Source organism: Phytohabitans kaempferiae (genome assembly GCF_042433955.1).
GTDB classification, from domain to species: Bacteria; Actinomycetota; Actinomycetes; order Mycobacteriales; family Micromonosporaceae; genus Phytohabitans; species Phytohabitans kaempferiae.
Window position 1 is genome coordinate 227,018 of sequence record NZ_JBHLUH010000061.1, and the last position, 56,871, is coordinate 283,888.

50 protein-coding genes and 1 pseudogene (2 of these 51 only partly in view) are annotated in these 56,871 nt (G+C 73.4%); 31 read left to right on the forward strand and 20 right to left on the reverse strand.

All coding sequences use genetic code 11. The annotated features are described in order from the left end of the window. Positions 1–139, reverse strand: the 5' end (the start) of a protein-coding gene (locus ACFFIA_RS29940; RefSeq protein ID WP_377257090.1) for an SRPBCC family protein. Its footprint begins 308 nt before the window's first position; 139 of the gene's 447 nt are visible here — the first part of the coding sequence; its start codon is at positions 137–139; its stop codon lies beyond the left edge, outside the window. 212 nt (positions 140–351) lie between these two features. On the opposite strand from ACFFIA_RS29940, the gene ACFFIA_RS29945 reads away from it, so the two are divergent. The 3 genes from ACFFIA_RS29945 to ACFFIA_RS29955 all read left to right on the forward strand — a co-directional run bounded on the left by ACFFIA_RS29945 (position 352) and on the right by ACFFIA_RS29955 (position 2,386). Continuing rightward, entirely contained in the window at positions 352–825 is a 474-nt protein-coding gene (locus ACFFIA_RS29945; RefSeq protein WP_377257093.1) for a hypothetical protein, read from the forward strand. Positions 826–1,171: 346 nt separating this feature from the next. Continuing rightward, positions 1,172–1,846: a class I SAM-dependent methyltransferase gene (locus ACFFIA_RS29950; protein ID WP_377257095.1), complete on the forward strand. Its 675-nt coding sequence runs from the start codon at positions 1,172–1,174 to the stop codon at positions 1,844–1,846. Between the two features lie 75 nt (positions 1,847–1,921). Further along, complete coding sequence (locus ACFFIA_RS29955) at positions 1,922–2,386, forward strand: DUF4383 domain-containing protein (protein ID WP_377257098.1); 465 nt, start codon at positions 1,922–1,924, stop codon at positions 2,384–2,386. 92 nt (positions 2,387–2,478) lie between these two features. Here the strand turns inward: ACFFIA_RS29955 and ACFFIA_RS29960 are convergent, their stop codons facing one another. After that, a complete protein-coding gene (locus ACFFIA_RS29960) occupies positions 2,479–3,522 on the reverse strand; it encodes a GlxA family transcriptional regulator (protein ID WP_377257100.1) in 1,044 nt (347 codons plus the stop codon). An 85-nt stretch (positions 3,523–3,607) separates the two neighbouring features. Here ACFFIA_RS29960 and ACFFIA_RS29965 point away from each other — a divergent pair, with 85 nt between their 5' ends. Together ACFFIA_RS29965 and ACFFIA_RS29970 are read left to right on the forward strand one after the other, a co-directional pair. Then, positions 3,608–5,053 carry an MFS transporter gene (locus tag ACFFIA_RS29965; RefSeq protein WP_377257103.1) on the forward strand — a complete coding sequence of 482 codons (1,446 nt, stop codon included), beginning with the start codon at positions 3,608–3,610 and terminating at the stop codon, positions 5,051–5,053. 187 nt (positions 5,054–5,240) lie between these two features. Continuing rightward, entirely contained in the window at positions 5,241–6,518 is a 1,278-nt protein-coding gene (locus tag ACFFIA_RS29970; protein WP_377257106.1) for a sulfite oxidase, read from the forward strand. Between the two features lie 102 nt (positions 6,519–6,620). On the opposite strand, the gene ACFFIA_RS29975 is transcribed toward ACFFIA_RS29970, so the two are convergent. Then, positions 6,621–7,871 carry an MFS transporter gene (locus ACFFIA_RS29975; protein WP_377257109.1) on the reverse strand — a complete coding sequence of 417 codons (1,251 nt, stop codon included), beginning with the start codon at positions 7,869–7,871 and terminating at the stop codon, positions 6,621–6,623. Between the two features lie 229 nt (positions 7,872–8,100). Here ACFFIA_RS29975 and ACFFIA_RS29980 point away from each other — a divergent pair, with 229 nt between their 5' ends. After that, positions 8,101–9,003 carry a WD40/YVTN/BNR-like repeat-containing protein gene (locus ACFFIA_RS29980; RefSeq protein ID WP_377257112.1) on the forward strand — a complete coding sequence of 301 codons (903 nt, stop codon included), beginning with the start codon at positions 8,101–8,103 and terminating at the stop codon, positions 9,001–9,003. A gap of 242 nt (positions 9,004–9,245) precedes the next feature. On the opposite strand, the gene ACFFIA_RS29985 is transcribed toward ACFFIA_RS29980, so the two are convergent. The 3 genes from ACFFIA_RS29985 to ACFFIA_RS29995 form a co-directional block, all read right to left on the reverse strand. After that, complete coding sequence (locus tag ACFFIA_RS29985) at positions 9,246–9,824, reverse strand: thioredoxin family protein (RefSeq protein WP_377257115.1); 579 nt, start codon at positions 9,822–9,824, stop codon at positions 9,246–9,248. Positions 9,825–10,141: 317 nt separating this feature from the next. Further along, positions 10,142–10,798, reverse strand: a complete 657-nt coding sequence (locus tag ACFFIA_RS29990; RefSeq protein ID WP_377257118.1) for a response regulator — start codon at positions 10,796–10,798, stop codon at positions 10,142–10,144. A gap of 217 nt (positions 10,799–11,015) precedes the next feature. Then, positions 11,016–12,176 carry a sensor histidine kinase gene (locus tag ACFFIA_RS29995; RefSeq protein ID WP_377257120.1) on the reverse strand — a complete coding sequence of 387 codons (1,161 nt, stop codon included), beginning with the start codon at positions 12,174–12,176 and terminating at the stop codon, positions 11,016–11,018. A 134-nt stretch (positions 12,177–12,310) separates the two neighbouring features. Between ACFFIA_RS29995 and ACFFIA_RS30000 the strand changes: the two genes are divergently transcribed. From ACFFIA_RS30000 to ACFFIA_RS30025, 6 genes are all read left to right on the forward strand, one after another. Beyond that, a complete protein-coding gene (locus ACFFIA_RS30000; RefSeq protein ID WP_377257123.1) occupies positions 12,311–14,503 on the forward strand; it encodes an MMPL family transporter in 2,193 nt (730 codons plus the stop codon). Positions 14,504–14,699: 196 nt separating this feature from the next. Then, positions 14,700–14,972, forward strand: coding sequence for a hypothetical protein (locus ACFFIA_RS30005; RefSeq protein WP_377257126.1), 273 nt, complete (start codon positions 14,700–14,702; stop codon positions 14,970–14,972). Between the two features lie 511 nt (positions 14,973–15,483). Then, positions 15,484–16,431, forward strand: a complete 948-nt coding sequence (locus tag ACFFIA_RS30010; protein WP_377257129.1) for an NADP-dependent oxidoreductase — start codon at positions 15,484–15,486, stop codon at positions 16,429–16,431. Positions 16,432–16,867: 436 nt separating this feature from the next. Then, positions 16,868–17,443, forward strand: a complete 576-nt coding sequence (locus tag ACFFIA_RS30015; RefSeq protein ID WP_377257132.1) for a hypothetical protein — start codon at positions 16,868–16,870, stop codon at positions 17,441–17,443. Positions 17,444–17,453: 10 nt separating this feature from the next. After that, positions 17,454–21,635, forward strand: coding sequence for a cation-translocating P-type ATPase (locus ACFFIA_RS30020; RefSeq protein ID WP_377257135.1), 4,182 nt, complete (start codon positions 17,454–17,456; stop codon positions 21,633–21,635). Positions 21,636–21,670: 35 nt separating this feature from the next. Then, positions 21,671–21,805, forward strand: a complete 135-nt coding sequence (locus ACFFIA_RS30025) for a hypothetical protein (RefSeq protein WP_377257138.1) — start codon at positions 21,671–21,673, stop codon at positions 21,803–21,805. A gap of 844 nt (positions 21,806–22,649) precedes the next feature. Here the strand turns inward: ACFFIA_RS30025 and ACFFIA_RS30030 are convergent. Continuing rightward, entirely contained in the window at positions 22,650–23,813 is a 1,164-nt protein-coding gene (locus ACFFIA_RS30030; RefSeq protein ID WP_377257141.1) for an alanine racemase, read from the reverse strand. A 70-nt stretch (positions 23,814–23,883) separates the two neighbouring features. Here ACFFIA_RS30030 and ACFFIA_RS30035 point away from each other — a divergent pair, with 70 nt between their 5' ends. Both ACFFIA_RS30035 and ACFFIA_RS30040 read left to right on the forward strand, forming a co-directional pair. Further along, entirely contained in the window at positions 23,884–25,212 is a 1,329-nt protein-coding gene (locus tag ACFFIA_RS30035) for an amidohydrolase/deacetylase family metallohydrolase (protein WP_377257144.1), read from the forward strand. Positions 25,213–25,216: 4 nt separating this feature from the next. Next, positions 25,217–25,597, forward strand: a complete 381-nt coding sequence (locus ACFFIA_RS30040; RefSeq protein ID WP_377257147.1) for a RidA family protein — start codon at positions 25,217–25,219, stop codon at positions 25,595–25,597. 126 nt (positions 25,598–25,723) lie between these two features. Here ACFFIA_RS30040 and ACFFIA_RS30045 read toward each other — a convergent pair whose 3' ends face one another. Next, a complete protein-coding gene (locus tag ACFFIA_RS30045; protein WP_377257150.1) occupies positions 25,724–27,073 on the reverse strand; it encodes an MFS transporter in 1,350 nt (449 codons plus the stop codon). Positions 27,074–27,232: 159 nt separating this feature from the next. Here ACFFIA_RS30045 and ACFFIA_RS30050 point away from each other — a divergent pair, with 159 nt between their 5' ends. Next, entirely contained in the window at positions 27,233–27,763 is a 531-nt protein-coding gene (locus ACFFIA_RS30050; RefSeq protein WP_377257153.1) for a GNAT family N-acetyltransferase, read from the forward strand. 291 nt (positions 27,764–28,054) lie between these two features. Here the strand turns inward: ACFFIA_RS30050 and ACFFIA_RS30055 are convergent, their stop codons facing one another. After that, positions 28,055–28,627 carry a TetR/AcrR family transcriptional regulator gene (locus tag ACFFIA_RS30055; RefSeq protein WP_377257156.1) on the reverse strand — a complete coding sequence of 191 codons (573 nt, stop codon included), beginning with the start codon at positions 28,625–28,627 and terminating at the stop codon, positions 28,055–28,057. A gap of 120 nt (positions 28,628–28,747) precedes the next feature. Continuing rightward, positions 28,748–29,290, reverse strand: a complete 543-nt coding sequence (locus ACFFIA_RS30060) for a helix-turn-helix domain-containing protein (RefSeq protein ID WP_377257159.1) — start codon at positions 29,288–29,290, stop codon at positions 28,748–28,750. A gap of 19 nt (positions 29,291–29,309) precedes the next feature. On the opposite strand from ACFFIA_RS30060, the gene ACFFIA_RS30065 reads away from it, so the two are divergent. After that, positions 29,310–30,491 (forward strand): pyridoxal phosphate-dependent aminotransferase, encoded by a 1,182-nt coding sequence (locus ACFFIA_RS30065; RefSeq protein WP_377257162.1) that lies wholly within the window; start codon positions 29,310–29,312, stop codon positions 30,489–30,491. A gap of 501 nt (positions 30,492–30,992) precedes the next feature. Here the strand turns inward: ACFFIA_RS30065 and ACFFIA_RS30070 are convergent. From ACFFIA_RS30070 to ACFFIA_RS30080, 3 genes are all read right to left on the reverse strand, one after another. Beyond that, positions 30,993–31,496: an SAM-dependent methyltransferase gene (locus ACFFIA_RS30070; RefSeq protein ID WP_377257165.1), complete on the reverse strand. Its 504-nt coding sequence runs from the start codon at positions 31,494–31,496 to the stop codon at positions 30,993–30,995. A gap of 129 nt (positions 31,497–31,625) precedes the next feature. Further along, complete coding sequence (locus tag ACFFIA_RS30075) at positions 31,626–32,594, reverse strand: aldo/keto reductase (protein ID WP_377257168.1); 969 nt, start codon at positions 32,592–32,594, stop codon at positions 31,626–31,628. 64 nt (positions 32,595–32,658) lie between these two features. Continuing rightward, positions 32,659–35,928, reverse strand: coding sequence for a discoidin domain-containing protein (locus ACFFIA_RS30080; protein WP_377257170.1), 3,270 nt, complete (start codon positions 35,926–35,928; stop codon positions 32,659–32,661). A 113-nt stretch (positions 35,929–36,041) separates the two neighbouring features. Here ACFFIA_RS30080 and ACFFIA_RS30085 point away from each other — a divergent pair, with 113 nt between their 5' ends. From ACFFIA_RS30085 to ACFFIA_RS30095, 3 genes are all read left to right on the forward strand, one after another. Further along, positions 36,042–37,172 (forward strand): M24 family metallopeptidase, encoded by a 1,131-nt coding sequence (locus ACFFIA_RS30085; protein WP_377257173.1) that lies wholly within the window; start codon positions 36,042–36,044, stop codon positions 37,170–37,172. A gap of 20 nt (positions 37,173–37,192) precedes the next feature. Continuing rightward, the gene (locus tag ACFFIA_RS30090; protein ID WP_377257176.1) at positions 37,193–38,326 is read left to right on the forward strand and encodes an acyl-CoA dehydrogenase family protein; all 1,134 of its coding nucleotides are present in this window, start codon (positions 37,193–37,195) and stop codon (positions 38,324–38,326) included. A gap of 136 nt (positions 38,327–38,462) precedes the next feature. Further along, a complete protein-coding gene (locus ACFFIA_RS30095; protein ID WP_377257179.1) occupies positions 38,463–38,918 on the forward strand; it encodes an Lrp/AsnC family transcriptional regulator in 456 nt (151 codons plus the stop codon). A gap of 8 nt (positions 38,919–38,926) precedes the next feature. Here the strand turns inward: ACFFIA_RS30095 and ACFFIA_RS30100 are convergent, their stop codons facing one another. After that, positions 38,927–39,493 (reverse strand): histidine phosphatase family protein, encoded by a 567-nt coding sequence (locus ACFFIA_RS30100; RefSeq protein WP_377257182.1) that lies wholly within the window; start codon positions 39,491–39,493, stop codon positions 38,927–38,929. A gap of 535 nt (positions 39,494–40,028) precedes the next feature. Here ACFFIA_RS30100 and ACFFIA_RS30105 point away from each other — a divergent pair. Further along, positions 40,029–40,223 (forward strand): CsbD family protein, encoded by a 195-nt coding sequence (locus ACFFIA_RS30105; RefSeq protein ID WP_377257185.1) that lies wholly within the window; start codon positions 40,029–40,031, stop codon positions 40,221–40,223. A gap of 61 nt (positions 40,224–40,284) precedes the next feature. On the opposite strand, the gene ACFFIA_RS30110 is transcribed toward ACFFIA_RS30105, so the two are convergent. Next, complete coding sequence (locus ACFFIA_RS30110) at positions 40,285–41,427, reverse strand: Fic family protein (protein ID WP_377257188.1); 1,143 nt, start codon at positions 41,425–41,427, stop codon at positions 40,285–40,287. 32 nt (positions 41,428–41,459) lie between these two features. Then, a complete protein-coding gene (locus ACFFIA_RS30115) occupies positions 41,460–42,785 on the reverse strand; it encodes a KamA family radical SAM protein (protein WP_377257191.1) in 1,326 nt (441 codons plus the stop codon). A gap of 79 nt (positions 42,786–42,864) precedes the next feature. On the opposite strand from ACFFIA_RS30115, the gene kdd reads away from it, so the two are divergent. From kdd to ACFFIA_RS30165, 10 genes and pseudogenes are all read left to right on the forward strand, one after another. Then, positions 42,865–43,869: an L-erythro-3,5-diaminohexanoate dehydrogenase gene (gene kdd, locus ACFFIA_RS30120; protein ID WP_377257194.1), complete on the forward strand. Its 1,005-nt coding sequence runs from the start codon at positions 42,865–42,867 to the stop codon at positions 43,867–43,869. Between the two features lie 73 nt (positions 43,870–43,942). Beyond that, positions 43,943–45,448, forward strand: coding sequence for an amidohydrolase (locus tag ACFFIA_RS30125; RefSeq protein ID WP_377257197.1), 1,506 nt, complete (start codon positions 43,943–43,945; stop codon positions 45,446–45,448). A 141-nt stretch (positions 45,449–45,589) separates the two neighbouring features. Beyond that, positions 45,590–47,131, forward strand: a complete 1,542-nt coding sequence (gene kamD / locus ACFFIA_RS30130) for a lysine 5,6-aminomutase subunit alpha (protein WP_377257295.1) — start codon at positions 45,590–45,592, stop codon at positions 47,129–47,131. Positions 47,132–47,171: 40 nt separating this feature from the next. Continuing rightward, the gene (locus ACFFIA_RS30135) at positions 47,172–48,353 is read left to right on the forward strand and encodes an AAA family ATPase (protein WP_377257200.1); all 1,182 of its coding nucleotides are present in this window, start codon (positions 47,172–47,174) and stop codon (positions 48,351–48,353) included. Next, positions 48,340–48,657 (forward strand): annotated as a pseudogene (locus ACFFIA_RS30140) (RloB family protein); the annotation flags it as partial. The gene ACFFIA_RS30135 and the pseudogene ACFFIA_RS30140, both read left to right, overlap by 14 nt. 99 nt (positions 48,658–48,756) lie before the next feature. Beyond that, positions 48,757–49,506 carry a lysine 5,6-aminomutase subunit beta gene (gene kamE / locus ACFFIA_RS30145; protein ID WP_377257297.1) on the forward strand — a complete coding sequence of 250 codons (750 nt, stop codon included), beginning with the start codon at positions 48,757–48,759 and terminating at the stop codon, positions 49,504–49,506. A 50-nt stretch (positions 49,507–49,556) separates the two neighbouring features. Beyond that, positions 49,557–49,931: a 3-aminobutyryl-CoA ammonia lyase gene (kal, locus tag ACFFIA_RS30150; protein ID WP_377257203.1), complete on the forward strand. Its 375-nt coding sequence runs from the start codon at positions 49,557–49,559 to the stop codon at positions 49,929–49,931. Next, positions 49,928–51,235: a glutamate mutase L gene (locus ACFFIA_RS30155; RefSeq protein WP_377257205.1), complete on the forward strand. Its 1,308-nt coding sequence runs from the start codon at positions 49,928–49,930 to the stop codon at positions 51,233–51,235. The genes kal and ACFFIA_RS30155 overlap by 4 nt, the downstream gene beginning before the upstream one ends. A 431-nt stretch (positions 51,236–51,666) precedes the next feature. Next, the gene (gene lnt, locus ACFFIA_RS30160; protein WP_377257300.1) at positions 51,667–53,274 is read left to right on the forward strand and encodes an apolipoprotein N-acyltransferase; all 1,608 of its coding nucleotides are present in this window, start codon (positions 51,667–51,669) and stop codon (positions 53,272–53,274) included. 81 nt (positions 53,275–53,355) lie between these two features. Beyond that, the gene (locus ACFFIA_RS30165) at positions 53,356–53,823 is read left to right on the forward strand and encodes an FxsA family protein (RefSeq protein WP_377257208.1); all 468 of its coding nucleotides are present in this window, start codon (positions 53,356–53,358) and stop codon (positions 53,821–53,823) included. Positions 53,824–53,964: 141 nt separating this feature from the next. Here the strand turns inward: ACFFIA_RS30165 and ACFFIA_RS30170 are convergent, their stop codons facing one another. Next, positions 53,965–54,309, reverse strand: a complete 345-nt coding sequence (locus tag ACFFIA_RS30170) for an RNA polymerase-binding protein RbpA (protein ID WP_173036160.1) — start codon at positions 54,307–54,309, stop codon at positions 53,965–53,967. Between the two features lie 212 nt (positions 54,310–54,521). Next, on the reverse strand, positions 54,522–55,625 hold the full coding sequence (locus ACFFIA_RS30175; protein WP_377257211.1) for a coiled-coil domain-containing protein: 1,104 nt from the start codon (positions 55,623–55,625) through the stop codon (positions 54,522–54,524). A gap of 50 nt (positions 55,626–55,675) precedes the next feature. Between ACFFIA_RS30175 and ACFFIA_RS30180 the strand changes: the two genes are divergently transcribed. Further along, positions 55,676–55,951: a deaminase gene (locus ACFFIA_RS30180; protein WP_377257214.1), complete on the forward strand. Its 276-nt coding sequence runs from the start codon at positions 55,676–55,678 to the stop codon at positions 55,949–55,951. A 212-nt stretch (positions 55,952–56,163) separates the two neighbouring features. On the opposite strand, the gene ACFFIA_RS30185 is transcribed toward ACFFIA_RS30180, so the two are convergent. Beyond that, entirely contained in the window at positions 56,164–56,652 is a 489-nt protein-coding gene (locus ACFFIA_RS30185) for an HNH endonuclease signature motif containing protein (protein ID WP_377257217.1), read from the reverse strand. Between the two features lie 56 nt (positions 56,653–56,708). Further along, on the reverse strand, positions 56,709–56,871 hold the 3' portion of the coding sequence (locus tag ACFFIA_RS30190) for a metallophosphoesterase family protein (protein WP_377257220.1). 332 nt of this gene lie beyond the right edge of the window; the window shows 163 of its 495 coding nt (coding positions 333–495); the start codon falls outside the window, past its right edge — the gene reads right to left on this strand; it ends in the stop codon at positions 56,709–56,711.

Sequence of the window (56,871 nt, forward strand, 5' to 3'; positions counted from 1 at the left end):
ACTGGATCGTGCCGCCGACCGCGCTCTCCCCGGTGGTCCCGGTGGTCCACCAGCCGGCGAGCCCGTCGCAGGTCGCGAGCGCGTCGTACACCTTCTCCAGCGGGGCGGTAGCCCCGATGCGGTGCAGGATGTCGGCCATGGTCGTTCCCTCTTTCTCGTGGTGGGTCGTGCGGTCGGGATCGGCGGATCGCCTCGGCGATCCTGGTGAGGTGTAGCAACCATCTGGTTGCCGCCCAATGTATGGCAATCGGCCGGTTGCGTCAACCGCGCGCCGGCTCCGCCACGGGGCGCTGGCGGACCGTGGTTTGCCATGATGGACATTCCGTACTGCCATGCCGGCGAAAGGTTTCGATGAGTACGACCTGGCGTCACCTGCCCACTCGCGCCGAGGCGATCGCGGTCGCCGCTTCGGACGCCGTCGCCGCCGCCCAGGAGCGGGACCGGGAAGGGCTCGCGGACGCCGTCGGGCCGCTCGCCGCCACCGAGGGGTCCGGACTGGTGCTGGGCGCGGTGGTGCGGCTCCTCCTGGAGGAGGCGCATCCGGACGGGCTGAGCGGCGACGACGTCCGCCAGGTTGTCGAGCGGTGTGTGCGGGCCGCCGCGGTGTGGGAGCCGGCCGTCGATCCGCACCTGCTGGTCGTCCTGCTGGCCGGCGCGTTGGGCGTTCACGATCAGGAAGAACAGGCGCCCCGCCCGGCGCCTGACGCACTGGCCCGGAATGCGGCACTGCTGGTGGCCCACCTGCTGGGCTCGGCGCCGCGTCCACTCGCGGGATACCTCACCGCGGCGTTCGCCGAGATCGAGCGCACCGAGCTGCTGGACTGACCCCCCGGTCAGGCGGTCTCGGGCTCCGCGCGCCGGGAGTCGGCCGGCTCCGCGGCGATCGACGAGTCGACGAGGCCGACGATGATCGCCTGGGCGATGACCTCGTTGGCCTGCGCCACTCGCGTGGCGACCTGCCTGACGAGGAGGACGGTGACGGCGACGGTCAGCAGGGTGGCGAGGACCTGCCAGCCGAGCGGGAGCGGGTATCCGATCCCGTTTGCTGAAATGGCAAGGTTATTTGTCAGCGGCGGGAGTTTTCCCGGACGCTGGTCGGCGTGGACGTCGACAGTCCCGCGCCCCGATCGCCGAGGCGACCGCCGCGGAGCACCGGAAGGAAACCGTTCTGATGCGTGGACACGGACACCAGCTCACCGAGGACGGGGCGGCCGCCATGTTCGAGCCGCCGAGCTGGGACGAGCGGTACTCCGGCCAGGAGAAGGTGTGGAGTGGAGAGCCGAACCCGCAGCTGGTCGCCGAGGTGGCCGGGCTGACGCCGGGCACCGCGCTCGACGTCGGCTGCGGTGAGGGCGGCGACGTGATATGGCTGGCTCGCCAGGGCTGGACGGTCACCGGCGCCGACTTCTCCGCCAACGGCCTGGCGCGCGCCGCCCGGCACGCCGAGCAGGCCGGGGTCGCCGACCGCGTCGACTGGTGGCAGGTCGACGCGCGGGCCTTCGCGGCGGGCGGCCGCTCCTTCGACCTGGTCACCAGCCACTACCTGCACCCGCCGGACGGCGGGATGGTGGAGGTGACCCGCCGGCTTGCCGAGGCCGTCGCGCCCGGCGGCCACCTGCTCGTCGTCGGTCACGCGCCGTCCGAGGCGTTCACCCACCTGACCGGGAGCCAGCACCGGGCGATGTTCCTCGCCGAGCAACTGCTGCCCGGCCTGCCGGACGGCTTCGAGGCCATCGTGGTCGAGCAGCGGCCGCGGACGGTGACCCGCGACGGCGTGACGGTCGACATCCAGGACTCCACGCTGCTCGCCCGCCGTACCGCCCAGGTCGCTCCGGCGGACGTGTAGCGTGCGCCCCCGCCCGGCGGCGTTTATCCGTCGCCGGGCGGGGAAAGCGGCCGCCAGGTTCTTGGAGGTGAGAATGTGGCAACGAGATCCAGATCCGCCTCCGCGCGGCAGGTCCGCGCCAGGCCGCTCGGCAGCACCGTCGGCCTCGCGGTCGCGGTCGTGTTTCTGCTGGTCGGCATCCTGGGGTTCATCCCGGGCATCACGACCAACTACGGCGACATGCGGTTCGCCGGTCATGAGTCGGGCGCCAAGCTGCTGGGCGTGTTCCAGGTGTCGGTCCTGCACAACATCGTCCATCTGCTCTACGGCATCGTCGGGCTCGCGCTGGCCCGCACGCTGTCCGGCGCCCGGCTCTACCTGATCGGCGGCGGCGCCATATACGCGGTGTTGTGGCTGTACGGCCTGGTGGTCGACCACGACAGCGCGGCCAACTTCGTGCCCTTCAACACCGCCGACAACTGGCTGCACCTGGGCCTGGCCATCGGCATGGTCGCACTCGGCCTGCTGGTGTCGCCGCGCCGCGCCATGGCACGACGGTGACACAGCAGCGTCGCCGAGGCCGTGGGGTCGTGTGCCGCGGAGGGTGAGGCCGCGGGAGCGGCGGTCCTGCCCACGGCGGAGATCGCGGTAGCTCAGATCTGTGTCTTGGACCCGACCGTCTGGGCGTGGCCGCGGAAGGTGCGGCGGTAGGCGGTGGGCGGCACGCCGATCGAGGCTTGGAACTGCTGGCGGAGCGCGGCCGACGTGCCGAAGCCGGACTGGCGGGCCACCTGGTCGACGCCGAGGTCGGTGGTCTCCAGCAGCAACCGCGCCCGGTCGAGGCGTTGCTGGAGCAGCCACCGCGCGGGGCTCACGCCGGTCTCCTCCCGAAACCGCCGGGTGAACGTGCGCACGCTCATCCGCGCGTGCGCCGCCAGCGCCCGCAGCGTGAGCGGCTCGGCGAGGTGGGCCAGCGCCCACTCGCGGGTCGGTGCGGTGCCGGTCGAGCCGACCTCGGGGACCGGATGCTCGGTGTACTGCGCCTGCCCGCCCTCCCGCCACGGCGGCACCACGCACCGCCGGGCCGCCCGGTTGGCCACGCCGGTGCCGTGGTCGCGGCGGATGATGTGCAGACACAGGTCGATGCCCGCGGCCACCCCCGCCGACGTCAGGACCTCGCCGTCGTCGATGAAGAGCACGTCGGGGTCGAGCTTGACCATCGGGTACAGCCTGCGGAACACCTCCGCGTAGGCCCAGTGCGTCGACGCCGGGCGACCGTCGAGCAGGCCCGCCGCGGCCAGTGCGAAGGCGCCCGTGCAGATCGACACGATGCGCGCGCCCCGCCGGTGCGCCGCCCGCAGCGCCTCGCCCACCGCGGGGTCGACGGTGCCGTCGGTGAGCGGCGTGCCGTCGTGGATCCCCGGAACGACCACCGTGTCGGCGCTCTCGGTGAGCTCGAGGCCGTGGTCGGGCACCACCTGGAAGCGGGCGGCGCTGCGCACCGGGCCGCCGGTGGGCGTGCACACCTCGACCGAGTAGAGCCGGTGGCCGTCGGGGTCGCGGGCGGTGCCGAGCACCTGGGCGGGCGTGCCGAGGTCGAGCCCCACGACGTGGTCGAGGGCGAGCACGGCCACGCGGTGGGCGTTGGTCACCGGGCGGGTCGGGTCGGTGTGGCGGGCGTTTCGGGCGACGGACATGGCCATCAGTGTATGGCCCGATAATTGCGGATCATGGCTCGCGGGCCACTCGTCCGGCCCGTACCTCGTGATCGAGACTCGGGCGGTGACCCGTCGCCTCCACCCCGCCTGGCTCGTGGCCGCCGTCGCGTTCGTCGCGCTGGTCGGCGCCGCCGGCTTCCGCGCCACGCCCGCCGTGATGCTGCATCCGCTGCACGAGGAGTTCCGGTGGCCGCTCGCCACCATCTCCGCCGCGGTCTCGGTCAACCTGATCCTGTACGGCCTCACCGCCCCCTTCGCGGCCGCGCTGATGGAGCGGTTCGGCATGCGGCGCGTGGTCGCCGCCGCCCTCGTCCTCGTCGCGGCCGGCAGTGGGCTCACCGTCTTCATGAACGCGACCTGGCAGCTCATCCTCTGCTGGGGCGTCCTGGTCGGACTCGGCACGGGCTCGATGGCGCTGGCCTTCGTGGCGACGGTCACCGGACGGTGGTTCGTCAAGCGGCGCGGCCTGGTCACCGGCGTACTCACCGCGGGCGGCGCGGCCGGGCAGCTCGTCTTCCTGCCCCTCCTGGCGACCGTGGTCGAGGCGCGCGGCTGGCGCGTGGCCGCGCTGATCGTCGCCGGTGCCGCCCTGCTCGTCGTGCCCCTGGTGCTGTGGCGGCTGCGCGACCAGCCCGCCGATCTGGGCGTGACCGCGTACGGCGGTGAGGTTGCTTCGTCTTCGTCTTCGGCTTCTGGCGGTGCGGCCGGTTCGCCGGCCATTTTGGACGGTTCGGCTGGTGCGGTCGCGGCTTCGGGCGGTGCCGGTGGCTCGCCGGCCGCTGGGGGCTGTGCGGGCCGTCCGGTGGTGGCGCCCGGTGTCGCGCCGCTCGCCGGGGGGCCGGCGGCGCGGGCGGTGGGCGCGCTGCGGGCGGCGGCGCGGACGCGAGCGTTCTGGCTGCTCGCGGGGGGCTTCGCGATCTGCGGCGCGACCACGAACGGCCTCGTCGGCACTCACTTCATCCCGGCCGCCCACGACCACGGCATGGCCGAGACGACCGCGGCGGGCCTGCTCGCGCTGGTCGGCCTCTTCGACATCGCCGGCACGATCGCCTCCGGCTGGCTCACCGACCGCGTGGACAGCCGCATCCTGCTCGGCGCCTACTACGCCCTCCGCGGCGGCTCGCTGCTGGTGCTGCCCAGCCTCTTCGCCGAGACGGCCGGGCCGACCATGCTGGTCTTCATCGTCTTCTACGGCCTCGACTGGGTCGCCACCGTCCCACCGACGGTCGTCCTCTGCCGCCAGTACTTCGGCGACGCCGGCCCGATCGTCTTCGGCTGGGTCTTCGCCTCCCACCAGATCGGCGCGGCGGTGGCCGCGACCGGCGCGGGCCTGGTCCGCGACCAGTTGGGCACCTACGCCCTGGCCTGGTACGCCGCCGGCGCCCTCTCGATCGGCGCCGCGGTCCTCTCCCTCCTGCTCTACCGCGGCGGCCGCGTGTTCCCGGTCGCGATCGAGCAGCCCGCGCCGAAGGTGCCGGTGGGATGGCGGCTGCGTCCGGCGGACGAGTGACGCGGGGAGGTCCTCGGCACGGCGGGCGCGCTCGCCTCGGATGCGGCGGTGGTGCTCGCTGGCGGGCGCGGCCACGGTGGGCGTCCTCGCTTCGGGTGTGGCGGTGGTGCTCGCCGGCGGAAGCTGCCACGCACGGGGCCGAGGCGGTGATTGATTCCTACTAAACCTATAGAGTAACGTCCTTGGTATGGACGAGGCGGAGTACGACCGGACGCGTCTGGCGCAGTGGCTGGCGGGGGAGGCGCGGGCGGACGGGATCACGCGTCGCGACCTGATGCGGCTCTCGGCGAGCCTCGGGGTGGGCGTCGCGGCCGGTGCCGCGGTCGCGACGGCACCCGCGGCGGCTGCGGCTCCTGCGGCGGCTGGCGTGGCGGCGGCTGTCGATCCGCCTATTCTCAAGCCGCTTCCGGCGGAGCTGTTCACCGTCTTCGGTACCAACGCGGAGACGAAGTGGGAGGCGCTGCGCGACACCGGCTACCTCGTACCCGTGGATCGCTTCTTCGTGCGCAACCACACGCTGACGCCGCGGATCGACGCGGGCGACTGGCGGCTGCGGCTGTACGGCACCGGGCTGCGCGGCGCGCCGACGGCGGAGCGGCCGGTGGAGTTCACGTACCGGCAGTTGCGCGCCCTCCCCTCGGACACGGTCACCGCCGCGGTCGAGTGCGCGGGCAACGGTCGTAGCTTCTTCGCCAGCCAGCAGGGGCAGGCCGCGTCCGGCACGGCGTGGAAGCTGGGCGCGATCGGCGTGGCGCGGTGGCGGGGCGTGCGACTCTCCACTGTGCTCAAACGCGCCGGGCTGACCCGCGGGGCGGTCGACGCGCAGCCGGTCGGGCTCGATCCGGACTTCGTGAGTGGGGGCGTCAACCTCGGGCCGGTGCGCCGCCCGCTGCCGATCGAGAAGGCGCTGCACGATGTGCTGCTCGCGTACGAGATGAACGGCGAGCCACTCCCACCCGACCACGGCTTCCCGGTGCGCGTGGTGGTACCCAACTGGATCGGCGTCGCATCGATCAAGTGGCTGGGCCAGCTCGAGGTCTCCGCCGAGCCGCTCTTCTCGCCATGGAACACGCAGTTCTACCGCCTCTTCGGCCCGACCTACCCGGCGGACGGCGAGTTGGTCAGCCGGCAGGCGGTGAAGAGCGCGTTCGAGCTGCCGTGGGAGGCGACGCTCTGCGCCGGTCGCCAGGTGCTGCGCGGGCGCTCGTGGTCGGGCAACGGGCGGATCCGCCGGGTCGAGGTGAGCGTCGACGGCCGCACCTGGCGTCCCGCCCGCCCGATCGGTCGCGGCCTCGGGACGGCGTGGCAACGCTGGGAGTACGAGTGGCGTGCGGCGCCCGGCGCCTACGCGCTACGGGCCCGTGCCACCGACGTCGAGGGCGTGACCCAGCCGGAGACGGTGCCGCACAACGCGCTGGGCTACCTGTTCGGCGCCATCGTCCGGCATCCGGTCACGGTGGTGTAGCGCGCGAGTCTCGCGCCTCAGGCCTGCGCCTCGGGCCTCGGGGCGCCGTGGGCGTCGGGCGTCTTGCCTCGGGGCCTCGGGGCTGAGTGTGCGGTGCGTTGGTCAGGGGACTTCGACGGCGAGTCGTTCGGGGCGGGCCTGGCGGATCGGGGTGAGCGTGCCGCACGCCGCGATGAGCAGGCACGCCACGCCGGCGACGAGGCAGGTCGCCGGCACGCCGTAGTGCGCCGCCGAGGTGGTGAGCACCGCCGCCCCGATCGGGCCGAGTGCCGAGTGGATCGTCCAGAACGACGCCGTGACCCGCCCCAGCAGGTGGTCGGGCGTCACCTCCTGGCGTAGTGACATCGAGCAGATGCCGGCCACGCCGATGCCGAAGACCACCGTGGTGGCGAGCGCGGCCACGACCGGGACGCTGCGCGACATGCCGATGCCCGCGATGGCCACGCCGCAGAGGGCGTACGAGCCGATCCAGCAGGCGCCGAAGCCGAGCGTCCGCCGCGCCGGTGCCACCACGAACGCCGCGATGATCGTGCCGACCGCGGCGGTCGCCAGCACGTACCCGACCGTGCCGTCGGACTGCCGCAGCTCGTGCCCCAGGTAGTACACGACGATGTCGGTGAGGCCGAGCGTGAGGAAGGTGAGGAAGGAGAGCAGCACCGTCAGCGCGCGCAGCACCGGATGCCGCCACAGGAAGCGTACGCCCACCACGAAGTCCCGCCACGACACGCCGTCCGGCGCGGGCACGTCGCGGGCAGGCGTGCGCACGCGGAGTCGCACGAAGCAGAGCCCCACCGCCGAGACCGCGAAGGTGGCCGCGTCCACCGCGATCGCCGACGTCGGCCCGTACAGTCCACACAGCACACCGGCGATGACCGGGCCGCCCACGCTCGCGGCGGCGTACGTGGCGGAGAGGCGGGCGTTCGCCTCGGTGATGCGGTGCGGGTCGACGAGGTTGGTCACCGCGGCCACGTACGACACGCGGAAGACCATCGCGAACGCGGCGCTGAGCGGCACAATCGCGTACAGCAGCCAGATCTGCGGGGAGAACAGCCAGACGAGCGGGATCAGCGCGTACAGGCCGGCGCGGGCCACGTCGCAGACGATAAGCAGCATCCGGCGGTCGATGCGGTCGGCGAGCGTGCCGGCGAAGACGCCCGCGACGATCGTGGCGGCGCCGGCGAGCCCGGTGAGCAGGCCCATCTGCGATACCGAGCCGGTGGCGCGGAGCATGAGGAGGGGGAGTGCCACGTACGAGAACGAGTCGCCCGCGACGGAGAGCGTCTGGACCAGCCAGAACAGCGTGAAGTCGCGATCTCGCCACAGGGACCCGGTGACCATGGCGTATTGGATCATTGACGGGGAGTGTCCGTCAGTATCGATGGACGTTAACATCCTCACATTGACGTGCGTACGGTATGTTTTGCGTGTATGAGAGCGATCTTCGCTGCCCTTTCCGCCCTGCTCCTCGCCGTCTCCGCCGCGCCCGCGCAGGCGTCCGGCCGCCCCGGCGCGTACTCGTGGAAGCTCGCCGACACCGGCGTCACCGCCCGGCTGCGCGGCCTCGACGTGGTAAAACGCGACGGTGGCGTGGGCCAGCGGCTCGGCCGGCGCCGTGCTGCGCACCGTCGATGGTGGACGGACCTGGCGGCAGGTCGGTCCGCCGGGCACGGCCGAGCTCCAGTTCCGGGACATCGAGGCGTCCGGGGCCGACCGGGCGGTCGCGCTCTCCATCGGCGAGGGCGAGGCGTCCCGTGTTTACGTGACGAGCGACGGCGGTCGCAGTTGGACCGAGACGTTCCGCAACGGCGACCCGCGCGCGTTCTACGACTGCCTCGCCTTCTTCGACCAACGCCGTGGCCTCGCCCTCTCCGACCCGGTCGACGGGCGCTTCCGGATCGCGTCCACGGTGGACGGTGGCCGCTCGTGGCGCGTGCTCCCCGCCGACCGGATGCCGGAGGCGCTGGCCGGCGAGTTCGCGTTCGCGGCGAGCGGCACCTGCCTGGTGACGGCCGGCGCGGGGCCGTGGGCGTGGTTCGCGACCGGGGGAGGCGCGAGCGCGCGGGTCTTCGCCTCGTCCGACCACGGCCGGAGCTGGAAGGTCATCGACTCACCGGTACCGAGCGGCGCCTCGGCCGGCATCTACTCGCTCGCCTTCCGCGACCCATGGCACGGCATCGCGGTCGGCGGTGACTTCGCGGCGCCCACCCCCGCGCCCGACGGCGCCGCCACGACTCGCGACGGCGGGCGTACCTGGCAGGTCGCGCGCACGCTCCCCGGCGAGTACCGCTCCGGCGCCGCGTGGCTGCCCCGGTCGCGGCAGGCGGCGGTCGCGGTCGGCCCGACCGGCAGCGACGTCTCGCGGGACGGCGGCCGCACGTGGACGCGCTTCGACACGGGCAGCTTCGACGCGGTGGACTGCGCGCCCGACGGCACCTGCTGGGCGTCGGGGGAGCAGGGGCGGCTGGCCAGGTTGCACCGCCCTTGAGCGGGCGTGGCGGCGCCCTCCCGTCGTGCCCCGGGGCGCTCTCCGCGTAGCAGCGTGCGCCGGTTCGGCTGCTTCGTCCGGGCCGGGCCGTTGGGCGTGGGCTGGTTCGTGGTGTTCATCGGGTCGAGCTGGGGTTTGTGCGGGGCGGGCACTTGGGCGTGGGCTGGTTTGTGGTGTTGGTCGGGTCGGGCTGTTTCGTGCGGGGCGGCTCGGCCGCCCCGCACGCTCGTTTCCGGGAGGGGCTACACGAAGCTGACGGGCTCCGGCTCGTTGCCGGGCCGCCACTTGATCCCGCAGCCGAGGCTCGGCACGTGCGGCTCGGGCACGGCCTCGCCGCGCAGGACGGCGTCTGCGGCGGCGCGCAGCAGGTCGCCGGTCACCGGCACGTCGTTCTTCGGGCGGGCCTCGTCGAAGGCGCCCCGGTAGACCAGCCGCCGCTGCCCGTCGTAGAGGAAGAAGTCGGGGGTGCAGGCGGCGCCGTAAGCCTTCGCCACCTCCTGCGAGGTGTCCACCAGGTACGGGAACGTGAACCCGGCCCGCTCCACCTGCCCGGCCAGCCCCGGCACGTCGTCGTCCGGGTAGTTCTCCACGTCGTTGCTGGAGATGGCGATCGTGGCGAGCCCTTTGTCGGCGTACTCGGCGGCGAACGCACCGAACGCCGACTCGACGTGCCGCACGTACGGGCAGTGGTTGCTGAGGAAGACGACGAGCAGCGCGGGTGCGGACACGTCGGCGAGCTTCACCTCGGGCCCGGCCACCGACGGCAGCGCGAAGTCTGGCGCGGGCGTGCCCAGCGGCACGAGAAACGACGAAACGGCCATGCGGCACAGCCTATCGGGGCGCGCTGTCGGGCAGCCGCTAGGCCAGGTCATCGCGCCCGTGGGAGGTGGTCGCGCGGGCTGTGGGCGGCGCGGCGCTGTGGGCGGGCGTGGAGTTGTGGGCGGCGCGGCGCTGTGGGCGGGCGTGAAGCTGTGGGCGGTGCGGCGCTGTGGGCGGTGCGGGGCTGGCGGCGGTGCGGCGCTGTGGGCGGGCGTGGAGTTGTGGGCGGCGCGGAGTTGGAGGCGGCGTGGGCCTGTGGGCGGGCGTGGAGCTGTGGGCGGTGCGGCGCTGTGGGCGGTGCGGGGCTGGAGGCGGCGCGTCAACCGCCCGGGCGGATCAGGCCCGTCTCGTAGGCCAGGATGACCGCCTGGACGCGATCGCGCAGGTCGAGCTTGGCCAGTATCCGCTTGACGTGGGTCTTCACGGTCGACTCCTCGACGACCAGTGACTGCGCGATCTCGGCGTTGGAGAGCCCTCGCGCGACCAGCTCCAGCACGTCACGCTCGCGCGGGGTCAGGTCACGCAGCCGGCGGCTCCCGGCCGGGTCGGGCTGCGGCATCCGGGCCATGCGGTCGATCACGGTGCGGGTGACCGACGGAGACAGCAGCGCCTCGCCGCCCGCGATGGTGTGGATGGCCTCGATGAGCTGCTCGGGCCGGGCGCGCTTGAGCAGGAACCCCGATGCCCCCGCGCTCAACGCCCCGAACACGTAGTCGTCATCCTCGAACGTCGTCAACATCAGGATCCGCGTCGCCGGCGCGGCCGTGATCAGCTCCCGCGTCGCGGCGATCCCGTCGAGGCGGGGCATGCGCACGTCCATCAGCACGACGGCGGGGGAGAGCCGCCGGACCGCGTCGACGGCGGCCCGCCCGTCGTCCGCCTCGCCGACCACGTCGATGGACTCGTCGCTGGAGAGGACCGCCCGCAGCCCCGCCCGCATCAGGTCGTCGTCATCCACGACCAGCACGCGGATCACGGCCGGCCCTCGGCTTCAGGAGCTAGCCGCCGTGGCCGCGGGCGACCTGCCGCCTCTGGCGCCGATCGCGGCCGTGTCTCGGACGCTGCCCCGGTCGCGAGCCACCTGGCGGCAGGTGCTGGCGCCGGCGGCGGGCCGTGTGGTCGGGCCGGAGTGCGCGGCGGGCGCCCGCCTGCGGGCGCGGTCGTGGAGCGCGTGCGGCGGGTCTGAGCTGGGGTCATGCGGGCTGGCCGTGTGGCAGGTGGGCGTGCAGGCGGAAGGTGCCGTGCTCGGCCGCGGCGTCGAGCGTCCCGCCGAGCAGCGTGGCACGCTCCCGCATCCCGACGATCCCGTGGCCGCCGCCAATGGACCGGACGGTGGCGGCCGGGTTGGTCACTGTGATGTCGACCGCGTCCCGCGCGAACAGCACCGCCACGTCGGCGCTGCCCTGCCCGTGCCGCGCCGCGTTGGTCAGCGCCTCCTGCAGGATCCTGTATGCCGCCCACGCGACGCCGTGCGGCAGTGCCCGTACCGGCGCCGGGATCTCGGCCGCGATCGAGAGGCCGCCGGCCCGGTGCCGCTCGACGAGATCGGCCAGCGCGGAGGGATCTGCCGGGGCGGGCGGGACTGGCCCGTCGTCGCGCAGTGCGCGCACCAGCCGGTCGATCTCGCCGATCGTGCCGCGTGCCACGTCTTCGATCGCGGTGATCGCGCGGCGGGAGCCCTCCGGGTCGCGCTCGTGCAGCAGCCGGGCGGCGCCCGCCTGGACCAGGATCACGTTGATCGCGTGGCCGGCGGAGTCGTGCAGCTCGCGGGCGATCCGCGTGCGCTCCTCGGCGACCGCCAGCCGCCGCTCCCGCTCCGCCTCGCGACCGGCGCGGCGGGCCTGCTCCTCCAACTCGTCGATCCGCTCGCGGCGCATCCGCGCCCGGTCGCCGGCCAGCCACAGCGTCGCCGCGACCAGCGCGACCCCCAGCAGCTCCGGCACCAGGATCGCCCCCACGTCCGCGCCGCGCACCAGGTATGCCAGCCCCAGCACCGGCGCGAACGCGAGCGCGACCTGCATGGCCAGCCGCCGGCGCCAGGGGCGGGGGGCGCCGCCGTAGGCCATCCCGAGCGTGAAGATGGCGATGCCCGGGCCGAGCGGCAGGTCGAACCCGTAGCCGAGCCAATAGAGCAAGCCGCTGGCCGCGAAGGTCACCAGGCACACCGTCATCGGCGCCTGCCTGCGGGCCGCGAGCGGTAGGGCGGTCACCGCGGTGAGCAGCACCCCGAGGGCGTCGAGGTGGCGGACGCTCGCGTCGGGAGTGCCGAGCCCGTCGGCCGCGAGCACGCCGAGCGACAGGGCCAGCGCCAGCACGGCGATGCCCAGGTCGACGGTGGTACTTCGGCGGTTCACGTCCTGAGCCTAGGCCAGCGGAGGCCCGTACCGGATCGCCCTGCGGAGGCACGCCGCGTACCCCCACGGGGGGACGACCGGTTCGCCCCGTGGCGCGATGCGGTGAAGTGGTCGCCGTTCATAGCCTGACCCGCATGTCCGTTTCGGCCCCGTCCCGCCCCACCACGCACACATCCCGGTTGGCCCGCCTCGCCGGCTGGGCACAGCGGCACCGGTGGTGGGCCCTCGCCCTGTGGGTGCTCGTCCTCGCCGCGCTCACGGTCGCCTCCCAGGCGGTCGGCAGCACCTACCACAACGACTTCTCGCTGCCCGGCACCGAGTCGCAGCGGGCGGTCGACGCGCTCCGCCAGCACGCCCCGGTCCGCGCCGGCGACACGGTCCAGATTGTCGTCCAGGACCCCGGCGGCGTGAGTGCGCCGGCCGCGCGCGAGCGGGTCGAGGCGATGCTCGACGAGGTGCGTACGCTGCCGCACGTCGCCGACGTCCAGAGCCCGTTCGCCGGGCAGGGTGCGGTGGCCGCGGACGGCACGATCGCGTACGCCACGGTCACGCTCGACGGCCAGGCGCAGGACGTGCCGACCGACGACGTTCGCACGATCATCGACACGGCCCAGGCGGCCGAGGGCGGTGGCCTGCGGGTCGAGCTGGGCGGCGACGCGGTCCGGGGCGCCGAGGAGAGCGAGGGCGGCGCCGCCGAGGGCATCGGGCTGCTCGCCGCGCTGGTCATTCTCGTGCTTCTGTTCGGCTCGCTGCTGGCCGCCAGCCTGCCGATCGTGATCGCGGTCTTCGCGGTCGGCAGCTCGATCGGGCTGGTCGTGCTCGCGTCGCACCTGGCGACCATCGCCGAGTTCACCCCGCCACTGATGATCCTCGTCGGGCTGGGCGTGGGCATCGACTACGCGCTGCTGGTCTTCTCCCGATACCGCGCGGAGCTGATCGCCGGCCTGGAGCGCGGTGGGCCAGCCGGCGACGCCGAGGGCAGCGACCCCGCCGGTGTCGGCCGCTCGGCGGCTGCCCGCATCGCGCTCGACACGGCGGGGCGCACCGTCTTCTTCGCCGGCTGCACCGTGATCATCGCGCTGATGGGCCTGGTCGCCCTCGGCCTCGGCTCGCTGCAGGGCGTGGCGGTGGCCCTCGCGGTGACCGTGCTCGTCACCATGGTCTCCTCGCTGACGCTGCTGCCGGCACTCCTGGCGATCTTCGGGCGCCGCATCGAGCGGGGCGTGCGGCGCCGTGCCGGCCGTGCCCGTGGCCCCGAGGGAGACCGCTGGCGCCGCTGGGCCGCCGCCGTGCAGCGCCGCCCCTGGGCCGCGGCTCTCGTGTCGGTCGCGGCGCTGCTCGCCATCACGGCACCGGCGTTCGGCATCCGGTTCGGGTTCGCCGACGCCGGTAACGACGCGCCGTCCACGACCAGCCGCCAGGCGTACGACCTGCTGGCCGAGGGCTTCGGTCCGGGCTTCAACGGCCCGCTCGTGGTGGTCGTCGAGGGCAATCCTGGTGCGGCGGCGCCCGCGGCCGGCACGCTCGACGATGTGCCCGGTGTGGCCGCCACCGTGGCGCCACCACCGTCCGGCGACGTCGCCACGATCATCGTCTTCCCCTCGTCGGCTCCCCAGGACGCGGAGACCCACGACCTGGTGCAGCGGCTGCGCGAGGAGGTGCTGCCCCCGCTCTCCCGCGACACCGGCGCGACCTTCCTGGTAGGGGGCAGCGTGGCCGCGGCCGAAGACTTCGCCGACGCGGTGGCGGGTCGGCTGCCTCTCTTCGTGGCGGTCGTGGTCGGGCTCTCCGCGCTGCTGCTGATGGCGGTCTTCCGCTCGCTGCTCATTCCGGTCAAAGCCGCGGTCCTCAACCTGCTCAGCGTCGGCGCCTCTTTGGGAGTGATCACGCTCGTCTTCCAGCACGGCCTGTTCGGCGTCCAGCCCGGCCCCATCGAGTCGTACGTGCCCGTCATGATCTTCGCGATCGTGTTCGGACTCTCGATGGACTACGAGGTGTTCCTGCTCTCTCGCATGCACGAGGAGTGGGAGCGGCACCGTGACGCCCCCGCCGCCGTGCGCGAGGGCCTGGCGACGACAGGCCGTGTGGTGACCGCGGCGGCGGCCATCATGGTGGTGGTCTTCGGTGCGTTCCTGCTGAGCCCGGACCGGATGCTCCAGCAGTTCGGCCTCGGGCTGGCGGTCGCGGTCCTCCTCGACGCCGTGGTGATCCGCTGCCTGGTCCTACCGGCGGTGATGGAGCTGCTCGGCGCCCGCGCGTGGTGGCTGCCCCGCCCGATCGCCCGCGTCCTGCCGAGGCTCGCCATCGAGCGCCCGACCTCCGACTGACCCGCACCGAGCGGGCACGCTGCCCACTCCAGCGGCAGGCTACGCCCGCGGGCCAGGCTACGCCCGCGGGCCAGGCCTGCGGCGCAGGCCCGGCTTCGAGCGGCAGGCCCGGCTTCGAGCGACACGCGAAGTGGCGCCGACCGCGCGCAACCACCGCGAGGAGAGAGCCGTAACCGGGAGAGGCCATAATGGACGGATGCTGAGGTGGGAGTACGCCTTGTTGGTCCGCCGCCGTGAGGCGTCCGGGCCTTCTGAGTGGCGCCTGTCGTATACCTGGTACTCGCCGGATGGCACGAGGCAGGATGTGTCCGCTCTCGGTGACACCGCGATCTCGCACCTCAACCGGGCCGGGGACCGTGGCTGGGAGCTGGTGTCGACCGAGGAGGATGTCAACAACCTCGAAGGCACCACCGAGGTTCATCGCTACTACCTGAAGCGTCCGATACCCAACGCCGACCCCAACCTCTAGTCGCGTCGTGCACCAACGGCCGAGCGCCGCTGGTGCACGCGGCCTGGCGAAGGTCGCGGCGCCCAGCCCTCGCTGGGAGAGCCCACACGGCATCGCTCCACCGACGGGTCCGCCGGGCAGGATCTGGCCAGACGGTCCCGGCCAGACGCATCGGACTCCGCTCACCTGGTGCCGGTGCCGATTCCGGGGCGCCGAGCTGGCCGGCCGTGGCGCCAGCCAGACGAGCCAGCCCGGCCAGGCGTCGGCCCAGGCGGACGCTCGCACGCGAAGCGTCGCTCCACGCTCCGTCCCGGGGTGCGCGGAAGGCCACCTTGCGCGGACGGCGCCTCTGCCGACGGGCGCCATGCGTGGACGGGCGCCTTGCGGCCGGTTACATACGCGTGCGGCCGGGAACCCGCTTCCGGTGGTGACGCGCCGGTTCTCGTGACCGCCGCCGCCGGGGCGGTTTGGGCGGTGCCAGCGGCGGCCGGGCGGTCCGCCGTTCGTTGGCCTGTCGGAGAGGAGCGATGCGATGCGCGCGTTTCAGGTCCCGGCTCCCGGTAAGGGCCCCGAGCTGGCGGACCTGCCGGCCCCTGAGCCTGGAGAGGGTCAGGTCCTGGTGCGGGTGAAGGCCGCGGGCCTCAACGCCATCGACAACTGGATCGTCGCCGGGCAGATGGCCGAGACCATGCGACACGTGTACCCGCTCGTGCTCGGCCGTGACGCCGCCGGTGTCGTCGAGGCGGTCGGCCCCGGCGACGGCCAGGTCGGGGTGGGCGACGAGGTGATCGGTCACGTGCTGCTCGGGTCGCCGATCCACGACGGTACCCTCGCCGAGTACGCGGTGCTGCCGACCGAAGCCGTGGCGAGGAAGCCCGAGGGGTTGGACTTCGTCACCGCCGCCGCGCTGCCGCTCGCCGGTGCCGCGGCCAAGGCAGCCGTCGACGCGGTCGACCCGCGGGCCGGGCACAGGGTACTGGTCGTCGGCGCCAGCGGCGGTGTCGGTTCGTACGTGATCCAGATGCTCGCCGCGATGGGCGTGACCGTGATGGCCACAGGCAGGGAGAGCGAGACCGAGCGGCTGACCGAACTGGGCGCGGCCAGGATCATCGACTACGGCGCCGCGCCCATCGCCGACCAGATCCGGGAGGCGTACCCGGAGGGCATCGACGGACTGATCGACGTGCTCGCGTACACCCCGCAGGAACTGCCGTTGGCCGCGGTTGGCGAGGGCGGCCACGTGGTGAGTCTGCTCGGCGCCGCCGACGAGCAGGCCCTCGCGGCCGTCGGGCTGACGGGGACCAACATCATCGCCAGGCCCACCCGTGATGTGCTCACGATGCTCGCCGACCAGGTCGTCGCCGGTGGCTTGAAGGTCGACGTGGAGACCGTGCTGCCGCTCGACCGGGCCGCCGACGCCTTCTCGATCCTCGCCAGCGGCAGGGCCCGCGGCAAGATCGTCGTCCAGGTCAATCCCTGACTGCCCGTCCACAGAGGACAGAGTCGCGCCCGGGGCGCGAACCGCGGATCGATCCTGTTGAGCCGCTGACGACTCCGCCAGCGGCCAGGCCCCGAGCCGGCGCTCGCTGGAGGTTCCCGCCGACTCCAACGCGGATGTGCCCAGCCGACCCCGCCGCAGAGGTGCCCCAGCCGCCCCGCGCCCCGCCCTCGGCCACGAGGAGAAGCGGGTCAGAGACGCACCGACCCGCCGCGCGCCGCGCGAAAGTGACGTCGTGCGCCGCGCAGCGCCGCCTCCGCGCCGCGAAGCGCCGCCTCCGCGCCGCGAAGCGCCGCCTCCGCGCCGCGAAGCGGCACCGACGCCGACCAGTGCCGCGAAGCGGCACCACCACCGGATCCAACGACACACCGCCGGGACGCGACCCGCGCCGTCAACCCCAGCCAACCATCATCCCGAGGTGAGCAGTGCGCATAGCCGCGCACCGCCCGGGTATCGCGACGCCCAGCAAGAGCCCCTCGCCGTCCGGGCCGTCCGGGTCGACTTCGGGGGTCTCGCCGAGGGGACGATGACGATGACCACTGCGACCCAAGCCCCGCCAGAGCAGGGGGAACGGACGGTCAACCTCCCGTTCGTGTCAGCCACCTTCCACCTCCCCGACGTCGGCTCCCTGCGCCGCCTGGTGGACCGGGTACCGCATCCACCGCTGCCACGGCTGGGTCGGGCGGAGGCCGCCCACGCGGCTCGGGCGGTCGCCGGTCACCTGCCGCCGCCGACGCGGCTGGCGTACTACGCGGGGCTCGGCGTGCTCGGCGTGACGGGCGTGATCGAGTGGCCGGTGGCCGTCGCGATCGGCGCCGGGACCCTGTTCGCGCGGCGTGCGCGCGGCGCGCGGCCCGCTCAGCCCTCGCGGCAGGAGTCCCGTGGCGGCGGCCGGCCGGAGCGGCCCGCGGATGTCCGGCGGCGGACGAAGACCACGATCCGCGCGGCGAGTACGGCCAGCCCGGGCACGCGGCTGCGCCATGCCCGGGCCTGACGGGCCCGGCGTGACCTCTCCAGCCTCCCCGGACCCGACCCTGCCGGGATCCGGCGAGGTACTGACCGAAGCCGTCACCCTCGGCATCAACCTCGCCGGTATCGGCGTCGCGCTGGCGAGCCGGATAGTGCCGATCGGGCCGCTGCCACACGCGGCCGCCACCGCGCTGACCTGGGCTGACGCCGCCCCCCGCATCCGGGGCGCGCTGGTGCGGCGGCTCGGTCCGGGGCCGGCCGACGTGACCCTGAGCGTGAGTACGGCCACCGCCAACGCGCTGTCCCGCCGCACGTTCGGGCTGGTGGTCGACGCCACGCACCGCTTCTCGCGGCTGACCGAGGCGCGCGCCCGGCGGCGGGCCTGGCTGCGGCGCCGCGACGAGCTCGGGCTCACCGGCGAGGCCGCCGACGACAACGAGACCAGCGGGACCGCCGACGAAACAAGCGAGGCCGCCGGCGAGACAAGCGAGACCGTCGAAGGGAACGAAGACGCCGAGACCGCCCAACAGGAGGCCGAGGCCGCCGACGAGGGCCAGGAGACGGCCGACATCCTCGACGGCGGTGCCGAGCCCACCGAGCGCCCGGTGCCGCTGCCGCCCGGCCCGGTCGAGCGGTACGCCGACATGGCCACCGGCGCCGCCGGGGCCGGCTTCCTCAGCGGGCTCACCGTCGCCCGCGACTCGCGGCGGGCCCACGCTCTCGCGGTCGCGGCGCTGCCGAAGGCCGCGCGGGTGGGGCGGGACGCGTACGCGGCGCAGGTCGGCCGGGCGGCGGCCCGGCGCGGTGTGCTGATCGCGGATCCGGAGGCGCTGCGCCGGCTGGACCGGGTCGACACGGTGGTGATCGACCCGTCCGCGTTGCTGACCGGGGAGCGGGCCATCGACGAGGTGCACGCCCTCGACGCCGAGGTCGACGCCGACGAGCTGCGCCGGGAGGCCGAGGAGCTGGTCGACCTGGTGGATCCCACCGCCACCCGGCAGGAAGGGCGGTGGGCGGTCGCGCCGGTGGAGGCGCTGGGCGGCGAGGACGCGTGGACGCGGGAGGCGCGGCTCAGGGGCGGGACCGTACTGGCGCTGTGGCGGGACGACACGCCCGCGGGCCTGGTCTCCGTCGTACCCGTGCTGGATCCGTTGGTGGACGCGCTGCTGGCGTCCGCGCGCGGCGTCGGCGACGTGGTCCTGGCCGGCCCGCGCAGCGGGCTGCGGCACCGGCTGGACTTCGACCGGGTGGTGCCCGGCGGGGCACGGCTCGGCACCGGGCTGCGCGCCCTCCAGGGGGAGGGGCGGGGCGTCGTACTCGTCTCCGGGCGGGGCGGCGCGGTGCTGGCCGCCGCTGACGTGGGGATCGGCGTGCTCGGCCGCCGGACCCGGCCGCCGCTCGGCGCGGCGGTGCTCTGCGGTCCCGGGCTGGCGGAGGTCTGCCTGCTCCTGGACGCGGCGGCGGCCGCCCGGCCGATGAGCCGGCGTTCGGCGAAGCTGGCGTTCGCCGCCTCGACCGTGGCCGGCCTGCTGGCCGTGGCCGGCCCGGCGCAGGGCGCGGTGGCGCGCGCCTCGGTGGCGGTGCAGAGCGGTGCCGTGATCGGCCTCGCGGTCGGCACCTGGGCCGGCATGGAGGTGGCCCGCCACCCCCGGCCGGTCGCGGTGGACCGGACCCCGTGGCACGCGATGCCCTGGCGGGCGGTGCTGGACCGCCTCTCCACCAGCCAGGACGGCCTCGACGAGGAGGAGGCGCGGCGTCGCGCCAACCAGGCACCGGCCCTGGAGGAGCCCGAACGGGAAGGGCTCGCCCGGGCTTCGATCGAGGAGCTGGCCAACCCGCTGACCCCAGCGCTCGCCGGCGCGGCGGCGGTCTCCGCGTCGGTCGGCTCGGTCGTCGACGCCGCCATGATCGGCACCGTACTGGGCGTGAACGCGCTGCTCGGCGGGATGCAGCGCGTCGGTACCGGGCGGGCGCTGCGCCAGCTCGGCGCGCGGGCCGCGAGCCGGGTCCGGCTGCGCCGGGGCGGTGACGCGGTAACCGCGGACGCGGACCGGCTCGTGCCGGGCGACGTGGTCGAGATCGGTGCCGGCGAGGTCGTACCGGCCGACTGCCGGCTGCTGCGGGCCGAGGCGCTGGAGGTGGACGAGTCCAGCCTCACCGGCGAGTCGCAGCTCGTGGCGAAGTCGGCCCGGCCCAGCACGGCCGACACGATCGCCGACCGCACCTCGATGGTGTACGCCGGCACGGTCGTCGCCGCCGGCCAGGCCACCGCGGTCGTCGTCGCCGCGGGCGCCGGCACCGAGGCGGGCCGGACCGCGCGGCTCAGCGGCGAGGCGCCCCGGCCCACCGGCGTCGAGGAGCGGCTGGGCCAGCTGACGCGCGTGACGCTCCCGGTCTCGATCGGCTCGGGCGCCGCGCTGATGCTCCTCGACCTGCTGCGCGGGCGCGGCCTCAGCAGGTCCGTCACACCGGCGGTGAGCCTGGCGGTCGCCGCGATCCCGGAAGGGCTCCCGTTCGTCGCGCGCCTCGCCGAACTCGCCGCCGCGCGCCGCCTCTCCCGGCGGGGTGCGCTCGTCCGCAACCCCCCGACCATCGAGGCGCTGGGCCGGGTGAACGCGCTCTGCTTCGACAAGACCGGCACCCTCACCGAGGGCCGGATCAGTCTCCGCGGCGTCTCGGACGGCGAGGCGTACCGGCCGGTGGAGGAGCTGTCGGAGCCGCTGCGCGACATCGTGGCCGCCGCGCTGCGGGCCAGCCCGGAGGCGAACGGCCGGCTGCCGCACCCGACGGACCGCGCGGTGGTCGAGGGCGGGCAGGCGGCCGGGGTGGAGCCGGCGCACGGGGCCGGCGTGTGGACGCCGGTCGAGGCGGAGCCGTTCGAGTCCAACCGCGGCTACCACGCGGTGATCGGAGACGCCGAGGACGGCCGGCGGATGTGCGTGAAGGGCGCGCCCGAGGCGGTACTCGACCGGTGTGGCACCTGGTCCCGGGCGGGCGGGGAGGTGCCGTTCGACGCGGCCGCGCGGTGGCGGGTAGAGGGGGAGGTGGAGCAACTCGCCCGCGGCGGCTTCCGGCTGCTGGCGGTGGCCGAGCGCCGGGTACGGCCAGACGCGACGTTCGACGGTACGCCGATCGAGGGGCTGGTGCTGCTCGGTCTGCTGGCGCTGGCCGACCCGGCGCGTCCCACCGCGGCGGCCGCTGTGGACCAGCTCCGGCAGGCCGGCATCGACGTCGTCATGGTGACCGGCGACCATCCGAGCACGGCCGAGGCGGTGGCGGCGGAGCTGAGGATCCTGGACGGCCGCCGCGTGGTCACCGGCCCGGAGCTGGACGCGATGGACGACGCCGCGCTGGCCGAGGCGCTGCCCGGCACCGCCATCTTCGCCCGGGTCACGCCGCAGCAGAAAGTACGGATCGTGCGCGGCCTGCGCGACATCGGCCGGATCGTGGCGGTGACCGGCGACGGCGCGAACGACGCCGCGGCGATCCGGCTCGCCGACGTCGGTGTGGCGCTCGGCGGGCGGGCCACGCAGGCCGCCCGGGAGGCGGCCGACGTCGTGCTGGTCGACGACAAGCTGGAGACGATCACCGACGCGATCATCGAGGGGCGCATGATGTGGGCCTCCGTACGGGACGCGGTGTCGATCCTGGTCGGCGGCAACCTCGGCGAGATCGTCTTCACCGTGGGCAGCAGCCTCGTCGGCGGCGGAGAAGCGCTCAACGCCCGGCAGTTGCTGCTGGTCAACCTGCTCACCGACATGCTGCCGGCGCTCGCCGTGGCGACCCGCCGCCCGCCGGGGGTCACGCCGGAGACGCTGCTGGCCGAGGGCCCCGAGGCGTCGCTGGGCCCGGTGCTGACCCGGGACGTGTACCTGCGCGCGGGCGTGACCGCCGGGGCGGCCACGGCGGCACTCACGCTGGCCCGCATCACCGGCCTGCGCGGGTCGGCGGGGACCGTCGCGCTGGTCGCCCTCGTCGGCACACAACTGGGCCAGACCCTCACCGTGACCAGGCGCAGCGGCCTCATCGTCGCCTCCGCGCTCGGCTCGCTGGCCGCCCTGACGGTCGTCGTGCAGACGCCCGGGCTGAGCCACCTCTTCGGCTGCCGCCCGCTCGGCGTCCGAGGCTGGACCGTCGCGCTCGGCACCGCGACCGCCGGCACCATCGCCGCGCCGCTGCTGCCCCGGCTGCTCCGCCAACCCGTTACACAGAGTTAATTCTCGGTACACCGGGCCGACCTAGCGTGCCGGCCATGGCTGATTTTCTCGCGAACATGCTGGCCAAGGCCGCTGTCATGCTGGTCGAGTCGCTGGTTAAGTGGATCTTCCAGAGTGTCTTCGCCACCGCCTTCGCACCCTCCGACGAGACCGCGGCGGCCTTCGCCTGACAGCGCGCCTCCCCGCCCTCGGGATCTTCCCGACAGATCAAACTCCAAGCCGGGCTGCCGCGATGACCGTCGCGGTCCGGACCGCCGCTCCCGCAGCCTCACCCTCCGCGTCCACACGACCCCCACGCTCTCCCCGCGTGGCCGGCGGCGGGGAGCCTTTCGGACTCGGGGTGGTCGCGCGGCTGGGCCGGGATCGGACCTGGTGTCGTGTGTTGGAGAAGCTGTCGAGCTGGGCGCATCGGTGCGCCCAACCCGGGGCGGACGCCGGATGTGCGACTCGCGGCGTGGATGCCGGGGTCCGGTGGTCGCCGCGCCGGACCCGGCAGGTGTGGGCGATTGTCCGGGGGCATTGCCCGTTCGAACCGGCCGCCAGGGGTCCGATAAGGCCCCTTGCCTGGGCCGACCGGGCCGGGAGGCGGTCCGCCCGTGGCGACCGGTCGACCCCCAGGGAGTGAGCTTTCGCCACGCACGACCGGGACCTGCAAGACGGCGAACGTCCCCGTCCTCAAAGCGCGCGGGCATGTCCTCCATCGGCCAGAAGCGGCCGGATCAGGGCGAGGTGTGGCGTCCGTCGGCGTCGGCGTGGTCGTGGGGGCGTGGAGGGTGAGGCCGCGGGAGCGGCGGTCGTGAGCACGATGGGCATCGCGGTAGCTCCCTTCTGCCACAGCGAAACCGAACCGTAACGGGCAGTGCGGACCTTCACCCGCGAGGATTTCTGACACCAGGTGCGAAGGTGGCCCAGCCCCGCGACCACGCCTCGACCCCGGAAACTCTCTAAACGGGTTAGGGCGCCCAGGACGCCACAGGTCGTCTGGAACCTGGTCGACCCCGCCACGGGGAGCCCCTAGAAGTACGTGCGGACCACGTCGACGACCACATTGGACTCGTCGACCAGCGGGATCGCCCGCCACTTGTCGAACGCGGTGCACGGATGCGAGATCCCGAAGCGCACCAGGTCGCCGGGGGTCACCGCGGCGCCCTCGACCGTGAGGAAGGCGTGCTGGTCCATCAGCCGGGTCACGCGGAGGCCGTCGGCGGGCACGACCTCGCCGGACGGGCGGCGGATCGCGAGCGGCACCGGCAGGCCCTCGTCGAACGGGGCGTCCCGCTTGCCCAGCCCGGCGATCGCCAGCCCCGGCTCGGGCGTGGAGATGACCTGCGCCCACACCTCCAGCGCCGCGTCGAGCGTGCCCTCGCCGGGCAGCCGGCGAAACGGCGTGCGGTCGCGGTAGTAGCCGTCGTCGTGGGTGACATACGCGCCGCTGCGCAGCAACGGGACCACCTGGTGGCCGGGAAGCCAGTCGCCGGGCAGCCGCTCGGCCACCACGTCGAACCAGGCGCTCCCGCCGGCCGAGACGAGCACCGACGGCGGCAGCAGGTCGGACAGCTCGATGGTCGCGGCGCGGAGCAGGTCGAGGAAGGCGGCCACCGCGGGCGCGTCGGGCAGCCCGCCCTCGTAGCCGGTCACGCCGGCCAGGGCGAGGCGCGGGGAGGTGGCCACGGCCTCGGCGACCGCGCGGGCGGCGGGGAGCGTGCGGCAGCCGGTGCGACCGCCGGTGTACCCCATCTCCACGAGGACCGGCAGCGGACGCTCCCCGGCGGTGGCCGCGGCGGCCGCGACCCCCTCCGTCGAGTCCACCTGGAAGTGGAGCGCGAAGCCGGCGTCGGTCTCGGCGGCGGCCCAGGCGAGCGCGGCCGGGTCGAGCAGCTGGTTGGCGATGAGCACGCGGGGCACCGCGTACTCGCGGCAGACCCGCGCCTGGTGTGCCGTCGCCACCGAGATGCCCCACGCGCCGGCGGCGAGCTGGGCGTTCATCAGCGTGGGCGCCATCGTGGTCTTGCCGTGCGGGGCGAGGGCGAGGCCGTGCCGCCGCGCGAACGCCGCCATGGTGGAGATGTTGCGGGTGACGGCGGAGGCGCGCGCCACCATCAGCGGCCAGCCGAACGCGCCGCCGAACAGTGGTCGCCCCACCGGGTCGCCATGACCCCAGAAGCCTTTGTCGAGCACGATCCTGGCGCCCTCTCCACCCGGCGGATAGGCTTTCTTCCACTTCCCTGGCTGATCCTATGTGGGGGCGGTGACCATCGGTATCGACAGCGGGTCCCCGCATGACCTGTTGCTGACCGGTGGGCACGTGGTCGATGTGGGCGGCGGACACATCGGCCGGCACGACGTGGCGGTCCGGGGCGGGCGGATCGCGGCCGTCGCGCCGGAGCTGCCCCGCGAGGGGGCGCGCGAGGTCGTCGACGTCACCGGGCGGCTGGTCACGCCTGGACTGGTCGACCTGCACACGCACGTGCACCCCGGCGCGACCTACTGGGGCATCCAGCCCGACCCGGTGGCCTGGCACTCGGGCGTCACCACCTGGGTCGACGCGGGCTCCGCCGGGGCCTGGACGATCGACGCGCTGCGGGCCGCCGCCGACTCCTTCCGCGTGCGGGTCCCCGCCCTGCTCAACATCTCCGCCGTGGGGCTGACCGGCCGCACCGGCGAGTCCGTCGACCTGGCGCACTGCGACGTCGACGCCGCGCTGGACGCGATCGCCCGCCACCCCGACCTGGTCGTGGGCGTCAAGGTGCGGATCGACCGGGAGACGGTGGGCGACCACGGGATACGCCCGCTGGAGCGCGCCCTCGATGTGGCCCGCGCCGCCGGGCTGCCGGTGATGGTGCACGTGGCGGCCGGCCCGCCCGGCCCGGCCGACGTGCTGCCGCTGCTCCGCCCCGGTGACATCCTCACCCACTGCGCGAGCGGCGTGGCGGCGACCGGCGCGGGCCCGGTGGTCCGCGAGGCGTACGCGCGGGGCGTGCTGCTGGACGTGGGGCACGGCGCCGGCGGGTTCGCCTTCGACGTGCTGGAGGAGCAGCTCGCGGCCGGGCTGGCGCCGCACACGGTCTCCACCGACCTGCACGCGCGCTGCCGGTACGGGCCGGTCTTCGACATGCCCACGACGATGGCGAAGCTGCGCGCGGTGGGCGTACCGCTGGAGGAGGTCGTGGCCGCCGCGACCGCGCGCCCGGCCGCGGCGCTCGCGCTGCGGGGCGGTGTGGGGACGCTCGCGGTGGGGGCGGTGGCCGACCTGGCGGTGTTCGCGGTGGAGGCGGGGCCGGTGCCGGTCGTGGACGCGCACGGCCAGGTGCGGGAGGCGCCGGAGCGGCTGGTCAACGAGGCCACGTACGTCGCCGGCCGCCTCCTCCCGCCGGCGTTGCCCGAGCCGCCGCCGGCCTGGATACCGCTGACCGGGGCGCAGCGGGCCGCACTGGAGCGGCGCGACAACGCCCTGCGCGCACTGCTCGGCCAGCCGCTGGTCGGCCCGGAAGGGCTGAGCGAGCAGTTTCCGCGAGCGACGCCGGAGACCGGCCTCGGAGGAGGGCCGGCCACGGCGCTACCGACGAGGGAAGGATGACCACATGCCCATACGCGCGATCTCGACGGAGCTGGCGCCTCCGCCCGGTGGTCCGTACTCACAGGCGGTCGTGGCCGGCGACTTCGTGTACCTGGCGGGCGCGGTGCCGATGCGCCCGGACGGCTCCTGGGTCCGAGGGGCGTTCGCGGACCAGGCGCACGCCACCTTCGCCAACCTGGCCCGCATCGCGGAAGTGGCCGGCAGCGACCTCGCCCACGCCGTGCGGGTCGGCGTCTACCTGCGCGAGTGGAACGACTTCGCCGAGATGAACACGATCTTCGGGCAGTACTTCACCGGGCTCGTGCCCCCGGTGCGCACCACGCTTCCGGTGGCGCTGGACGGCTTCAACATCGAGGTCGACGCCGTCCTCTACACCGGTCCCTGACCTGAGCGGGCGGCGGCCCGGGCGGCCGTTCACCGCCGGGGTCGTGGACCGCGGCGGGTGAGGCTGCGGGAGCGACGGTCCGGAGCGCGGCGGTCATCGCGGTAGCTCAAATCTGCCAAACGGGCCCTAACCCACCGGTAGGGGGGCGCGGTCGGGCTGGGCGATGTCGTCGCCCACCCGGCGCGCCCAGCGGCCGGCCACGACCGCGTACCAGCCGGCGATCAGCGCGAAGCCGGCCGCGACCACGAACACCGCGACCGGCGAGTGCCCGTCGGCGGGGAGGGTGAGCGCGGCGGCGAAGAGGCCCATCACGTACGAGAGGTTGTAGGTCGTGTCGTTGACCGCGAAGACCCGGCCGCGGTAGGCGTCGTCGCACTCGTGCTGGATCGACGTGTCCACCACGATCTTGGTGCCCTGGGCCGCGATGTTGACGCAGAAGACGGCGACCACCAGCAGCGGCTGGGTGAACGGCGACACGGTCAGCGGCAGCGCGACCGCGATGCCGGCGATCAGTCCGGCGACCCACCGCCAGCCGCCGATCCGGCGCGTGACCGCCGGGGTGACGACCGCCGCGACCAGCACGCCCGCGCTCCCCGCCACCACCACGAACGCGAGCCCGGTGATCGAGTCCTGCACGTTGTCGTCGGTGACGAAGTAGTTGCGGTAGAGCAGCAGCATCGCGAGCGTGAGCACGCCGAAGAGGGCGCGGAAGCCGGCCTTGGCCACCATCGCGTACGCCGCGCCGCGCTTGCTCGCAAGGTGGGCCAGGCCGTCGCCCATGCCTCGTACGACGTCGCCGATCGCCGAGCGCATCGGGGCCCGCGCCGGGGCGGCGGCGTGGTCCGGGCCGAGCTCGTCGACCCGGAACGAGCGCCAGGCGAGCAGCGACGAGGCCACGTACCCCACGGGGGCGACCAGCGCCATCGCCGCGTAGCCGGAGTCGCCGGCGGAGATCATCCAGTTGATCAGGACGACCGCGATGCCGAGGCCGACGGAGAAGCAGATCGAGCCGAGCGTGCCGGAGAGCGAGTTGGCGGTGACCAGGCGCCGGTCCTCCACCACGTGCGGCACCGCGGCCGAGAGCCCGGCCAGCAGGAAGCGGTTGAGCCCGATGATCACGAACGCGACCACCACGAACCCGACGCCCTTGTCGCCCGCGTTGATCAGCGCGGCCGCCGGCAGCACCAGCGCGGCGCGCAGCAGGTTGGTGAAGACCACCAGTTGGCGGCGGCTCCACCGGTCGAGGAAGACGCCGACGAAGGGCCCGATCAGCGAGTACGGCGTGACCAGCAGCGCCGAGCCCGCGGCGATCGCCATCGCGCTGGTCTGCCGGTCGGGGTTGAAGAGCACGCTGCCGGCGAGGGCGGCCTGGAACAGACCGTCCGCGAGCTGGCTGGAGAGGCGTACACCCAGGAGCCTCCGGAAGCCCCGGGCGGCGAGCACGGAGCGGAGGACGCGGGTGTCGCGGGAGGCCATGTAGACCTAGCCTAGGCCGTGTTTCGCGGCTGTCCGGCGCGTGCCTTTCCCATCACCCGCGCAGCGGTACCGTGAACGGCCGGTGTCGGCTCGCCGTCGGCTCGGTGCGCTCCGGCGCCGGCGTGTCGCACAGCGCCGCGCCGTGGCTAGAGTTGGCTGGTGGCTGGACGTCTGACGACCGAACGACTGACCCTGCGCCCCTGGGAGGTCGACGACGCCGAGGCGGCACTCGCCGTCTACGGCGAAGGCGGGGTTTCCGGGTGGCTCAGCCCGGCCATGGACGCGGTCAGCGACCTGAGCGCGATGCGGCTGATCCTCCAGCAGTGGATCGCCGAGGACCAGCGCCTCTTCACGCCCGCCGGCCGGTGGGCGGTCGAGCGCCTCGACGACAAGCAGGTCATCGGCGGCGCCGTGCTGCTCCCACTCCCGCCGGGCGGCGAAGACCTCGAGATGGGCTGGCAGCTCCGCCCCGACGCCTGGGGACGCGGCTACGCCGCCGAGGCCGGCCGTGCCCTCGCGCGCTGGGCGTTCGACGAGGGCGCCGACGAGGTCTTCGCGGTCACCCGCCCGGCCAACGAACGCGCCAGCGCCACCGCGCGCCGGATCGGCATGCAGTGGGTCGGCGAGACCGAGAAGTACTACGACCTGCGCCTCGAGGTCTTCCGCCTGCGCCCCGGCGACCTCGACTGAGGTTCGCGCCGCTGCCGCGCCGCGCTAACCCTCGCTGGCCGCCGTTCGACGGCCAGCGACCGATACAGCCGTGTTCTTCTCGACACTCACTGTGATCGAGCAATTTTGCGACAGGCTCCACTGGGGCCACAACTCGTCTTGATCTCGAACCTGCCACTACCGACACCGGCGCGGTGGTTACTGGGGTGATGTCGAGTGCGTCCGTCAACCCTGCGGCCGGCGGTCAGGGCCGGGGGGGCGGACCGCGACGGGCATCGCGGCAGCCCACATCTGTCCCTTGGCATTGATCGTCTAGGCGGGACGGCGGGGGAGGCTGGCGATCGAGGCCCGCACGAGGTGCTCGTAGGTCTCGTCGAGGTCTTCGGGCAGCCCGAAGCCACCGGCCGCCTCCAGCGACGCGAAGCCGTGCACGACCGCCCGCAGGCACCGGGTCGTGTGGATGGCGGCCGAGTCGGTGAGGCCGTAGCCGCGCAGCACCGCCAGGAAGACCTCGAGCAGTCGCGTGCCGGCGGCGGCCGTGTGGGGGTGGTGCAGGGCGTCGGCGGGCGTGATCGCGTAGCGGGCTGGATGCTCGGTCACGTAGGCCCGGTAGGTGTGCATCAGCGCGGCCACCGCATCGTCGCCGGAGCGGCCGAGCGCCGCGTGGGTGAAGCGCTCGGTCATCTCCTCCAGCACGCGCGCGCCGACCAGGGTCCGCAGCTCGGCGAGGCTGCCGACATGCTTGTAGAGCGAGGGCGCGGCGACGCCGGTGCGCTGCGCGACGTTGGCTAGGGTGAGCGCGTCGGCGCCTTGCTCGTCGACGATGGCGAGCGCGGCCTCGACCACGGCAGCGGTCGAGAGGCCAGCACGGTGACTACGCTTCATAGCCGCAAAGCTAACTTTGTTAGCCATCCTCGTCAAGCGCGGCTCTGGTGGTGCCTCACCCGTTCCGACCATGACCGGTCCCGCCTGGGCGACCATGACCGCTCCGTGTCCGGGTGACCGTCAGGGATGAGCCATCACCAGGACGCCGCGCGCCGGGCCACCGATCGCCTGGTACAGGTGGGGGACGTCGCCGGGGAACCGGATGAAGTCGCCCGGCCCCAGCTCGGCTGGCTCGGTGACCGGGCCGACGCGCAGGCGACCCGCCACCACCAGCAGCGACTCGGTGACGCCGGCCGGGTGGGGGTCGGCGTGGCGGGCGGTCGTGGCGAACTCGACCTCGTAGAACTCGGCGAGCCGGTGCCCGCGTACCCGATCCAGCAGGCGGGCGGAGACCGCCCCCTCCACGCGCGTGCCGTGGCCGGCGCGCACCACCTCGACGCGGGTCCTGGCCGGCTCGCCGATGAGGTCGCCGAGTGCGGCGCCGAGCGCGTCGGCGAGTGCGTAGAGCGTGTCGATCGTGGGGTTGCCGCGTCCCGCCTCGATGTTGGTGAGCGTCGCCCGCCCCACACCGCTCCGCTCGGCGAGCGCCACCACGGAGAGGCCGCGCGCCTCGCGGAGCGCGCGGAGATTGGCCGCGATACGAGTGGCGGGAGAGTCGGTCATGCGCACTATAGTAGTCACCATGACTACTCCAGGAGTCAGGGCGGCGCGCCGGATGGCGGAGATCGCCGGGTTCGGCATTGACCGCGTGGCACATCGGGCCGACCGGGTCACCGGGCGCTGGCCCGTGCTGCGGCTGGAAAACCTCGACACCGACCTGCCCCTCCCGCCGGAGGCGGTGCCGGTCACCGCGGCTGCGCTCACGACCCCGCCGGCGAACTCGTGGCTGCCCTTCACCGGCGACGAGGACCTGCGCGCCGCCATCGCCGACCTGCTCGTCGAGCGCACCGGCCACCGCTACGACCCGGCCGACGAGATCATCGTGACCAGCGGCGGCACCGAGGCGGCCCTCGACTGCCTGCTCGCCACCATCGACCCGGGCGACGAGGTGGTGCTCGGCGACCCGACGTACGCGGGGCTGGTCAACCGGGTACGGCTGGTGGGCGGTGTGCCGCGCTTCGCGCCGTACCGGGTGGTGGGCGGCGAGTGGCGCCTCGACCTCGACGCGCTGCGCGCCGCGGTGGGGCCGGCGACCCGGGCGCTGCTGCTGATGAGCCCCTCCATGCCCTCCGGCGCCGTGCTCGACGAGGAGGAGTGGCGGGCGGTGTGCGACCTGTGCCGCGAGCGCGACCTGCTGCTCATCTACGACGGCGCGATGGAGCGGCTGCTCTTCGACGGGCGCCCGTTCACGCATCCGGTGCGCGAGCCGGGCATGGCGGAGCGGACGCTGGTGATCGGCTCGCTCTCCAAGGAGTTTCGCATGATCGGCTGGCGGGTCGGCTGGGTCGCCGGGCCGCGCGCGCTGGTGGAGCACGTGGGCTGGGCGCACGTCTACAACACCACCACGCCGGTGGGCATCGCCCGGGCCGGCGCGACCGCCGTCCTCCGCGGTGACCACGCGCATGTCGCCGCCGCGGCCGCCGAGTTGGAACGGCGCCGCGACACCATCCTCACCAGCCTCGCCGGGCTCCCACTCGTGCGGCCTGCGGGCGGCTGGTCGCTGCTGCTGGACACGGTGGCGATGGGCATCGACCCGGCCGAGGTGTCCCGGCGGCTGCTCCGCGACGGCGCGGTCGCGGCGACCGCGATGACCGGCTGGGGCGACACGGTGGCGGCGCGGCACATCCGCTTCGTCTTCAGCGCCGAGCCGGTCGAGCGCCTCGCCACCCTCCCCGAGCGCCTGGCGGCCGCCGGCCTGCGCTGAGCCTCGTGCGGCCAGGCGAGCGGGCGGAGCGTCAGCGGTCATGCGAGCCCTCCGCGCGGTCCAGAACCCGGCACGTCCGCGGGTCCTCTCCACGGTCCGGGGCCGCCGCCTGAGCCGGGCCCTCGCGCGCGGAGGGCCCGCCGACCACCGAGGGAGGGAGCGCGACGGGCAAACTCGTCGCCGGAGCGGCCCAGGAAGATCGTCGCGGCCACGCACGGCGCGAGCGCGCCGACGAACGTCCGCGTTGACAGCGGTCGCCGTCGATGGTCTGATTGGAACGCTTAAGAAAGTTTACATTTGTGCTCCGGGGAGACGCCGGCCAGCCCGGCCTGAGTCGGGCGGGCGGCGGTCCGCCGTGGGAATCTGCCGCCGCCCGCCCCCATCCGGCCGCCGCGCCCGCGCCACACACGGGAGCGGCGCCCCGCGCACAGAACGGCGCACCCCACGCGGAGTGGCGCCCACAGCGCGGAGCGGCGCACGACCGGGCGGGCGCGGCGTGCGTCAGGCCGGGACGGCGCGGACCTCCAGGAGCGTGCCGGCGGTCGCGGTGCGCGGGTCGTAGCCGTGCTCCCGCAGGGCGGCCTCGAGCTTCGTCGTCAGCTCTTTGACGCGCGCCGGCCCCGGCGGCTCGTAGAACAGGTGCAGCGTGCCGCCGGGGCGGAGCAGGCCGCGGATCAGGGCCAACTCGTGGGCGGGCGAGCGGGTCCAGAAGAGGTTGACGTTGACCGCGAACACCGAGTCGAAGCGGTCGTCGGTCGCCAGCTCCTCCAGCGCCGTCTGCGCGAAGCGCACCCGGCCGGCCGCGACGTGCTCCGCGTTTCGCCGGGTGGCCCGCTCGATCGCGACCGGGGAACGGTCGATCGCCAGCAGCCGGCCGCCGCCGTCGAGGCGCTGGCAGACGAGGTCGGCCGCGACGCCGGGGCCACAGCCGATCTCCAGGACATGGTCGCCCGGCGCGGGGTCGAGCGTCTCGACCGCCCACCGGAGCCGTTCGGGTACCGCCATGCCACGGACCGTACCGGCCGGGTCCGACAAAACCGCTCCGCCGACGACCGTTTCACCAGCCGCCAGCCCGGCCGCCGCCGTCGAAACCGGCTTCGCCGGCCGGCGAAGCCGGTGTCAGGAGCGCCGGTGTCAGGAGTGGCCGGCGACCGCGTGCGGCGCGTACGGCGCCTCGAGCTCGGCGGCCTCCTCGTCGCTCAGCTCCAGCGACGCGGCGGCTACCGCGTCCTCGATGTGCGGGAGCTTGGTGGCGCCCACGATCGGCGCGGTCACGGCCGGCTGGCGCAGCAGCCAGGCGAGCGCCACCTGGGCGGCGGGCACGCCCCGGCGTTCGGCGACGGCGGCCACGGCGGTGGCGACGCTCACGTCGGAGTCCTGGTAGAGCCGCTTCATGAAGTCGTCGCTCTCGGCCCGCGTGGTGCCGCCCTGGCCGGCGCGGGCGAGCAGGCCGCGGGCGAGCGGGCTCCACGGGATCACGCCGACGCCCTGGTCGAGGCAGAGCGGGAGCATCTCGCGCTCCTCCTCGCGGTACATGAGGTTGTAGTGGTTCTGCATGCTCACGAACCGGGTCCAGCCGTTGACGGTCGCCACGTGCTGGGCCTTCGCGAACTGCCACGCCCACATGCTGGAGGCGCCGATGTAGCGGGCCTTGCCGGCCCTGACCACGTCGTGCAGCGCCTCCATCGTCTCCTCGATCGGCGTGTCGTGGTCCCACCGGTGGATCTGGTACAGGTCGACGTGGTCGGTGCCGAGGCGGCGCAGCGAGCTGTCGATCGAGGCCATGATGTGCTTGCGGGAGAGGCCGCGGTCGTTGGGCCCGTCGCTCATCGGGTTGTACACCTTGGTCGCCAGCACGTAGTCCTCACGCCGGTCGAAGAGCGTGCCGAGCAGCTTGCCGGTGATCTCCTCGCTGGCGCCGAGCGAGTAGACGTCGGCGGTGTCGAAGAACGTCACGCCCAGCTCGACCGCCCGGCGCACGATCGGCTCCGCGCCGTCGTGGTCGAGCACCCACTCGCGCCACTGCGTCGAGCCGTAGCTCATCATGCCCAGGCAGATCCGCGAGACCTTGAGGCCGGTCGAGCCGAGACGCACGTAATCCATGATGGTCAGCCTATGCCGCTGCCGCCGGCGGCACAGTGTGCCGCCGGCGACACAGGACGGGAAACTACGCGGGCGCGAAGGCCTTCACCTCCAGCAGCCCCACCGAATCGGCCGCGCTCTGCAGCACGACCCGGAGCTGCGTGGTGGAGACGGTGGCGAAGGAGACCACGTTGTACTGGTTCGCCGCCACCGGGTACGTGGCCGGGATGTCCACGAACGCGCTGCCGTTCCAGTACTGGAGCTTCCACGAGGCGGGCAGGTCGATACCCTGGCCGTCGTCGAAGAAGTACACCTCCGCCCGGTTGAGCGAGACCGCCGAGGGCCAGGCGAGCTGGGCCCACTGTTCACCCTCGTTGGGCCAGGTGCCCCAGCGCGGGTTGACGGTGTCGTTGGAGGATGGTGGGTCGATACCGTCGTTGATCGCCGCCACGGACTCCCACGCGGAGGTGTACGAGGCGGAGGGCGTCGCGGACGTCGCGAGGTTGCCGGTGGGCTGCGGCGGCACGGTCCCGCCCCGGTTGTACGCCTTCACCTCGGTCAGACCCGCCTTCGAGCCGGACGCGTGCGTCATCTGCACCCGTATCCGCTGGGCGCTGACCGGCGCGAAGCGCACGTTGTTGTAGTTGCCGCGTGGCGCGGCCGGCGTCTTGACCTGCGAGGCGGCGTTGGTCCAGGTGCTGCCGCTCAGGTACTGCACGTTGTACGAGGTCGGCGCCCGGTACGAGGAGTTCTGCGGCCGGCTGTCCCGGAAGTGCAGCCGAAGCTCGTCCACCGTCCGGGTCTGGCCGAAGTTGATCTCGTACCAGTCCTGCGTGTTCGGCGACCCGCTGGCGCCCCAGATCGGGTCGTTGATGGTGAAGCCGTCCACCGCCGCGCCGGTCGAGGTGCCCGATGCGGTGTACGACGCGGAGGTGGTCGCCCCCTGCGCCAGGTTGGGCAGCGTCGAGGTGAGGTCGACGCCCGCCTTCGCGAACATGTCCACCATGCGCGCGGAGGACTGCGCCACCGCGCCCGGCGCCTTCATCGACGGCATCGCGGCGTTGAAGGTGACCGAGCCGCCGGCCGGCAGCGACACCGCGCCGGTCGCCGGGTTGTAGACCGCGCGGGTCAGCCGGTCGAGCGTGAACGCGCGCTGGCCGTTGACGTACACCGAGTAGCCCTGGGGCACGCCCGCGTACCGGGTCACGCCGTCGGCCGGGTCGTCCCACACGATCGAGATGTCGCTGTCCCGGTACCGCAGGTTGTTGACCGCGAAGTGCGACCAGCCGATGTTGATCGGCCAGAGCTCGACCTGCGCGTCGTTGCGGGGGCGCAGCCCCGCGACGTCCTCGATGACCGTCCAGTTGCTGCTGCCGAGGATGTTGTGGTGGATCCACGAGCGGTAGTTGATGGTGCGCGAGGAGCCGTTCCAGTCGGCCCAGAACTCGTTGGCGTCCGGCCACGCGGTGTTGCCGCCGATGTACTGCGCCCAGGTGTTCCAGTAGAGGAGCTGCTTGTAGTTGTCGGCGGTCATCCACTGGTTGGGGTAGTTGCGCAGCACCGAGGAGTAGAGCCGGAACTGCACGGTCGAGTTGATCGTGGAGAAGTTGTTGCTCCCCGGCTGCCCGGCCGCGGCCGCCGCCGCCTTGTCCACCTGGTTGGCGGTGAAGAACGGGAAGATGGGGTACTCGGCGGGGTTGTCGAACAACCGCAGCGCCTGCCGGTACTGGTCGGTGTTGGGCATCAGGCCGACCGAGTACGGGTAGTAGTTGTTGATCTCCTTCCAGGGCACGAACGCGTTCGTCGAGACGTGGCGGTGCTCGATCAACTGGCGGGACGGGTTCCAGAGCTGGTTGATGATGCCGTCGCGGACCCGGTTGGCGAGCGTCTGCATCTCGTTCGCCTTCGCGGTGTTGCCGAGCATCGTGTACGCCTGCACCGCCGCGAGCGCGTTGCTGTAGACGTACGCCCCCTCGGCCCGGTCGAGCCAGCCGGAGCGCCAGTGGAACGAGACCGCGTCCGCGTCGTTGCCGGTGAGCGCGCCCCAGTCGTACTCGATGACCCCGTCGTTGTCGTGGTCGTAGAAGGCGAGCTGACCCTTGACGTCCTGCTCGGCGTAGCGGGCCAGGTTGGTGAGCATCGAGGTCTGTCCGCCGTGGATCTGGTAGCTGCGCCAGGCCGCCTCGGAGATGTACTGCGTGTACGAGTTGGACCAGTTCTCCGGGTCACCGGGGTTGTCGACGAAGCGCCCGTTGCGGGAGACGGTGCCGACCGAGAGCCACGGCCCGTACGAGTAGACCGGGTCGCGCAGGTACTTCAGGTCGTCGATGTGCATCGGCTGGGTGAGCACGATCGCGTTGTTGTAGCCGAGCACGCCCTCGGTCGAGGTGGGGAACTGGAAGTTCTGCCCGGGGATGTCGGCGTCGAGGTGGTTGAAGCGCATCAGCCACCAGCGGTAGTAGATGTTCTTCTTGATGGCCGGCTCGGGCACGTCGATGTACGGCACCGTGTCCGCCCACCACCGGTTGTACGCCCGCACGTGGGTCGCGAACGCGGTGGCCGGCGTGTAGCCGCGGTAGGTGTCGTACTCGGTGCGCGACTCGGCGATCTCGTTGGTGACGAAGCCCATCTGCACCTTGACGGTGACGCTCTGCCCGGCGCCCACGGTCACGGACCGGTTGAGCCCGCCACTGGAGACGGTGAAGCTGTCGCCGGAGAGGCGGGGGTAGAGCGTGGTCAGTCCATTGTAGGCGTTGACCTGGCCGGTCAGCTCGGTCCCGCTGGCCGTCGTGGCGTACGGCGAGGTGGCGCGGAGCTGGAGCGTCGTCGAGGCGGAGCCGTTGTTGGTGATGGTGATGTTGGTGACCGCCACGTTGTTGTGCGTGATGAACTTGCTGACGTCGGCGCGCACCGAGCCGCTGGTGTGCACGCTCTTCCAGTGGCTGGGCGCCTGCCACCGCTGGGACGCCTGCTCGGTGAAGGTGCCCGGCGTGATCGCCACGGCGTACGCGTTCTGGTTGTTGATGCTCTCCCAGTACGCGGTCTGGCCGCCGAAGCCGATCACCGAGGGCGTGTGCGTCTTCATGTACAGCGCCCGGCCGCGGGTCATCAGCCAGGTGCCGGCGGGGTCGTTGCCGGAGCGGGAGAGCAGGCGGTCCATCCAGAAGTCGGTGCCGGCGCTCTCCGCGTCGTAGATGGCCCGCATCATGTTGCCGGTGTCGTAGCCGACCGGCGGCTGCGGGATGGCCGAGCCGGAGAAGGTGGGAAATCCGATGGTCTGTGCCGCGCTGGCCGGGGAGGCCAGCAGTGAGGCCGCGACGACGGCGACGACGGCCGCGGCAAGAGGTCTGCGCATCGCGTTACTCCTACGAGAAAACCGGGCGGGACCGGCACGAGAGCCGGTGTGAACGACGCCGCCCGGCCGCGTTCACGTGATGCGTATGGGGGAGCGTACATTACGCTCGGCCCGTGCTCTACCCATCCAGCCGGCGCCAGGAGGCGCTGTACCCACCGGAACGCCTTGCCCACGCCCGCAAGGTCACCGCGGCCGCCGGCCTCGACGCGCTGCTGATCACGCCCGGCTCCGACCTGCGCTACCTGACCGGCTACCACGCGCACGCCCTCGAGCGGCTCACCTGCCTGGTGCTGCCGGCCGAGGGGGAGGCGACGCTGATCGTGCCGCGGCTGGAGCGACCCGCGGCCGAGGCGTCCCCGGCGCCCGGCACGGGGGTGCGCATCGTCGACCACGAGGACGGCACCGACCCGTACCCCCTGGTGAAGCAGGCGCTCGGCGGACCCGCACGTGCCGTCGGCCTGGCCGACCGGATGTGGGCCACGCAGGTCCTGGCGCTGCGCGAGGCGTTGCCGGAGGCGCGGCAGCGCCTGGCGAGCGAGGTGCTCGCGCCGCTGCGGATGCGCAAGACGCCGGCGGAGGTGGCGGCGCTGCGCGAGGCCGGCGCGGCGATCGACGCGGTGCACGCGCGGATGGGCGAGTGGCTGCGCCCGGGGCGCACCGAGGCCGAGGTGGGCGCCGACATCGGCCGGGCGATCCGGGAGGCCGGGCACGAGACGGTCGACTTCGTGATCGTGGCCGCCGGCCCCAACGGCGCCAGCCCGCACCACGCCACCTCCGACCGGGTCATCCAGCCCGGCGACCCGGTCGTCGTGGACATCGGCGGCACGATGCCGTCGGGCTACTGCTCCGACTCGACCCGGACGTACGTGGTCGGTGCGGCGCCCGCCGACTTCCGGGAGTACTACGCTGTGCTGCACGCGGCGCAGCGGGCGGCCGTCGCGGCGGTGCGTCCGGGAGTGCCCGCGTCGTTCGTGGATGCCGCCGCCCGCGAGCCGATCGCCGCGGCCGGATACGGCGACGCCTTCGTGCACCGCACCGGCCACGGGATCGGGCTCGACGGGCACGAGGAGCCGTACATCGTGGCCGGCAACGCGCTGCCGCTCGAGCCGGGGATGGCGTTCTCGGTCGAGCCGGGCATCTACCTGACCGGGCGGCACGGCGCGCGGATCGAGGACATCGTCGTGTGCCTGCCCGGCGGCGGCGAGCGGCTCAACACGCTTGGCACGGAGTTGGTGGAGCTGTAACCCTAACGACCGTTAAGCTTGTGGGCATGGATCGTCTCCTGCCCACGCCCGAGGCGTACGACCTGCTGGACCTCGCCCGCGAGCTGGCCGACCGCGAGCTGGCCCCGCGCGTGGACGATTTCGAGTCGCGCGGCGAGTTTCCGCGCGAGGTGATTCGCACGCTCGGCCGGGCCGGGCTGCTCGGCCTGCCCTACCCGGAGGAGGACGGCGGGGCCGGCCAGCCGTACGAGGTCTACCTCCAGGTGGTGGAGATCCTCGCCAGCCGGTGGCTGGCCGTCGCGGAGGCGGTCAGCGTCCACACGCTGTCCTGCCATCCGGTGTACGCCCACGGCGGCGAGCAGTTGCGCAAGCTGCTCCCCGACATGCTCGGCGGCGAGCTGCTCGGCGCGTACTGCCTGAGCGAGCCTCAGGGCGGCTCCGACGCCGCGTCGCTGACCACCAGGGCCGTGCTCGACGGCGAGGCGTACGTGGTGACCGGCACCAAGGCGTGGATCACGCACGCCGGCAACGCCGACTTCTACAACGTCTTCTGCCGCACCGGCGAGCCCGGCGCCCGCGGCATCTCCTGCCTGCTCGCCGACGCGGGCACGCCCGGCATCGTGCCGCAGGCGCCGGAGAAGACGATGGGGCTGCGCTCGTCGCCGGTCGCGCAGATCGCATTCGACGGCGCCCGCGTCCCGGCCGACCGCCTCGTCGGCGAGCCCGGTGCCGGCTTCAGGATCGCGATGGACGCCCTCGACTCCGGCCGCCTGGGCATCGCCACCTGCGCGGTCGGCCTGGCCCAGGCGGCGCTCGACTACGCGGTGGCGTACGCCCGGGACCGCTCGCAGTTCGGCCGGTCCGTCCTGGACTTCCAGGGCATCCGCTTCCTGCTCGCCGACGCCGCCACGGGCATCTCGGCCGCGCGGGCGCTGGTGCTTGCCGCCGCCCGCCTCAAGGACGCCGGCCGGCCGTACGCCGCCGAGGCGGCCAAGGCCAAGCTCTTCGCCACCGACATGGCGATGCGCGTCACCACCGACGCGGTCCAGGTGCTCGGCGGGTACGGCTACGTGACCGACCACCCCGTCGAGCGGTACATGCGCGAGGCCAAGGTGCTCCAGATCGTCGAGGGCACCAACCAGATCCAGCGCCTGGTGATCGCCAAGTCCCTGTAGCTCCCAGGTTGGCGGCGTGGCGTGCATCGGGCCGCCGCCTCTCGCTGGCGCCGATGACCAGGGCACCGACCTGTGTCGGATTGCCGAACCGCGCCGTGCCCCGTTCGGCGTCCGCCGGCGGTGTAGTTTTCACGCCGTGGAAGAGATCGATCGCGCCATCGTCGCGGCGCTGACCGCGGACGGCCGCCTGTCGTACACAGATCTGGCGGAGCGCGTGGGACTCTCGGTGTCCGCCGTGCACCAGCGGGTGCGGAGGCTCGAGCAGCGAGGCGTCATCAAGGGGTACGGCGCGCGCGTCTCCTACGAGGCGTTGGACCTGCCGCTGAGCGCGTTCATCGCGATCCGTCCGCTCGACCCCTCGCAGCCCGACGACGCGCCCGATCGGCTGGCCCACCTGCCCGAGATCGACTCGTGCTACTCGGTGGCGGGGGAGGACTTCTACCTGCTGCTCGTACGCGTGGCCAGCCCCGCCGACCTCGAGCGGCTGCTCCAGCAGATCCGCACCGCCGCGAACGTCACGACCCGCACGACCGTGGTGCTGTCGACGCCGTACGAGGGCCGCCCGCCGCGGCTCGCGCCATCGGGCGGCTGAGGGCGCGGCTAGGAGTTCCAGCGGCGGATGACGGGGCGGCCGTGCTCGTGCCCCAGCGTGGAGAGCGTGGCGGTGTCGAGCCGCAGCTTCCCGCCCGCGGCAGGGGGCAGGTCGACCCACCGCGCGCCGGCGACGCGCAGCGCGTGCCCGTGCCCGACGAGCGCCACGTCACCCCGCTCGGCGGCCGCGCGCGCCTTCGCGAGCACACGGTCGAGGCGCGCGCCCACCTGCTCCGGTGACTCACCGCCGGGGCAGCCGTCGGTCCAGAGGTTCCAGTGCGGGTCGCGGGTGCGGTGGATCTCGTCGGCGGTGATCCCCTCGTACTCCCCGTAGTGCCACTCGGCCAGGTCACCGTCCACCTCGGACACGGTGAGGCCGGCCAGCTCCGCCGTGCGCAGCGCCCGCTTGCGCGGACTGGAGAGCACGGCGACGAACGCCCGGCCGGCGAGCCGCTGCCCGGTGGCGCGGGCCTGCCGCTCCCCGTCGGGCGTCAGGTCGATGTCGGTGTACGACGTGTGCCGGTGCGCCGCGCTCCACTCGGTCTGGCCGTGGCGCACGAGAACGACTTCCCCCACGCCAACAGTCAACCAGAGCCTGAGGGCGAGGCCACACACCTAGCCTCCTAGGACGCTGTAGGGGTGTGACCTTGTGGGCCGGTGCGATCGTGCCTCGCGTGTACGCCGGTGGCGCAGCAAGGGGGTGCGGCCCTGTGGTTCGGGCGGCTCGTGTGGAGAGGGCTGTCTCGTGGAGGGGCTGTCTCGCCTTCACCGACGGCAGCTGGCACCGGTTGTAGCTGGCCGCACGCTTCGCCGGGTTCATGCGCTTCGGCGCGCTCGACGAAGGCTGAGCGACAGGTGGCTCGCGACAGGTGCGAGATCGGCGACGCCGCTCATGCCGCCGACCAAAGCCGGACGACAGCGAGAGGCTGGCGACAGCGCCCAACGGTGACTCAAGGGCGAACCGTGGCGAGGGCAGCGAGCTACCGTCCCGGACAGCATACCTAGCTTCCTAGGATGCCCTACGGGTTGTGCCATCGCGCACAAAAAGAGGTTTCCGCGACAGGGGAGCGGGCACCTCAAGGCCCAGAGCAACGATCCAGGAGGAGTGACGATGAGCTTCGCGGATAAGGCACGCAACAAAGCCGAGCAGATGAAGGGCACGGTCAAGGAGCGCATCGGCGACGCCACCGACAACGAGCGCATGCAGGCCGAAGGGGCCAAGGAACGCACCACCGCCAAGGCCAAGCAGGCCGGCGAGCACGTGAAGGAAGCCGGGCGCGACGCCAGCGACGCTTTCCGCCGCTGACTTTCGACTCGATACCGAGCCCATCTGCGGAGCCGGGGCGTCCACAAGGGACGCCCTGGCTCTACGTGTCGTAGGGCTCGATCGCCGGTGTACGCAGCGCGTCGACCACGGTGTCGTCGACGTCCCGGGCACGTCCGGCGGCGACGTAGTAGAGCGTGACGCCGTAGCCGTGCGAGTCGAGCAGGTCCGCGGCCTCCAGGCGGCGCAGGTCGCGGATCGCCTGGTCGCGCGAGAGCCCTTCGTCCTGCTGGTACGTCTCGCGGCGCAGCCGACCGAGCGCGGCGGTGTGCAGCGCGGAGACGGTACGTCCGGGCAGCCCGAGCCGCTGGACCAGCGCGGTCATGTCCTCCCAGGTGCGGCGGGCCCGTTCGAGGCGCAGCCACACGAGGCGGGCTTGCTGGTGGTGGGCGCGTAGGTTGAAGCGGATCCACTCGTGCGTGTCCGCGTCGGGCTGGTAGGTGCGTCCGGTGTCGCGCAGCACGGCGTAGTACCGCAGTGTGTTGATCTTTCTCCCCAGCCACTCCTCGATGGAGCAGAACTCCGGCCGCACCATCCCGGCCCGCGCGATCACCAGCGTCTGGAGGCAGCGGGACATGCGGCCGTTGCCGTCGCGCCACGGGTGAACACGCACGAGGTTGAGGTGGGCCATGGCGGCGCGGACGAGTGGCGGGGCGTCGAGGTCGCCGGTGTTGAGCCAGTCCATGAGTTCGGCCATCAGGCCGGGGACATCTTCGGCATCGGGCCCGGTGTAGGCGGGGGTCATCGGGTCCTCGCCGTCGGTGACGATGATGCCGCCGCTGCGGTAGCGGCCGGGCCACTTCTGTGGGCGGGTGCGGAGCATCATGAAGTGCAGCGCGGAGAGTGCCAGCTCGTGGTGGGTGAAGAAGCCCATCTTCGGTGTCTGGAGCACCCAGCTCAACGCGTCCCGGTAGCCGAGGAGCGCGTCGCGGGTCTCGTCCGGCACGCCGGATGGCACGGGTCCGCCGGCGACCATGACCGCGGCGGTGTCGAGGCTGACCGTGTACCCCTCGATGCTGTTGGAGCCTTGGACGGCGCCGGCGACGAGTTGCCGACGTAGCTGGCCCTCCCAGCGATGGTCCGCGGAGTTGCCGCCGGTGGCATTGCGCAGTTTGGCGTAGTGGGCCTCGATCTCGGCGAGTACCCGCTGGTCAGCGGCGTCCAGCGGTGGGATGCGGAGGAGCATGCCCCGATGCTATGAGCCTCGCAGCAGTGGTGCTAGGCGCCCATTTCCTGCTTGCGCCACCACTTCTGGCCGGAGTCGGGCAGGGTGTCGATCGGGTCGTAGTACGGGTAGCGGCGGGCCAGTGCCTCGTCGTCCTCCTGCTCGATGGAGGTGCGGTAGTTCTTGGTCCAGTACGAGATGCCGTGCTCGCGGTCGTACTCGGTGACCATGTGGACCCAGCGTTTGCCGACCAGGGGCACGTCGCAGACGATGCGGGGCGTGGCGTAGCCGGGCAGGTAGCCCATGATGTCGTGCTGGAGCTGCTGGGCGTGCCACACCGGGACGCGCCAGTGCTCGGCGTTGGGGATCATGTCGCACATGTAGAAGTAGTAGGGCAGGATGCCGGCCTCGCCCTGGAGCGCGAAGCACAGGTCGAGCAGGGCGGCGCTGTCGGCGTTGACGCCGCGCATGAGGACGCCCTGGTTGCGTACGTCGCGTACCCCCACTTCGAGCGCGGTCTGGGCGGCGCGCGCGACCAGTGGGGTGAGTGAGTTGGCGTGGTTGACGTGGGTGTGGATGGCGAGGTTGACGCCGCGGCGGGCGGCGGTGCGGGCGACGCGTTCGAGGCCCTCGACGACGTCGGGCTGGAGCCAGTGCTGGGGTAGGCCCATGAGCGCCTTGGTGGCGAGGCGGATGTCGCGGATGGTCTCGATGTCGAGCAGGCGCATGAGGTACTGCTCGAGGTGGCGCCAGGGCACGTTGGCCACGTCGCCGCCGGAGACGACGACGTCGCGGACGCCGGGGTGGGCGCGCAGGTAGGTGATGTGGGCGTCGTAGCGGTCGGCGGGTTTGAGGGTGAGCTTGAGCTTGTCGACGGCGGGGGTGGAGTTGCCGACGAGGTCCATGCGGGTGCAGTGGCCGCAGTACTGGGGGCAGGTGGAGAGCAGTTCGGCGAGGACCTTGGTGGGGTAGCGGTGGGTGAGGCCCTCGGCGACCCACATGTCGTGCTCGTGGAGGGAGTCGCGGGTGGCGTGGGGGTGGGAGGGCCAGTCGGTGCGGCGGTCTGAGGCGACCGGGATCATGTAGCGCCGGATGGGGTCGCCGTAGAAGTCCTCGGTGGACATGGTGTTGAGCATCTGCGGCGGTACGAGCATGGACATCGTGGCGGATGAGCCCTGGTCGTGGGCGAGGTCGTCGTAGAAGGCGTCGGGGACGAGGGCGCCGAGGACCGCGTGGAGCTGCTTGGGGTTCTTGACGCAGTGGGCGCGCTGCCACTGGGCGGACTCCCACTGCTCGCGGGTGACGTCGCGCCAGCCGGGGAAGCGGGCCCAGTCGGGCTCGACGAGTTCGCGCCGGCGGTACTCGTATGGCTGTCCCACCTTTGGCCCCCAAGCTAGAAATCATCCGGTGATCTGGTTAATCTACCGTAAGATTTCCCGGCAGAAGAGGGCAAGGCTGATGACTTCACCGGTGGGGCTGCATCGCGTGCTGGCGCCGGCGGGCGTGCTGCCGCAGGCGGCGCAGCGGCTCGACGTGCGGCCGGAGGTCGGCGCCGACGAGGTGCGGATCGCGGTCGAGCGGCTCAACCTGGACGCGGCGAGCTTCCGGCAGCTGTGGGAGAAGCACGGCGGTGACGGTGCCGCGGTGCGGGCCGAGGTGCTGGAGATCGTCGCGCGGCGGGGCAAGATGCACAATCCGGTCACCGGGTCGGGCGGGATGCTGATCGGGACGGTCGACGAGGTGGGGCCGGAGTCGCCGCTGGGCCTGAAGCCGGGCGACCGGGTCGCCACGCTCGTGTCGCTGACGCTGACGCCGCTGCACATCAGCCAGACGAGCTGGGACGGGCGGGGCGAGCAGGTGCCGTGCGTGGGGCACGCGATCCTGTTCGCGCGTTCGGTGGCGGCGGTGCTCCCGGATGACCTGGATCCTCGCCTGGCGCTGGCGGTGCTCGACGTGTGCGGGGCGCCGGCGCTGACCGCGCGTGTGGTGCGGGCCGGCGCAGCCGTGGCGGTGCTGGGCGCGGCCGGCAAGAGTGGCTCGCTGTCACTGGCTGCCGCCCGGGCCGCGGGGGCCGCCCGTACCACCGGGGTTGTCCGGGACGAGGCGGAGGCCGCGCTGTTGCGCGGTGCCGGACTGGCCGATCGCGTGGTTGTCGCGGACGCGCGGGATCCGGTGGCGGTCGCGGCGGCGGTGGGCGAACCGGTGGACGTGACGGTGGTGTGCGTGGATGTGCCGGGGTGCGAGCACGGAGCGATCCTGGCGACCGCGGCGGGCGGCACGGTGGTCTTCTTCTCGATGGCGACGAGCTTCGCGGCGGCGGCGTTGGGCGCGGAAGGGCTGGCGGCCGACGTGACGATGCTGGTGGGCAACGGATACGTGCCGGGGCACGCCGGCTACGCGCTCGACCTGGTGCGTGAAGTCCCGGGCGTGCGGCGGCTCTTCGCGGGCAGACTGGGCACATGAGCGAGCGCAGCGAGCCAATCATCAGACACGGCAGGTTTGGGGTCTCATCGCCCGCGGCGAAGCGAGGACGGCCATGAGCGCCTCCACTCTGTACCGCAACGGCACGGTCTACAGCCCGGCCGACCCGACGGCCACCGCTTTGCTGGTGCGCGACGGCGCGGTCGCGTGGCTGGGGCCGGAGGCCGACGCCCCCGCCGCCGGCGTGACCGTCGACCTGGATGGCGCGCTGGTCACGCCGGCGTTCGTCGACGCGCACGTGCACGCCACCGATACCGGGCTGGCGCTGTCCGGTTTGGATCTGAGCGCGGCGCGTTCGGCGGCGCAGGTGCTCGACGCGGTGGCGGCGCACGCCGGGTCGTTGCCGGGCGACGCGGTGGTGCTGGGGCACGGCTGGGACGAGACGACGTGGGACGACCAGGCCAAGCCGGAGGCGGCGGCGCTGGAGCGGGCGGCGGGCGGGCGGCGGGCGTACCTGTCGCAGGCGTCGATCCACTCGGCGCTGTGCACGCCGTCGTTGCTGGCGGCGGCGCGGGGCACGGTGGGGTTCGACGAGTCGGGGTGGGTTCGGCGGGAGGCGCACCACGTGGTCCGCGAGCTGGCGCTCGGCTCGGTCCCGGCCGTGCAGCGCGCGCGGGCGCAGCGGGTGACGTTGCGGCGGGCGGCGGCGCTGGGCATCGCGGCGGTGCACGAGTGCGGCGGGCCGGGCACGTCGAGCGAGGCCGACTTCACCGGGCTGCTGGCCCTGTCCGGGCAGGGGCTTCCCGAGGTGTACGGGTACTGGGGCGAGCTGCTGGGCGCGGCGAAGGCCAAGGAGCTGGGCGCGCAGGGGGCCGGCGGTGACCTGTACGCGGACGGGGCGCTGGGCTCGCAGACCGCGCACCTGTCCGAGTCCTACCTGGACGCCGAGGGGTGCGGCCACGCCTACGTGAGCGCCGAGCAGGTCCGCGACCACCTGCTGGACTGTGCGGCGCACGGCGTGCAGGGCGGTTTCCACGCGATCGGCGACGCGGCGATCGGCACGGTGCTGGCGGGCTTCGGGGAGGCGGCCCGGAAGCTGGGCGTGGAGCGGCTGCGGGACGCCCGTCACCGGGTCGAGCACGCCGAGATCATGAACAAGCGGCTGATCGCGGGCTTCGTCGAGTACGGGATCGTGGCGAGCATGCAGCCGGCGTTCGACCGGTTGTGGGGCGGGGAGTCGCAGATGTACGCGCAGCGGCTGGGGGTGGCCCGGGCGCTGGAGTCGAACCCGATGGGCGCGATGCACGGGGTCGGCGTGACGCTGGCGTTCGGGTCGGACTCGCCGGTGACGCCGCTGGACCCGTGGGGCACCGTGCGGGCGGCGGTGCGGCACTTCAACCCGGTGCAGCGGATGAGTGTGCGGGCGGCGTTCGCGGCGCACACGCGCGGTGGCTGGCGGGCGGTGTGCCGCGATGCCGAGGGGGTGCTGGTGCCGGGGGCGCCGGCGACGTTCGCGGTGTGGTCGGTGCCGGGCGGCCTGGCGGGCGGGCTGCCGGTGCTCGACGAGCTGCCGGTGTGCCGCCGGACGGTGCTGCGCGGCGAAGTGATCTACGAGGAGTAGACCGTGAGCGAGCGGAGGACTCAGGGTCCGCCCTCGGCGACGCCGAGGGAGCGAACCCCGGAAAGCACGGTGAGCGAGCGGAGGAGCCGGCGCCCGCCTTCGGCGGGGCCGAGGGAGCGGGCCACGGTCGGCAAGCTCGGTCTGGACCCGGCGACCGTGGCGCGGGCGCGGGAGCTGGCGGCCGAGGCCGGGCGGCCCGTGGTGGAGCTGGCGCGCGGCCACACCACCGTGTCGGTGGAGCGGGCGGTGCTGCGGCTGGCGGGGGTGGCCGGCGCCGACCCGGACGGCATCCCGTGGGTCAACCGCCTGGTCGACGCGGTCGTGTCGGACGTGGGTTTGGGGCACGGGGTGGCGGCGCCGGTCTTCGACGCGCTGCTGCGCGAGGGCCTGGACGACGTGACGCTGCTGGCGCAGAAGGCGGCGGCCGGGTCGGTGCGGTTCGCCGTACCCGATGGGCGTTTCCGGACCGCCGCCCGCCGGGCGGCGAAAAAGCATGTCCAGGCCGGCCTGCGCCGGGTCGGCCACCGCCGCGCCGAGCGAGACCGTCTCATCAGGAGGTACGGGGACGCGCCGCGCCGCCCGTGGATCTACCTGATCGTGGCGACGGGCGACATCTTCGAGGACATCCCACAGGCGCAGGCGGCCGCCCGCGCGGGGGCGGACGTGATCGCGGTGATCCGGTCGACCGGGCAGTCGCTGCTGGACTACGTGCCGGAGGGGGCGACCCGGGAGGGGTTCGCCGGCACGTACGCGACGCGGGAGAATTTCCGGCTGATGCGGGCGGCGCTGGACGAGTCGTCGCGGGAGCTGGGCCGGTACGTGCGGCTGACCAACTACGCGTCCGGGCTGTGCATGCCGGAGATGGCGGTGCTGGCCGGCCTTGAGCGGCTGGACATGATGCTCAACGACTCGATGTACGGGATCCTGTTCCGCGACATCAACCCGATCCGCACCTTCGTCGACCAGCGCTTCTCCCGGCAGGTGCACGCGCACGCCGGGATCGTCATCAACACCGGCGAGGACAACTACCTGACCACGGCCGACGCGGTCGATGCCGCGCACACCGTCACGGTCAGCCAGTTGCTCAACGAGTACTTCGCGCACGAGGCGGGGCTGGCCGACTGGCAGTTGGGCCTCGGCCACGCCTTCGAGATCAACCCGGACCTGCCCGACTCGTTCCGGCTGGAGCTGGCGCACGCGCTGCTGGCCCGCGAGCTGTTCCCGGACGCGCCGCTGAAGTGGATGCCGCCGACGCGGCACATGACCGGGGACGTGTTCCGGGGCAACCTGCTCGACGGCTTCTTCAACCTGGCGGGCGCGATGACCGGGCAGGGCATCCTGCTGGTCGGCATGATGACCGAGGCGGTGGTGACGCCGTGGCTGTCCGACCGCGACATCGCGCTGCAGAACGTGCGGTACGTGCTCGACGCCGCGGGCGGCCTGCACGAAGACTTCGCACCGGCGCCGGGCGGCCTCATCCAGCGGCGCGCGCACCAGGTCCTCGACGAGGCGGTGGAGCTGCTGTCCCGGATCGCGTCGGGCTCGCTGCTGGAGGCGATCGCCGACGGGACGTTCGGCATCATGAAACGCCCGCCCGACCGGGGCAAGGGCCTGGACGGGGTGGCCGCCCACGAGCCCGACTACTTCAACCCCGCCACCGACCTCCTGGAAGACAAGGGCTGATTCTTGCGGTTTACTTGCAGGATGAGGGCTGAAGGTAGCGATGCTGCGTAGCTTCCGGGTGGAAAACCACAAGTCGATCAAGGACGAGCAGGAGCTGTCGCTGCTGCCCGTGTACGACAAGAGCAGGCCCGTCGTGCCGGTCGCGGCCATCTTCGGCGCCAACGCCTCGGGCAAGTCCAACCTGCTCGACGCCCTCCGGTGGCTCCAGCACGCGGTCCGCACCTCGTACGCGGCGTGGGAGGCAGGCTCCGGCATCCCGCGCACGCCCTTCCGCCTCGACCCCAAGTCAGCGGCCATGCCGACGGGCTACGCGGTCGAGATCGAGGTGGACGACGCCCGCTACAGCTACGGCGTCGAGGTGGACGACGACCGGGTACGCGGCGAATGGCTCCACACGTATCCGCACAACCGGCGCCGGATCATCTTCGAGCGCGACGACGACGGCGTCCGGCTCGGCTCGACGGTCCCGGACTACAAGACCCGCGGAGCTGTCCTGGCGGGGCTGACCCGCGGCAACGCGCTGTTTCTGAGCGTCGCCGCGCAAAACAACCTCGCCGAGGTGCGGCCGGTTTACGAGTGGTTCCGCACCGGGTTGATGATGGCCGACGAGTGGCCGGAACGGTGGGGCGACGAGTTCGGCAGGCTCATCGAGGGGCCGCGTCGCCGCACGGTTGTCGACCTCGTCCGCGCGGCCGACGTGGGCATCACCGACGTGCGCCTGGCCCCCGGTTACGACGTGCATCGCTGGCTCGACATCGAGTTTCGCCACGGCACCTCCGACACGTGGCTGACGACCGGCGAGGAGTCAGCCGGCACGGTGCGGTGGCTGCACCTGATCGTGCCCACGCTGCGCGCGCTGGACAGCGGAGCGGTCCTCTGCGTCGACGAGATCGACGCCAGCATGCACCCCAGACTGACCGCCTGCTTCGTCGGCCTGTTCCGCGACGCGGAGGTAAACCGCCGTGCCGCTCAGTTGGTCTTCACCACCCACGACGCGACGTTGTTGGATCCGATTCTGGGAGACGACACGATGCGCAGGGACGAGGTGTGGTTCGTGGAGAAACAGGGCGATGGGTCCACCACCCTCTACTCGCTCGCCGACTTCAAGCCACGCAAGCTGGAAAACTGGGAGCGGCGTTATCTGGCCGGCGGTTACGGCGCGATACCGCTCGCGTCCGAGTGGGAGTTTCGGCGGGCGTTCGATGATGATGCGGCCGCGTAGGAGCACAGACCGCCGCGTCGGTAGCCGCTCACGTCGCCGGCAGGTCCTGGTCTACTGCGGTCGGCTGCGCACGGAGCCCGCCTATCTGACCGGCCTCATCCGGCACGGCGGCGGCCGCCTCGGCGTCGCGGTCACCGTCAAGAGCAGGGGCCTGGACCCGCTTCAACTCGTCCACCACGAGGCGGCCTTCGTCAGGCGTAGCCAGGAGCTGTTCGACGAGGTGTGGTGCGTGGTCGACGTCGACGAGTTCGACCTGGCCGCGGCCGTCGCGGAGGCGCGGCGACGGAAGGTCAACCTGGCGGTCTCCAACCCCTGCCAGAGACCTCGACCCGAGCGGTCAGGACCACAGCCGCAACCCCTCGACCGGCGTCTGGCGTCTGGTCGAGACCCTCATGGAGGTGCCGTGACCGAGAAGGCGATCGTGCGGCCGTACGGGGACACGACCGGCGACGGGATGGTGCAGGTGTCGTTCACGCTGCCGGTGCCGTACGACAAGCGGGCCGAGGGGGCGGCGCTCCAGTTGGCCGGGAAGATGGGGCTGGACCCGGCGATGCTGGTGCACGCCCGGCAGATGGGTGACGGCTACACGTTCTTCGTCGTGTACGGGCGGGTCCGCCATCTGGTCGACCTGTCGGCGGTGCGGGTCGTCGAGCGGGACTTTCCGCTGCTGTCGGCCAAGGAGGTCAACACCACCGTGAAGCGGCGGCTGCGGCGCAGGCTGTCGGTGGTGGGGGCGTGCATCGGCACCGACGCGCACACGGTCGGGATCGACGCGATCCTCAATGTCAAGGGCATCGCCGGCGAGAAGGGGCTGGAGTACTACCGCGAGCTGCGCGTGCTCAACCTCGGTGCCCAGGTGACGGTGCCGGAGCTGGTCGAGGCGGCCCGCGTGGAGAAGGCCGACGCGGTGCTCGTCTCCCAGGTGGTTACGCAGCGCGACGCGCACCTGCACAACGTGCGGGAGATGTCGGCGGCGTTCCGGGAGGCGTTCCCGGCCGGGCGGCGGCCGCTGCTGGTGGCGGGCGGGCCCCGGTTCGACGAGATGATGGCGGGCGAGCTGGGCGTCGACCGGATCTTCGGGCGCGGCACCACGCCGCGCGAGGTGGCCAGCTACCTGGTGCACGCGCTCACCGCGCAAAAGGCCGCGGCGTGACACACAGCGCGGAAGGACGCGGCGTGACGGACAGTACGGGAGGTGGCGGCGTGACGGATCCGCGTGTGGGGCTGACGGTGACGCACCGGCGGTACGTGCCGTACGCGCACGCCCACTACGCCGGTGACCTGGTCGACGGGGCATACTCGCTGGGCCTGTTCGGCGACGTGGCCACCGAGGTGTGCATCCGCACCGACGGCGACGAGGGGCTGTTCGCGTCCTATTCGGACGTGCGGTTCACGGCGCCGGTGCGGGCCGGTGACGTGGTCGAGGCGACCGCGACCGTGACGCGCGTGGGGACGCGCAGCCGCACGATCGAGTTTCGCTGCGTGGTGGTGTGCCGCGGCACCGGCGGGTCGGGCGCGCAGGTGCTCGACCCGCCGATCGTGGCGGTGACCGCGGTGGGCACCGTCGTCGTGCCGTGAGAGCGCCACAGCAAAGCCGCGCCCTCGCCGTCTGCGCGGACGTCGGCTCCACCTACACCAAGGTCGCCGTCGTCGACGTCGACGACGGCACGCTGGTCGCCACCGCAGGCCATCCCACCACCGCCGGCACCGACGTGATGGCCGGGCTGGGCGCCGCCGTCACGGCCGCCACCGCCGGGCTCGGGCCGGTCTCCCCTTCCTGGTACGTCTGCTCGTCCGCCGGCGGTGGACTGCGCCTCGCCGTGGTCGGCTACGAGCGGCTGGTCACCGCCGAGGCCGGGCACCGGGTCGGGCTCTCCGCCGGGGCGCGGGTCGTGCACGTGGCGGCCGGGCCGCTCTCCGCCGCCGGGGTACGGGAGCTGCGCGCCGCCCGCCCCGACGTGGTCCTGCTCGTCGGGGGTACCGACGGCGGCGACCGCGAGGTGCTGGAACACAACGCGCGCCGGCTGGCCCGCTGGCGTACGCCGGTGGTGGTGGCCGGCAACGCGGACGCCCGCGACGAGGTCGCCGCCGTCCTGAGTGGAGCCACCATTGTGGACAACGTGCTGCCCCGGATCGGCGTGCTCGCCCCGGGGCCGGCGCGGGCGGCGATCCGGGAGGTGTTCCTGCGGCACGTGATCGGCGGGAAGTTCGGGCGGCGGTTCGCGCGGCTGGTGCGGGCGGCCACGCCGGACGCGGTGCTGGCCGGCGTCGAGCTGCTCGCCGACCACACCGGGCGCGGGCTGCTCGTGGTCGACGTGGGCGGGGCGACCACCGACGTGTACTCGGCGCTGCCGCCCGGCGCGGAGCGCGGCACCGACGCGGCCGGGACGCTCGCCCGGGCCCGCACCGTCGAGGGCGACCTGGGCGTGCGGTGGAGCGCGCCCGGCGTGGTGGCGGCCGCCGCGGTCGAGAAGCTGCCACACGACGCCGCGTTGCCCGACGCGGCCCGGCGCCGGGCCGCCGATCCCGCCATGCTGAGTGGTGACTCAGCCACCGGGGAGGACGTCGCGCTCGCCACGCTCGCCGCGACGGTGGCGGTGCGGCGGCACGCGCGCGGGGAGGCGGGCGGATTCGGCCGGCGGGACCTGACGGACGTGTCCCTCGTGGTCGGCTCCGGCGGTGTCCTTCGCCATGCGCCGGCCGGGGACGCGCAGCGCGTACTCGATGCGGTGCGGTCGGACCACGGCGGCGGCTGGCCGGTCCCGCGGGCGGCGACCACTGTGGTCGATCGGGAGTATGTGCTGGCCGCGGGCGGCCTGCTGGCCGCCGACCATCCGGCCGCGGCGCTCGCGTTGCTGCGGCACCACCTGTGTGTCGGGTGATTGCAGAAACACGCCGAGCTTCGACACGCCGGAGTGGTTGACAGCCGATGGGGGGCGGCACGTACCGTCTTTAGGTCCTACAACGGGGAGCGGCTGTTGTTCGCTTCGTCCCTTCGTTCGCTGGCCAAGCAAGCCGACACCAGGTCCAGTGGGCGGGGGTCGGCGGGGCGGCGCGGACCGGCCGAGGAGCTGAGTCGGTGCAACGGCAGGGGGGTGACCGCGACCAGTAGACAACGGCGACGCGGGGGCAGCCAGCGCTCGTTTCGTCGGTCCGAAGGTCGTGGAGATCAACTGTCGCACCGGCCCCGGGTAGGGCCTGGGAGCATCGGGGTGTCGCCACGGCGGCGCCCCGATTTTCCGTCGGCGTCCCCGCCCGGCCCCGCGGCATCCCCGGTCCGGGCGCCCGTAGCGGTACCCTTCGGCAGGTGACCATGGTGGAGCCCGTCGAGACCCCGGCCCCCGAGGGCGGCGCGCCCGAATCGCAGCAGCGGGACGCCCCGCGACCCCTTCCGCTGGCCGCCGGCGCGGTCATGGCGGTCGCGGCCGGGGTGGCGCTGCTGCTGGCCCTCCCGCCGTACGGGGTCTGGTGGCTGGCCCCGGTCGGGGTGGCGCTGCTGGCCGCCGCGGCGCACCGGCGGCGGCTGCGGGCCGGTTTCGGGCTGGGCATGCTGGCCGGGCTGGCGCTGATGGTGCCGATGCTCAGCTGGATCAACGTGCACGTCAGTGTGGCGCCGTGGCTGATCCTCGGGGTGTTCGAGGCGGCGTTCATCGCGCTGATGGGCGCGGCGACCGCGTATGTCAGCCCGCTCGTCGACCGGTTCCGCTGGGCCTGGCCGCTGGCCACCGCGCTGCTGTGGATCGCGCAGGAGGCGCTGCGCTCCCGCGCGCCGTACGGGGGCTTCCCGTGGGGGCGGCTCGCGTTCAGCCAGGACGACTCCCCACTGCTGCGGCTGGCGGCGGTCGGTGGCGCGCCGCTGGTCACGTTCGCGGTGGCGCTCGCCGGCGGGCTGCTGGTCACCGCCGCGTGGCGCCCGTGGAACCTGTGGTCGGCCCGCCTCGCCCGCGGCCGTCTGGTCCTCTCCGCGGCCGGGCTGGCGCTCGGCGCGGTCGCGGTCGCCGCCGCCGGGCTGCTCGTACCGACCGCGAAGCCGGCCGGCCCGCCGGTCACCGTCGCGATCGTGCAGGGCAACGTGCCCCGCCTGGGCCTGGACTTCAACGCCCAGCGCCGCGCGGTGCTGGAAAACCACGTCACCGCCACGCTCGCGCTCGCCGGGCGGGTCGCCGCCGGGCAGGAGCAGCGTCCCGACCTGGTGGTGTGGCCGGAAAACGCCAGCGACGTCGACCCGCTGCGCGACGCCACCGCCGCCGCCCGCATCTCCACCGCCACCGACACCATCGGCGTGCCCATCCTCGTCGGCGGCATGTTGCGCGGCCCCGAGCAGGGCCAGCTCCGCAACGTCGGCATCCTGTGGCTGCCCGGCACCGGCCCCGACCTCGACCAGACGTACGTCAAGCGGCATCCGGTGCCGTTCGCCGAGTACATGCCGCTGCGCCGCATCGCCCGCATGGTCTCCAAGGACGTCGACCGGGTCGCCACCATGGTCCCCGGGCAGCGGCCCGGCGTCGTGCGCACCGGCCCGGTGGTGGTCGGCGACGTGATCTGCTTCGAGGTCGCGTACGACGGGCTGGTCCGCGACACCGTCACCAACGGCGCCGGCATCCTCGCCGTGCAGACCAACAACGCGACGTTCAACGCCGCCGAGGCACGCCAGCAGATGGCGATGGTACGGCTGCGCGCCGTCGAGCACGGCCGCGACGCTCTGATGGCCTCCACCGTCGGCATCTCCGGGTTCGTCACCGCGGACGGGGCGCTGCACCAGGACACCGGCTTCAACACGCAGGAGGTCGTGGTGCGCCAGCTGCACAGCTCCGACGGCCGTACCCTCGCCACGCGCGCCGGTGTGTGGCCGGAGGTGTTTTTGGTGGCTTTGGGGCTGGTGCTGATCGCCGGGTCCGTGGTGGTGCGTCGACGCGGCTGAGTCCGGTGTGGACGCCTTGCCGTCCGCCCGGCCGTGCGGCGGGGTTCCGGGAAGGCGGGGCGCTCGTGGCATCCTTGTGGGATGGGACGGGCAATCGCGCTGGGTCTGCCGCTGCTGGTGGTCGCCGAGATCGCCGTCTTCGTCCTGGTCGGGAGCTGGATCGGCTACCCGTGGGCGGTGTTGGCGGTCCTGGCGGCCTCGTTCGCCGGCCTGATGCTGCTGCGCCGCGAGGGCATGCGCGCCTGGCGGGGCTTCATCGCCGCCGCCAACTCCGGCCAGCACCCCGGTGAGCGGGTCATCGACGGCATCGTGGGGCTCGGCGCCGGCGTGCTGCTGACCGTGCCCGGCTTCGTCACCGCGCTCACCGGCCTGGTGCTGCTGTTCCCGCCGACCCGTTCGGTCGCGCGGCGCGGCGTGCAGCGGTGGACCGAGCGGCGGGTGTCCTCGGCCGTGGCCGGTGACCTCTTCGGTCCTCGCAAGGTGCGCGTGCGGCGCGGGGCGCCCGACGTCGACGGTGCCATCGAGGGCGAGATCGTCGAGCCGCGCTGACCGGCTCCGCCGGGCCGGTGTGATCCGCCTCGCTTTCGGCGTTCCCGGGCATGCGGCGTTCCCGGGCATGCGAAGTTCCGGGCATGCGAAAGGCCCCCACCTGCGTGGCGGGGGCCTTCTTCGTGCGTCGCCGCGAGTGCGTCAGGCGGAGCGGCCGCGCCGGGCGCGGACCTCTTCCAGGCGCTCGGCCAGGATGTCTTCGAGCTCGGCGATCGAACGCCGCTCCAGCAGCATGTCCCAGTGGGTGCGCGGGGGCTTGGCCTTCTTCTGCTCCGGCTCGCTGCCGTCCACCAGCCGCGCCACGCTGCCGTCGAACTTGCACTCCCAGGTCATCGGAACCTCGGCGTCAACGGCGAACGGCACCTCGAACTGGTGACCCTTGGCGCAGAGGTACTCGCGGGTCTGTCGCGGGGCCAGCTCGGTGTTGCGGTCGGACTCGTAGCTGACTGCTCCCAGACGGCTCCCGCGCAGCATGCGCTCGCCCATGATCGGCTTTCCCCTCGGTCGTGGTGCTGGTCTTCACTTTTGTAACGACAGGGGTCGGTCGGACGATTCCCGACCGGCCCCCAGGTGTTTCGGCTCGGTGAACGCTATCGAGGGTAGCGGCTGGATCTTCAAGGTGAGCGACGCCGCCGTGACGCTCGGACAGCTACGACCTGTTCGTCCCTTTTTTTCGTTCTACGGCGCACGTCCGCGGGTCAGCTGGCGGAGGGCGCGGCGGTCGGGCGCAGGTTGGCCAACGCGGTGGCCAGATCCGTCACCTGGGCGCTCAACATCGCCACCTGGGCCTGGGCCGCGTCCCGGTCGGCGAGCGCGGACGCCAGCCGGATCTCGAACTCCGCCAGCCGCCCCTCGACCGACGCGGCCGCCTCGCGCGCGGCCCGCAGCGCCCGTGTCAGGTTTTCCCGCTCGGTCTCCGCGTCGGCCAGCCGCGCCCGGGCGTGCTCGGCGGCGGCCTCGGCGGCGGCGCGCTCCCGGCGGGCGCCCTCGGCCTCGGCCCGGGCCGCGTCCGCCGCCGCGCGGGCGGTGTCCGCGGTGGCCCGGGCGTCACGGGCGTCCGCCACCGCCGACTCGGCCTCGGCCCGGTAGGCCTCGGCCCGCTCCTGCGCCTGCCCGGCGGCCCGGGCGGCGCGCTCGGCCTCGACCCGGAACGCGTCCCGCTCGCGCCCGGTCTCGGCCAGCTCCCGGCGGTCGGCGTCCCGCTCGTGGCGCAGCGTCGCCGCCTCGCCGCGGGCCGCGTCACGGTCCCGTTCGGCCTGGAAACGCAGCGCGTCGGCCGCGGTCGCCGACCGCTGGGCCTCGTCACGGGCCGCGTCGGCGGCCGCCGCCAGCTCACCGGCGGACGCCGCCGCCTGCGCCGCCCGCGCGGCCTCGGCGAGGGCACGCTCCTTCTCGTGTACGGCGGCGCGCTGCTCCTGCTGCGCCCGGGCCAGCCCCTCGGCGGCCGTGTCCGCGTCGCCGCGCGCCTCGTCCCGCTCGGCCTGGGCGGCGGCGATCGCGGCGGCCGCCTCCGCGCGCACCTCCGCGACCTGTCGGTCGACCCCGGCCGGGGAGAGCTCGGCGTGCAGCGCCTCGGTCAGCGTCTCCACGGCCTGGTCGAGCTTGTCCACCACCTCCCAGGCGCGGGAGACCTGCCCGGCCAGGCCGGGCGCGTTGCGGTGGCGCATCCGGACGTTGCGGGAGGCCTTCTGGCAGGCGCCGTCGTTGTCGCGGCAGTACCGGAACGGCCGGCCGGCGGCGGTCCGCTGAGGGACCGGCTTGCCGCAGTGCGCACAGGGGCGGGTCTCGGCGAGAGCGTCCATGGTGGCCCGCAGTCTAGTGGCGAAAACGCGGCCAGCAGCGCAGACGCGCCTTGTTAGCCGCCACCGACGACACCACCATGTACACCAGTTGCCAGCCGTGCGGCATGCGCGCCGGCGCGATCGTCCGCGCCGGGCTGGGCCGCGTCGTGTACGCGCTCTCCACCGACCAGCTCGAAGCCCTCAAGCCGGGCGGCGGCTGGCCCGCGGTGCCGCAGGAGGGGCCCCGCCCTGCACCACGAGGCCCGCGCGGTGGTGGCCGGCTACTACTGACCGGCCGGCGGAGGTTTGGTCTGGTTGGTGCTCGCGCCGTCGCCTCCCCTTCGTAGGCGACGGCGCGAGACCGTTCCCGTCAGACCCGCCCTGAGCGGATCGCGGCGCGAATCCCGTGAGGACTTCCGCGCGGACTCCCGTGCCCGGACTACTGAATTGCCATTACCGGTAATCCAGTAATCCGAAAACGGACATCTGGGCGGTGCACCATAATGACCGCTATGAAGCGTGATGAATCAGGATGGTGTATTCGGTGAAACCTCGCCGCCTAGCGGGCATCCCAGCGGGTCTTCGACTCGGCCAGGCCCTGCGGGGTCATGGAGGCGGCGCGTTCGGCGGCCTGGCGTGCCCGCCAGCGCTGCTGGGCCTCGGCGTTGCAGGCCCGGCACTGCCGGCGCAGACGGCCGGTCGCCGGGTCGAGCTCACGCTCGTGGCCGTTGCGGCAGGTCGGCGCCTGGGCGCGGGAGCGGCAGTTTTCGGCGTGGCTGACCTGGCGCAGGTGGGTCGGCTCGACGCAGTCCTTGACGCCGCAGGTGTGGTCGACCTCCAAGCCGGGGTCGATGGGGCCGACGAAGACCGCGTAGGCGGCGATGTGCGCCCACGCCCGACCGGCGATCTTCTGGTAGACGCCCCGCTGCCGGCCGTACCCCTCGACGATCAGGCAGCCGTCGGGACGGCGAGTCGAGCGCTCCAGCAGCAGCGCGCGCAGTGACTCGGGGGTGTGGCGCCGGGAGAGTCCGTTGACATGCTCGAGCACGGCCTCCAGCATGACCCATCGCCGGTTGATCCGGATGTCGCCGCCACGGGGGCCGGCTAGCCCAGCCGGTGCAACCGGACGTCGCCGAGGGCGCCGGAGGTCACCGTCGCGGTCAGGTACGTCGCGTGTGGCTGGCGCCGGCGGTCGGTCGGCGACCCGGGGTTGAGCAGCCGCGGCCCGCCCGGCGCGACCGTGTCCCACGGGATGTGCGAGTGGCCG

Excerpts from the sequence above, each read along its gene's own strand:
- ACFFIA_RS29975 (WP_377257109.1), bottom strand. The coding sequence starts at position 7,871 with ATGATCCAATACGCCATGGTCACCGGGTCCCTGTGGCGAGATCGCGAC.
- ACFFIA_RS29960 (WP_377257100.1), bottom strand. The coding sequence starts at position 3,522 with ATGTCCGTCGCCCGAAACGCCCGCCACACCGACCCGACCCGCCCGGTG.
- ACFFIA_RS29950 (WP_377257095.1), top strand. The coding sequence starts at position 1,172 with ATGCGTGGACACGGACACCAGCTCACCGAGGACGGGGCGGCCGCCATG.
- ACFFIA_RS30175 (WP_377257211.1), bottom strand. The coding sequence starts at position 55,625 with ATGGACGCTCTCGCCGAGACCCGCCCCTGTGCGCACTGCGGCAAGCCG.
- ACFFIA_RS30170 (WP_173036160.1), bottom strand. The coding sequence starts at position 54,309 with ATGGGCGAGCGCATGCTGCGCGGGAGCCGTCTGGGAGCAGTCAGCTAC.
- ACFFIA_RS29945 (WP_377257093.1), top strand. The coding sequence starts at position 352 with ATGAGTACGACCTGGCGTCACCTGCCCACTCGCGCCGAGGCGATCGCG.
- ACFFIA_RS30070 (WP_377257165.1), bottom strand. The coding sequence starts at position 31,496 with ATGGCGGTACCCGAACGGCTCCGGTGGGCGGTCGAGACGCTCGACCCC.
- ACFFIA_RS30025 (WP_377257138.1), top strand. The coding sequence starts at position 21,671 with ATGGCTGATTTTCTCGCGAACATGCTGGCCAAGGCCGCTGTCATGCTG.
- ACFFIA_RS30055 (WP_377257156.1), bottom strand. The coding sequence starts at position 28,627 with ATGAAGCGTAGTCACCGTGCTGGCCTCTCGACCGCTGCCGTGGTCGAG.
- ACFFIA_RS30110 (WP_377257188.1), bottom strand. The coding sequence starts at position 41,427 with ATGCTCCTCCGCATCCCACCGCTGGACGCCGCTGACCAGCGGGTACTC.
- ACFFIA_RS30105 (WP_377257185.1), top strand. The coding sequence starts at position 40,029 with ATGAGCTTCGCGGATAAGGCACGCAACAAAGCCGAGCAGATGAAGGGC.
- ACFFIA_RS30040 (WP_377257147.1), top strand. The coding sequence starts at position 25,217 with ATGCCCATACGCGCGATCTCGACGGAGCTGGCGCCTCCGCCCGGTGGT.
- ACFFIA_RS30000 (WP_377257123.1), top strand. The coding sequence starts at position 12,311 with ATGTCCGTTTCGGCCCCGTCCCGCCCCACCACGCACACATCCCGGTTG.
- ACFFIA_RS29970 (WP_377257106.1), top strand. The coding sequence starts at position 5,241 with ATGGACGAGGCGGAGTACGACCGGACGCGTCTGGCGCAGTGGCTGGCG.
- ACFFIA_RS30165 (WP_377257208.1), top strand. The coding sequence starts at position 53,356 with ATGGGACGGGCAATCGCGCTGGGTCTGCCGCTGCTGGTGGTCGCCGAG.
- ACFFIA_RS30065 (WP_377257162.1), top strand. The coding sequence starts at position 29,310 with ATGACTACTCCAGGAGTCAGGGCGGCGCGCCGGATGGCGGAGATCGCC.
- ACFFIA_RS30125 (WP_377257197.1), top strand. The coding sequence starts at position 43,943 with ATGAGCGCCTCCACTCTGTACCGCAACGGCACGGTCTACAGCCCGGCC.
- ACFFIA_RS30005 (WP_377257126.1), top strand. The coding sequence starts at position 14,700 with ATGCTGAGGTGGGAGTACGCCTTGTTGGTCCGCCGCCGTGAGGCGTCC.
- ACFFIA_RS30060 (WP_377257159.1), bottom strand. The coding sequence starts at position 29,290 with ATGACCGACTCTCCCGCCACTCGTATCGCGGCCAATCTCCGCGCGCTC.
- ACFFIA_RS30045 (WP_377257150.1), bottom strand. The coding sequence starts at position 27,073 with ATGGCCTCCCGCGACACCCGCGTCCTCCGCTCCGTGCTCGCCGCCCGG.
- ACFFIA_RS30135 (WP_377257200.1), top strand. The coding sequence starts at position 47,172 with ATGCTGCGTAGCTTCCGGGTGGAAAACCACAAGTCGATCAAGGACGAG.
- ACFFIA_RS30075 (WP_377257168.1), bottom strand. The coding sequence starts at position 32,594 with ATGGATTACGTGCGTCTCGGCTCGACCGGCCTCAAGGTCTCGCGGATC.
- ACFFIA_RS30010 (WP_377257129.1), top strand. The coding sequence starts at position 15,484 with ATGCGCGCGTTTCAGGTCCCGGCTCCCGGTAAGGGCCCCGAGCTGGCG.
- lnt (WP_377257300.1), top strand. The coding sequence starts at position 51,667 with ATGGTGGAGCCCGTCGAGACCCCGGCCCCCGAGGGCGGCGCGCCCGAA.
- ACFFIA_RS29985 (WP_377257115.1), bottom strand. The coding sequence starts at position 9,824 with ATGGCCGTTTCGTCGTTTCTCGTGCCGCTGGGCACGCCCGCGCCAGAC.
- kdd (WP_377257194.1), top strand. The coding sequence starts at position 42,865 with ATGACTTCACCGGTGGGGCTGCATCGCGTGCTGGCGCCGGCGGGCGTG.
- ACFFIA_RS30080 (WP_377257170.1), bottom strand. The coding sequence starts at position 35,928 with ATGCGCAGACCTCTTGCCGCGGCCGTCGTCGCCGTCGTCGCGGCCTCA.